The sequence below is a fragment of the Halovenus aranensis genome, from assembly GCF_900100385.1.
Taxonomy (GTDB): domain Archaea; phylum Halobacteriota; class Halobacteria; order Halobacteriales; family Haloarculaceae; genus Halovenus; species Halovenus aranensis.
Genome location: NZ_FNFC01000015.1, coordinates 1 through 55081, shown reverse-complemented (window position 1 = coordinate 55081; position 55081 = coordinate 1). Strand labels below are relative to the sequence as shown.

The window sequence follows — 55081 nt, the reverse complement described above, 5'->3', positions numbered from 1 at the left end:
GGTCTCTTGGAGGCGTTCGTTCTGAACCTCTCGAATTTCCGACCTGTCTGTCGCCTCTATCTCGTTGTAGGGCATGTTGTACGTCATATTCTCGCACAAACCTAAAAAACAATTGTGATAGATTGACGGTAACACACCCCGACGGCGAAGGCGTCAGGGCTCTTCGGAGGGGGTCAGTCGCGTCCCGTCGACATACAGGTCGTCTGCGGGCGGCCGCCCGTCGGCGTAGTCGTCGTGGTACTCCATCAGTTGAAACAGCGTTCCGGTTGGGTTGGCGGGTGAGAGAAACGCCTCCGTCCAGCCCGAGAACTCGGCGTAGTCGACGACATCGATATCTGCGGCTTCGAGGGCCTCGATGGCGGCGTCGATGTCTGCGACTTCGAGCGTGACGTGGTGTAGGCCCGGCCCGTACTCGTCGAGAAAGTCGGTGAGAAACGTCTCCTCGGCCTCGGGCGCGATGAGTTCGAGCCGCGAGGCGTCACGGCCGAAGTCGTACTGGGCCCAGCGAAACCGCCCCTCGACGGAGTCTTCGGTGAGTTTCCGACAGCCGAGCGCGAACAACACGGGCTCGGCGTCGCTAATCGCCTCGACTGCGATGCCTGTGTGGTCGACACGAATCGGCGTCTCCATGGCTCAGACGCTGACTCCCAGGTGGCGGTCCAGTATCGCGCGGTTCGATTCGAGTTCCTCGGAGGTCCCCTCCCAGACGATACGTCCTTGGTCGATGACGTAGTTCCGGTCTGCGAGCTCCAAGCCGACGTGGACGTTCTGCTCGACGAGTAACACCGAGATACCGCGCTCGTTGATATCCTCGACGATATCCATCACGTCCTGAACGATGTAGGGGGCCAGCCCCTCGGTCGGCTCGTCGAGCAGGATGAGGTCCGCGCCCGCCACCAGCGCCCGGGCGATGGCGAGCATCTGCTGTTCGCCTCCCGACAGCGACGAGCCGGGGTTGTCGGTTCGCTCGGCGAGGTTCTCGAACATACCGAGTGCTTCATCGACCGACACCGAGTGTGCGGCGTCGTCGGTCGCGCCCCCGAACTCGGCCAGCCGGAGATTCTCCATCACCGATAGCTCCGGGAATATCTGGCGCTCTTCGGGAACCAGCGAGATGCCGCGTTTGGCGGTCGCGGTCTGGTCCAGCCCGGAGATATCCTCGCCGCGGTAGCTGACTGTCCCTGCTGTTGGAGTGAGGATGCCGTTTATCGTCCGCAGTGTCGTCGTCTTGCCGGCACCGTTGCGCCCGACTAGCGAGACGATTTCGCCCTCTTCGACCGACAGCGAGAGGTCTCGGAGGACCTGTGTCTCGCCGTAACCGGCGTCGACCCCATCGACCGACAGGACCACCTCGCGGCCACCGTCGGGGGCGACTGTCGGACTCATTCGGTCATCCCCCCGAGGTAGGCGTCCTGTACGTCCTGGTTGTCGGCGATTTCCTCGGGCGTTCCCTCCGCGAGCACCTGTCCGTGGTTCAGTACGGTAATCATGTCGGATATCTCCATCACGAGTTCGATGTCGTGTTCGACGAGAATCAGCGTCTGCTCGACCAGCACCTCCTCGATGAGGTCGATTGTACTCTGTGTCTCCTCGGGTCCCATGCCGGCGGTCGGCTCGTCGAACAACACCAGCTCGGGCTCGGTCGCGAGGACGACCCCGATTTCGAGCCGGCGCTTGTCGCCGTAAGGTAACGCTGCGGCCTCTTCCTCGGCGATGTCGGCCAGGTCGATACGCCCGAGAATCTCGTCGGTCTCGTCGTTGATATCGTCGTACCGGCCGGTCGGCTTGAACAGCGCCTCCCGGAAGCTGTAGCTGTCACGCATCCGGGACTGGACGGCGAGTCTGACGTTTTCCCGGACGGTCAGGCCGCCGAAGATATTCGAAATCTGGAACGAGCGACCCATCCCGCGCTGGATGCGCTCTTCTGGCGGCAGGTCGGTGACGTCCTCGCCGTCGAAGTACACCGCGCCCTCCGTCGCGTCGAGTCCACCGGAGATGAGGTTGAACATCGTCGTCTTGCCGGCCCCGTTCGGGCCGATGATGCTTCGGAACTCGCCTGGCTGGACCGCGATGTCGACGCCGTCTATCGCGGCGAAGTTGCCGAACTCTTTGACCAGGCCGTCGGTCCGCAACATCGGGTCGTCTGTTGCCATCAGTCGTCACCTCCTTCCGGGTCTGCCGGCACGTTTGTCGGGTCGAACCGGGTTGGCACGCGCTGTTGTACCAACTCGGGGACCGAAACCAGTCCCCGGGGCAGGAAGACAACGAACAGCACGAACGTAGAACCGAGGAACAGCCGCCACCGCTCGGCGACGGTCGCGGAGACGCCCTCTATCGGCCCGCCGAGGCCGACGAGAGACCCGGCCCAGATGAATGGCCCAAACAGCGTCTCCTCTTGCAGGAGCGCTTCGAGTCCGAAGAAGGTAAACGCCCCCAGAATCGGTCCGAACAGCGTTCCCATTCCGCCGAGAATGACCATCACGACCACCTCGCCGGATTTGAGCCACTCGGCGGCTTCCGGCGACACGAAACTCTCGTTGAGCGCGAAGATGACGCCGGCAAGCGTCGCGAAGATACCGCTGACGACAAAGGCGCGGCGCTTGTAGACCGTCGGGTCGTAGCCGAGGAACCGAACTCGCTGTTCGTTCTCGCGGATACCCTTGAGCACGGCACCGAACGGCGACTGGAGCATCCGGCGGGTGATGAAAAACGACGCAACTACGACGCCCAGGATGATGTAGTACAACAGGAGGTCCCCGGTCAGCGTCACCGGGCCGAGGAAGATGCCGATTTCTTCGAGTTCGACACCGACCCCGCCCAGCCCCCAGTACGAGGAGAAGCCGAATAGTCCCTCGGAGCCACCAGTTAGCTGGATGTCGCGGGCGGCCTCGGCGCTACAGACGGGAGTCGTCTCACAGAAGCCGACCGCCCAGCCGTCGATTTTGGTCAGACTGGTGTGGAACAACTCGGCGAACGCGAGCGTAATCATCGCGAAGTAGACGCCGTGGACGCGAATCGAGAAGTAGCCCACAATCCAGGCGACGAGTCCGCCCACGAGCAACGCGACGCCCGCGGCGACAAACGCCGACTCGGTGAAGTTGAACAGGACTGTCCCGGAGACGTACGCGCCGATACCCCAAAACAGGGCGTGTCCGAGCGAGACGAGCCCGGTGTACCCCATAATGAAATCCAGCGCGAGCGCGAACAGCCCCCACGTGAGCATCGTCATAATCAGGCGGACACTCAGCGGTGACGGGAGCATCCCGGAGCCGAGGGGAACGAGCGCGAGCAGCCCAATCATCGCAATACCGAGTTTGAAACGGCCGCTGTCTGTCAGAAAGCCACCGCTCGACCCGGTGAGCAACTCGCCACTGTCCTCCTCGAACTCGGTCCCGAAGAGACCGCGAGGCCGGAAGATTAAGACGCCAATCATCAACACGAAGATGACCATCCCTTCGAGTTGCGGGAGCAAACCGAGCACCATATTGACCGGCGCAAGCACGTTCTCTGGAACGAGTGGGAGCTGAAGGTCCGGAACGCCCGGCCGGATAATCGATTCCTGTAACAGTCCAACGCCGAGGCCGCCGACGACAGCGCCACGGAAGCTTCCCAGGCCGCCGAGAACGACGATGACGAACGCCGAAATGATGATATCGAAGCCGATGCCGGGAACGACCTGTCCGCGGCCAGCGGTAAAGATGAGTCCCGCGACTGCGGCGAGAGCGGCACCCATCCCGAAGACCAGCGAGTAGTAGCGGTCGATGGAGATGCCGAGGTTGCGGACCATCCGCCGGTCCTGTGCGCCTGCCCGGATGATGAGTCCGTACCGGGTGTATTTCAGCAACGCCCAGACGCCGAGTGCGAGTGCGCCGCCGAACCCGATGATGAAAAACGAGTAGCGGCTGAACGTCATCCCCACCATCTCGATAGGGCCGGTGAGGTACTCGGGCCGAGCGATGCGCCGCGGGCTGGTACCCCAGATGAGCTTGATAAGATCGTTGAGAACGAGTACCAGCCCGAAGGTCAACAAGATGTGATACAGTGGGTCCCGCCCGTACAGCGGGCGGACGGTGAACCGCTCGATAGCCACGCCCATCACCCCAACCAGCAGCGGGGCAACGACGAGCGCGACATAGAAGCCGGTTCCACCGCCCAGCGGCGTGACGATTGCTGCCGCGAAATACGCCCCGAAGGCGTACAACTCGCCGTGGGCGAAGTTGATGACGTGCATCACGCCGAAGATGACCGACAGCCCCGACGCGAGCAACACGTACACCATGCCGACGGTCAACCCGTTGAGTAATTCCTGCACCGAGATGAAACTCGCCGTGCCAGCGGACAGTACATCCAACATCGACTGTATCGTGCCTGCGTACATCTGAACCGAGAGCCCGGAGTTACAGTTCGCAGCCAGTCGTATCACACGCCGGCTGGGCCGCCTCGCCGTCGAGGTTTCGAAGCAGTTCGACCGCGGCGGTTTCGCCTTCCTCGGGTGCGACGTTCTGTCCCATCCAGACGGGGTTCGAGGCCTGCTGGTCGCACTCGCGGAACGCCACGTCCCCGAAGATGGTCTCGTGGGTCATGCCGGGCAGCACATCGCGTACGTCGTCGGGGTCTTTGGAGCCGGCCTCCTGGATACCGTTTGCCAGCATCAACACCGAGCCGTAACCCACCCGCGAGAAGTTGTCCGGCGGCGCGTCGTACTCGGCCTGATAATCCTCGACGAATTGGGGGTTCGTCCCGGTGTCGATGCTCGGGACGTAGCGGGTGCCGCTGTAAACGTCGTAGGCGGCCGAGCCGGCACCACCACGAACGACGCGGAACGAGCCGGTGGTCGTCACGATGGGGATGTCCTCTTTCAGGCCGCGCCCGGCTGCCTGAACCAGAAACCGAATCAGGTGGCCACCGGTCGCGCCGACGACGAGCGCGTCGGCCGCGTCGACGTTCTCTTCGATCTCGGTAATAGCCGAGTCGAAGTTCTGTGCGGCGGGGGCCGACCGGGTGGTACCGAGTCGCTCGTAGTCGCCGCTGCGCTCGCTCATCCGGGAGTCAACCTCTTCGAGTACGGAATCGCCGTAGGCGTAGTCGGCAATCTGATAGTGGAGGTTCGTCCAACCCTTGTCGGCCAACCACTGGGTCGTCACCTCCGCAATCTGTGCCGTGTTCGTCTCGAACCGGAAGACGTACTCGTTACAGTTCGAGCCGGTAATCGACACGTCCGCTGCTCCCGGCGTGTAGACGACCTGTTGGTTTGCGGCGACCTCGTTGATTGCGAGCGCGACCGAACTCGAAATCGCGCCCGTCAGGAACTGCGCGCCGTCGGATTCGATAGCGTCTTTGGCCGCCTGGACGCCGTCCTCCGAGCTGAGCTGCGTGTCGTACTCCGCGACGTTGAACTCGAAGTCGTACTCGTCGCTCGCGTTCACCTGGTCGATAGCCAGCGTCTCGCCCTGGTTTCGCTCCGTCGCCAGCTCGGCGAAGTCCCCGGTGAACGGTTCGAGCACGCCCAGCGTGACCTCGTCGAAGTCTGTCCCGTCGTCGGTCGTCCCGCCGTCCTCGCCGTCGCCCCCGTCGTCGTCGGTGCTTCCGATACAGCCCGACAGCCCCGTGAGCGCGACAGCGCTCCCTGCCGCCGTCGTCTTGAGAAAGTCTCGTCGCTTCTTTTGTATCTGGTTATCAGTTCTCATACCGTCGCTTTCCCGGTACTGGCATATATGCATTACCCCCTCTATATAGTTGGTTTAAATACCACCCCCGCGTAATAACGGGTTTAAACACCTCTTCTCGTCGTGTCTGGTGTAACGTGAGACAGCAAATCCGCGCCGTTGCGGGCAGATGTCAGGGCGGCACAATCAGGAGGTCTGGGAGTACTCCTCGACCCACTCCTGTAGCGTGATATCCATCGTCGCCTGCGTGATGGCGTTCGAGGACATCGAGTTCGCGCTTTTGACGAGTTCGGCCTCCAGCGTCCGTTTGGGCACTTCACCGAGGAAATGCGGAATCGCACGCTGGACCGAGAGCGGACAGCCGACCTCGTGGGCGAGGGCATACCCCGAAATCGAGTGTGGAATCTCCTCGCTGGCGTAGGCGGGGTCGGGGTCGACGAGGCCGTCGTCGACGTGGTCGGTGTACTCGTAACACTTGCCGACGTCGTGGAGCAGGGCGGCCGCGAGAATCGTATCCATATCGGGGTCTGCGCCGTGGAAGTCGCGTTGCTCGCGTGCCCCCTCGCGGGCGATGCGCGTGACCCCGCGGACGTGTTCGACGTTCGACACCTCGTGGATATTCCAGGCGTAGGGGATGTCCTCGATATCCTGCCAGCCGCCGCGTTCGAGCCCCAGCACCCACGCCTCGACCACCTGCTCGCGCAACTGCGCGTTCTCGATGTCTTCGAGTTCGGGGAAGGCCTCGCGGACCTGTTGCTCGTAGGCTGGCATGGTCACTCCTCGCTTTTGACGACCTGTTCCTGGCCGATGAGGCGGGGGCGTTCCTCGACAGCGAGGAAGTTGTTCACGTCCTCGCGGGCCTTTGCGGCGACTTCCTTCGTGGGGTCGTAGTCTCGCGAGCCCTCGCTACCGAGTGCCTCGTGGAGGTCCTCCAGCGTCTCGAAGTAGAGTTCGGCGACGCCGTCGAACTCGGCGTGTTCGGGGTCAGTCGGATACACCGTGTGATATCGGACGACGCCCTCGATGTCCTTGGCGAGTGGCGAGTGGTTGCTCTCCCAGTAATCCCGGAACTCCTCGTGGCTCATCCCCTCCTGGCGGACGAGAAACGCCGAATGCTTGTAGAGGCCGTCGGTGCTGTCGGCCTCCTCTTTCCAGACTTTCTCCTCGCCGATAAAGCGCGGGCGCTGTTCGATAGCGAGGAAGTTGTTCACGTCTTCGCGGGCCTCTGTGGCGACTTCCTTCGTGGGGTCGTAATCCCGGGAGCCGGGGCTTCCCAGCGCCTCGTGCAACTCGTCGAGGGTCTCGAAGTAGAGTTCGGCGATGCCGTCGAACTCTGCGTGTTCGGGCTCGGTCGGCAGCACCTGCTGGTAGCGGACGACACCCTCGATATCCTTGGCTATCGGGGTGTGATTGTTCTGCCAGTAATCGACGAACTCCTCGTGGCTCATCCCCTCCTGGCGGACGAGCAATGCGATATGCTTGTACATCACCAGCCTCTTCTCACGGACTGGGCATAAACGCGGTGGAACCGGCGGTGGTGTGGTTACCCCATCTGGCCGAGTGTCTGTCTCAGTTCCGTGTCGTACGGCGAGCCGAACAACAGCAGATGGACCAGCAACGGATACAGCCGGTAGGCGTACCGACGCGTCTCGAAGAAACCGTCGTCGATGCCGCGTATCGCGTCGTAGCGCTCGAAGAAGGCGTCGCCGAACGTGTCGGTCCAGTCGACGTACGCCAGCTCGATTTCGGGGTGGGCGTAGTAACACGCCGGGTCGAGAAAGGCACACACCTCCTCGCCGTCAGACAAGATGTTGGTCTCCCAGGCGTCGCCGTGAATCAGCGCCGGGGCGGCAGGCTCGACCAGTATATCCGCCAGCCGGTCGAGCGTGGCCGTCAGTCGCCGGTCGAGCGCCGCGTCGAGCGCGTCGGCGTCGAGACACAGCTCGCGAACGTGCCGGAGTCGGTGGTCGACGTAGAACCGCGACCACTCTGTAGTCCAGGGGTTCGGCTGCGTGACCGTTCCGGTGAGCGTCTCGAACGGAAAACCAAACGCCGCTGCCGTGGTCTCGTGGAGGGCCGCGAGGCGGTCGGCAGCGTCGCGCGCGACGGCGGGCGTGTGGGCTGGCGTCCCCTCGGCGTGTGTCAGTACCAGCAGGTCGTCCGAGGCCTGCAGTACCGTCGGCACCGGCAGGCCGTTCGCGTCGAGGTGCTGGAGCATCCGCGCCTCGGCGGTGAGCGGCGTCTCGCCGGTCTTTGCGACGACTGTCCGCCCGTCTGTGAGGGCGACCCGATAGACGGTGCCAATCATTCCGCCGTCGAGTTCGGACAGCTCACGAACCGTCGTTCCGAGCGCCCGCTCGATGCGTGCCGTGTCCACGCTCGAACGTCCGGAGCCGAGCACAAGAGTGGCGCGGTCCTCACTCGCTCGTGGCGTCTGGCAGCACCGACGAGGGGAGCCGGACCCGGGCGACGGTGCCTCCAGATTCCCGCTGTGCGAGCGAGAGGTCACCTCCCAGGTCGGTCGTCGCCCAGTTCGTAACCCAGAGGCCAACGCCAGAGCCGTGTTCCAGCGGTGTCTCCTCGCCCTCGTCGAGAACCGCGCGCTCCCTGTCGGGAATCCCTGGGCCGTCGTCACGGACCTCGACGACGACCGGGTAGCGCTCGTTTCCGTCGACCGTCGCGGCGAGTTCGACTTGCGGTGTGTCGCTGTCGGCGTGTTCGACCGCGTTCTCGACGAGGTTGTCGAGCACGAACCGCAGTGCTGGCCGGTCACACCGTATTTCACCGGCTGACGACCGCCCGTCGACTGTCACGCTCGCGCCCGGCCATCGGTTTTCGTACTCGTCTGCGACGGTTCCGAGGAACTCGCCGAGTGCGAACTGTCGCTGGCTCTCGGCCGCGAGAATCTCCTCGATTCGCCGGGCTTTCGTCCCGAGTGACTGCAGCGAGTCGGCGGAGTCGATTGCGGTATCGAGCCGGGCGGTGAGAGTTTCCTCGACCTCGTCGGCGACGACCTCGGCGTTTGCGGTGATGACGCTCACCTCGTTGCGGATGTTGTGGCCCAGGATGCGGTTGAACACCTCAAGACGCTGTTTGCGCAACTCTCGCTCGGTCACGTCACGGAGGCTCACGATAGCGCCGAGTTCACGGCCGTGGCCGTCAGTCAGTCGCGATACCTGGCTGTCGAACTGGCGGACGCCACGGGCGGTGTCGAGGTCGACGGTGTCGCGCTCGTCGAACGCCGTCCGCGTGTAGCCGAGTGCGTCCGACAGGCCCGTCCCGAGGGAGACGGACTCCTCGACGACGTCGCGGGTGCGCTCGTTGAGCGAGAGAATCCGGTCGTCCACGTCGACAATTGCGACGAGGTCGTCGGTCTCGCGGAGCATCGCTCGCTCCCCGATTAGCCCCGCCGTCGGCACCGGGTCGAAGGCGTCGTAACGGTACACAACGAGCGCGGCGGCGACGGCGGTGATAACGAACCCGCCTGCGAAGATACTCGCTGATGGGACTGTCACGTCCTGGTCGATGAGTTGTCCGAACAGCGTGACCGCCAGACTCGGCACGATGCCCGCGACGATGAGCGCACTCCCCTGGGACAACGGGACGTAATCGTCGAGAACCGTACTTCGGAACACCAGCAGGGTGCCGATGAGCGCGAGCGCCGAGTACGTACTCAGCACGACCGCCGACAGCGCCGCGGCAGTTGCGCCGAGTGACCCGACTCCCGGTTCGAGGAGCCACGGCACCAACACGAGCGACGGCACGAGCAGTAGACCGACCAACAGCGGCCCCTGGCGCGTGTAGGTACCCGTGTACTGGAGCGCAAACAGGAACCAGACGACGGTCGCCACACACCAAAAGCCAAGGAAAAGCAACGTCGGCACCACCGTCGAACTCACTACGGCAAACGAGAGCGAGACCACGGGAATCAGCCCACAGGAGACGAGATAGAGGCTGAAAACCGTCGACCCCGGCCGGTCCCACCGCCGGTAGCTGTCGCCGCCGATACCGACGAGGGCGATGCCGGCCACCACGGCGACGAGGTAGACGAGCGACGCGTAGTTCGCCATCGGTGATTCATTCCGGGCCTGCTATAATAACGGTGCAGGGTTCACTGGCCCGACGGCGCTTCGACGGCGGGCACTTTATTGAGCGTGACCGTCCAAGACAGGACCATGCAACGCTCCTTTCACGACCAGGAACCGACCGTCGCCGACTCTGCCTCCGTCGACCCGACGGCGGTGCTCGTCGGCAACGTAACTGTCGGCGAGGAGGCGACAATTCTGCCCGGCGCGGTTATCCGCGGCGACGGCGGCGGTGAAGTCGTCCTCGACGCGCGTGCGAACGTTCAAGATAACGTCACCATCCACGCAGACGCTCCCGACCAGCAGGTCCACCTGGAGGAGAACGCCGCAGTCGGGCACAACGCAATCGTCCACAACGCGACTGTCGGCGAACACAGCCTCGTCGGGATGAACGCGACGGTGCTCGACGACGCGATGCTCGAACCCTACAGCGTCGTCGGCGCGAACGGCCTCGTCACCGAAGGCCAACGCGTCGAGTCAGAGACCCTCGTCGGCGGTACACCCGCCGAGGTCCTCCGAGACGACCTCGACAGAGACGCGACGCTCTTCGAGACGGCAGCACACTACACGACGCGGGTCGAGGGGTTCGATTCTGTCGACAGTTAGGCGAAGAACGAAGGTGAGAGCAGCAGGAAAGCCCCGGCTGAGTACGCTCCCGCGCCTCGCTGCGCGCGCTCGCAGTCCTCGCGTGCTTGTGTCGGCGGGGTTCGCGTACTCAGCCGCCCCTTTCAGTCCCCCCAGGAGAAAAACTGCGCCGGGCAAAGACAGGGACTGTCCGGTCAAGCGTGAAAGCATCCAATCTCTACTAATTCACACCACTGCTTGTCAAGACAAGAAGTTATGAACTGTGTAATGGAACATTCAAGATTAGTTGATTGTTCGTTTCATCCCGAATTGTGTGTCTTTAATCAAACTGGGCAAGATTTAGATGTATTCGATTAGTCATCCAGAATAATGGCAGACGCAGAGGTTTCCAAGGTCGATGTATCTCAACTCATTGCGGATGTGACAGAATATCAAAAGCATGCTTTTCTCACAGGAGCAGGGACTTCCAAGCAGGCTGGAATCCCGACTTCTGGAGAGCTTATCGAAGAGTGGCAAACAGAGCGTTACGAACAAGCAGAGACAGACAAAGAACGCGATGCATGGATTGAAACGGCTGAAGAAGAGATTGGGGCCGAGCAGAGTGAATATGGGTTTTGGTTTGAGCAGTGCCACCCAAAGGAAGTCCATCGACGCAAATACATTCAGGAACTAGTTGACGATGTTGACCCGACGTTGCATCACCTAGTTCTTGCTAAGATGATGTCTGAGAGTTATATTCCACACGTACTTACGCCGAATTTCGATGACCTGCTGTTCGATGCGTTCTATCTATACCTCGAAGATAAGCCGAATGTGCTTGCCCACCAGGCCCTTGCTCCAGAGTTTAGACTCACCAACGACGATTCGACCATCGTGAAGCTCCACGGTGATTATCTGTATAACAACCTGAAAAACACGGACTCGGAGACAGACAACTTAGCGCCCACGATGCGTAAAGTGGTCAAACAAACCGTAGAGGAATACGGGCTGGTCGTCGTGGGGTACAGCGGTGGTGACGAGTCAATCATGGAGCCGCTTCGCAATGCGGAATTATCACAGTATGGTATCTACTGGTGTGTGCGCTCTGCTGATAATCTTCGACCGGAAGTGGAGGAACTGCTACAACAACCAAACGTAGACCTCGTCGAAATTGAGTCATTTGGGAGTCTGATGGCAAAGTTTGAAGAGGAAATCCCAGATGTGGAGTTACCGGCACCGAGCGACATTGTCGACAGAGCCGAGGAGAGAGCAGAAAAGCTCCGTGGAACGGTGGCAGACGGGGACAATAAAGCCACCAGTGAAGAAGAAGAGGAACTCCGTGAGAGAACGTCAAAGAGGTGGGCAGCCACTGAGGAATATGATGATGGAAACTATGCACGAGCGCTGGCGCTCATTAATGACGTAATCGACGACAAGCCAGACGATGCAGTGGCATACAGTATCCGCGGAATGACGAAGCAAGAATTGGGTCAAAATGAGGGGGCAATCAACGACTATACTCAAGCTATTGAACTCAACCCAGACCACGCCGTTGCCTACTACAATCGTGGCAATGCAAAAAAAGAGCTTGGCTGGTACGAGGAGGCTATCGACGACTATACCCGGGCCATTGAACGCAATCTCGACAAGGCAGACGCTTACACTAACCGGGGCAATGCAAAATATAAGCTTGGCCGGTATGAGGAGGCTATTGACGACCACACTCAGGCTATCGAACTTGATCCAGACTTCGCGCCTGCTTACAGCAACCGGGGCAATGTAAAGGATAAGCTTGGCCGGTATGAGGAGGCTATTGACGACCACACTCAGGCTATCGAACTTGATCCAGACTTCGCGCCTGCTTACAGCAACCGGGGCAATGTAAAGGCTGAGCTTGGCCGGTACGAAGATGCCATCGAAGACCATACACAGGCCATCGAGATTACTTCCGAGTCTGTCATCGCGCTACAGAATCGAGCCGAAATGAGGATTATCACTGGAAAATATAATTTGGCTCTCGACGACGCTTCAGAAGCGAAAGCACATAGTGACTCAACTTACAGGCAAACAATGAGTGTGTTTTTGGAGCTTATCGCTAAAATTCTCCATGACGAGGATGCTACCTCTGAAAGGGAAGAATATCAGAATCTCTGTGAGAAAGAATTCACCACGGATTGGGATTTCGAACATCTTGACTCTTGGCTGGTGGATGCAAACCTTGATACAGAGAAACGAGAAGAGATCGAAGAGCTAATTGAGTTACTTCGGGAACACAAACCGGATTCGTAAATTAACGATTCAGTCAGCACCCTCGGGAGAGCCGACGGTGACGAACTGGTCGATGTTCTCTAGGTCCGGTATCGACTCGTAGGGCCGGTCGACGACCACGTCGCCGGCGCGCTGGCGGCCAATGCCGGGGATTGCGGTCAGCTCGTCCATCGAGGCGTCGTTGACATCCAGAGGGTAAGGAACGCCTGTCACCGAGCGGTAGCCGTGGTCGGTGACCGCCACGTCGACGACCCTGCCGAGGGAACGCTCGCCGGGGACCGCGACGAGCAGCGGGTAGGTGCCAAGCTGGCGGCCGAAGGTCTTGCCGTCCTGGTGGTACTCCAGATGGACGTCCTCTAACACCGTCCCCGGCGGCGCGACGCGCTGGAGCATCGGATTGTCGATTTCCTCGCGAATCTCTGTCTTGTACTGCTTGAACAGCTTCTTGTGGTCGTGGGCGATGTCCGCGCCGGTGTCTGACATCTCGGTGCCCTCGAAAGACATCACCTGGCGGATGTTCACCCGCCGGACCATCAGCCCCTCGTCGTAGACGCGCTGGAGGAACTCCCGGTTGTGCTCGAAGGTTTCCCGGCGCTCGCCCTGGAGGCCGTGCAAGAGGTTGATACCCGGCAACAGCTTCGGGAGGCGACGGGCGGCGTTCGACCCGAAATTGGGGGCGGTCTCCCTGTCGCCGTTCGCGCGTTCGGAGGCCGCCGGGCCTCCCGGGCGCCAGCCGCCGGCCTCGTTGACGATTTTCACCGCGCGGAAACACTCCTCGGCGGTGACGTTGAGATTGTTCTGTTCTTGGACGACCGGGTCGGCCGACTCCAGGCCGAAGGCGGCGGTGTCACCCGGCGTGTTGTGCTCGGCGATAATTCGGATTCCTTCTCTGGATTTCTCGGGCCACCTGACGATGGTGATGGGGTTCATGTTGTCGAGGTGTAGCGTCCCCAGGTCGGGGACCGCCTCGCGGATGCCGCCGTAGAGCTCGCGGAGGGCGTCGGGGTTTGGCGCTTCGCCGTCGCCGCCGTAGGCGAGGATGTCGGCCTGTCGGCCGAGTCGGAAATGCCGGAGGCCGTACTCCGCGAGCGCCTCGGTCTCGCCGACGACGGAGTCGGGCGTCCGGAAGGAGGGGTCTGCGCCGTACAGCGGCTCCGTACAGAACGAACAGCGGTAGGGACAGCCCCGCGAGGTCTCCATCTCGGCGATGAGATATTCGGGATGATTTGGGTGTTGCTCGACGACGAAGGCGCCCTGTTTGGCCCAGCGGGTGATTTCGTCGTTGTCGCGCATCCGGTCGCCGAAGCCTTCGAGGCCGCCGTGGACGAGGTCGTAGGCCGCGGCCTCCACGTCGCCTTTGGCGACGAAGTCGTAGTCGAGGTCTTCGCGCTCGGTCTCGGTGGCACCGGCGTTTTCCTCGCCGACGCCAAACCGGACCGGCCCGCCCATCAGCGTCGTCCCCTCGGCGGTCCAGGCGATGCGCCGGACCTCCTCGGGTTCGGCGGGGGTGCCGCCGACGTACTTGCCGGGGACAGTCATTCCGCCGACGTAGACGACGAGGTCGGCCGTCGCCACGTCCTGCCAGCGGTCGCGCTCGTCTCGAAGCGCGTCGATAGTGTGATATGTAATCGCCGACTGGGGGACGCCGGCGTCGACGAGTGCGCCCGCAACGTACCGGGGGTACGTCGAGATATAGGGCGGCACGCCGAAATGTGCGGGCTCGTCGACGTAGCCGTCGACGAGCGTGACGGAAATCTCTGCCGGGTCCTGCATGAGAGGGCTGTAGCCGCTCGTTCCTGAAAACGGTGTCTACTTCAGGCTCTACCCGGTCTGTACCGGACACCACGCGTGTGACACCGACACTGCTGGTTACACGGCGGAGGTCTCACATCTGGCAGTCTCTCGCGGTAATCGCCGGAAACACAGAGGTCCCAATCCCTTGTAACGAACTCAGGCCTGCTTACACCACTCGACCGACTCCTCGACCGACCCGAACGACTCAGTCTCGACGTCGGCTTCCATCTTTACCTTGGCCGCACTGGCTATCATCCCATCGGCGACGTACGCGTGCCGGTCGATTCCGACATCGTCTGCCAGCTGTGACCACTCCTCGTTAATCCGCTCAAGCGTGTCACTCATCTCCCTCCCGAGGGCTTCAGCGTTCTCGATAGCGACGACCGTGGCGCTCATCTCCTCCGTTGACGCTTCCTCGCGGTAATGCTCCTCTCCGGCGTCAATCTCCCCCGACTGGACGTACGCGGCGAAGTCGGTAATCGTCCAGACGCCGACCTCCCCGCGGCTCTCGTACTCCACGTGATTTAACGAGTGAATTGATACCATATACCATGATTGGAGATGAGAAACATAAACCTTCGCCTACCGTGGACATCGAGCGTGTCGGCCTGTCCAGGTCTGTCGGCTCAGGCTGCCGTTTCGCTGTCTGGCGTCCGACGCTAGCCTGGCTCAGATGAACGCGAGTGGCACCATCAACGCGACGCCGAGGACGATACCACCGGCGAGCTGTGGCTTGCCGCCGCGGGGAAGCCCCTCGCCGAGGTCGAGCGCCTCGGGGATGAACTCCGTGAGGACGAGATATATCATCGCCCCGGCCGCGAAGCCGAACCCAAACGGCAGGAACGCTCGGGCGACGCTGACGAAGGCAAACGCGATGACCGCACCGAGAGGCTGGGGGAGACTGGAGAACACCGCCCACCAGACCATCTTCGACTCCGAGACGCCCATCGACCGGAGCGGAATCGAAATCGCGGTCCCCTCCGGGATGTTGTGAATCGAGATAGCGACGGTCATAAACACCGCGAGCAACGGCACCGTGAACCCGAGTACCGAGAGCCCGCCCTCTAGCCCGAGGTCGGCAAACGAGACGCCGACGGCAATCCCTTCCGGAAAGCTGTGGACCGTGAGGATACCGAGGATGAGGACGAGCTTCGTGAAATCAGCCTCCTCGTACTCGCGCGGGTCGATGTCGGCGTCGACGAGCACGTCGTGGGCGACGACCACCAAGACGACCCCGACAGCCATGCCGGCGGCGATTTCGAGAGGCGTCCCCTCGGCCAGTCCTTCTTGGACGAGACCAAACGTCGAGGCAGACACCATGATGCCCGAGGAGAACCCCCAGAGGACGACGCTGTGGCGGTCGCGTATCGAGTCGAAGAAGAAAAACGGCAACGCACCGAGTCCAGTCGCCAACGCGGTGACGAGGCCAGCGACGAACACCAGAACGAGGTTCTCGAAGACGACCATCTACTGCTAGCTACCGGCTACCTGTACAAAGCGCCACCGGACCGCTGCTCGGGCCGGGGGCGGTCACTCCGGACTGATAACGTCTCGACAGCTCGGACACTCTGCGTATACACCGGGGCCGGCAGCGGTGTCGTACTGTATCAGGACGTGACGGTCGCCAATCTCTGCGCCACAGGACGGACACGTGCCACGTAGGGACGGACAATGGGCTGTCATGGGTGGGTGCGTCATAAGGGGGGAAAGAGCGTGTGACACTCTTGTCGAGAGCGAGGGTGACGCCCTCTACATAACCCATGAACGTTCGGGAATAAATAGGCAACCCACCCGGAGTGAAAGTGAAACTGGCAGACGGGAGTGCTGTGTGGTGTGGTATCACGCGAGACGTAGGGCGACACAGGATAGCGGCTTCGAAGTGTGACCGCACAGCAGGTCACGAGGGCGGGTCGAGACAGACAGCGACGCGGTCGTCGGTCGTCGCGACGAGCGCGGCCTTCTCGTCGCGCGAGCGTGATTTGATGGCGTACTCGCGAGACTGCGCTGTACTTCTGTTGTCGTGATACTCGACGTAGCACAGCGAGACGGGGGTTCGCCCGGCGGTGTATTTCGCGCCGTCGCCCGCGTCGTGTTCGGCGACACGTCTGCCGACATCGGTGGTGTAGCCGGTATAGAGGGTCTCGTCGCTGCACTCCAGGACGTAGACGTAGTGGTGGCCCATCGTCGCCCGACGCAGTCACTCGATGTCGTACGAGGCGAGGTCTGCGAACTCCTCTTCGTCGGTCGTGAACCACCTGACGATAATCGTCTGGCCGGACTGGAACTGTCCGCCAACGTCGACGCTGTCGCCCTCTTCGATTGGGAGTTCCCACCCCTGAAGTAGCGCTTCGGTGTCCTCCTGGCTCCGGAGTATCTGGACAGCACCAGCGTTGTCCTCGTTGAGAGCCTCACCGCCGTCGTGGGTGACAGTGAGCGTGTTGCCCTCGACCGTGAAGGTAAACGAGGCGTCTGGAACGCCGTCGCCGCCACCGCCCCCGAGACAGCCGGCGAGCCCGACGGTGGCTCCCAGCGACGCCATCGTTGTTCCTGCGACGAACTGCCGTCTCGTAAGTCGGTCTCGCATACTCTGAGTGATAAAGCGGGCGCTTATTAGTCATTCGGCTCTTGTCTGTGAGTAATCATATCGGGCGCTCTCAGTCCGCAGAGAGCGCATCGACATCTGCGGCGGTCACCTCGCGGTCGTCGGGGAGGGCGTCGATGCAGTCGTGACAGAGGAAGTGTTCGGTGCCGTCTGCGAGTTCGAGCACCAGTCCGCCGGTCGACTCCTGATTGAACGACCAGAGGTTGGCCGACGCCGACCCGATGGTGACTGCCGTTCCACAGCCGTCACACGGCTCACGCGACATACCCGATGTAGGGACTCGCCGGACAAGACACTTTCCCGCCGACTCAGTCGCCTGCTGTCGAGAACGCGGCCATCGCTCCGCCGGCCATAGCCATGACGCTCGCGCCGATGACGACGCTGTTGGTGTCGCCTTCGAGGGTCCCGCGGCCGATAAGCGCCACTCCACACAACGAGAGCATGCTACTGGCCAGGATACCCGCAGTCTGTCGGTCCATCTGTCAGGGCCGGTAGACGCGGCCACGGAACGTGGCGACGCGGTCGTCTGCCTCGTCTGTGACGACGATTTCGTACTCGGCGGTCGCGCCAGCGAGGTGTGTCTCCTCGGCGGTCGCGGTCAGGGTTTCGCCGACCTCGACGGCGTCGAGATAGGAGATATTCGTCTCCAGAGCGAGTGCGGTCTCCCCGTGTGAGTTCGAGGCGGCGGCGAAGGCCGCGTCGGCGAGCGAGTAGATTGCGCCGCCGTGTGGCGTTCCATGGAAGTTGAGCAGGTCTTCGGTGACCGTCAGCGCTGTTCTGGCAGACCCGGCGTCGAGGCTGACTAGCTCGATTCCGAGCGTCTCACAGAACGGGTCGGCGTCGATTCGCTCACGTACCTCGTCGTCTACGCCTGTCATAGTCGCCCGTTCGCTGACGAGTGTCAAATAAGCTCCGCCGTACAGCTACCAGGGGTGCCACGCAGTCGCGACACCGGCACACCCGGTGTCGATACCAACAACTGTATATCACTATCAGCATATCTAACTAATATAGACCACGGCTATGGTTCGCACAGACTCTCTCTGCGTACTCGTCGTCGACGACAGCGATTTCTTCGTCTCGATGCTCGCTGACAAGCTCACTACCGAGTACGGCATCACGACGAAGATGGCAACAAACGCCGACGACGCGCTAGCCGAGCTGCGTGATAGCGATATCGACTGCATCGTGAGCGATTACGAGATGCCCGAGACCTCCGGGCTGGAGCTGTTCGAGATGGTCGACGCGAACGTGCCGTTCGTCTTGCTCACTGCCCAGGGCGATGAGTCGACCGCGAGCCGGGCCATCAGCATGGGCGTCGACGACTATCTCCTCAAGGAAGCCGTCATGGAGAAGTCACTCGACCTGCTGGTCAACCGCATCCAGAACGTCGTCGAACAGCGACGCACCCAGCGCAAGTACGAACAGCTCATCGACAACACTCCCGACGGCATCGCACAGCTCAGCCCCGACGGCGAGATACTCGCCGCAAACGAGGCCGCCGCAACCGAGTTCGGCGTCGCCCAGTCCGACCTGGTCGGCCGTCAGCTGTCAGCGTTTCTCCCCGAAGACGTTGCCGCCGGCCGCCTCGAAGAGTGCGAGCGCGCGCTCGCGACAGACAACGCAGTCACGTTCCAAGACAGCGTCGGCGTCCGCCACTTCCACAACATCGCGGTCCCGCTCTCGACGGTCGGCGAAGAGTCGATCCAGCTCGTGAGCCGCGAGATTACCCACCAGAAACACAACGAGCGCAAGCTCGAGCGGAAAAACGAGAGTCTCGCCATGATAAACCGTATCGTCCGACACGACATCAACAACGACCTCCAGCTACTGGTGTCGTGGTCGGAACGCCTCGAAGACCACGTCGACGACACCGGCCGGACCTTCCTCGACCGCATCCAGGACACGAGCGACCACATCGCCGAACTCACCGCGACCGCGCGTGATTTCGTCGAGTCGCTCGACGGCGACGACGACCCCGACCTCGAACCCGTCGCGCTCCGGAGCGTACTCGAGACGGAAATCGAGAAAAAACGGGCGAGCTACGGCGAGGCGAGCATCAGCGTCGACACTCTGCCGCAGGTGTCTGTCCGGGCCAACGAGCTTCTCTCCTCTGTGTTTGGCAACCTCCTGAGCAACGCTGTCCGTCACAACGAGTCGGACAACCCCACGGTCACTGTCAGCGCCGAGGAAATCGACACCGAGGTCCGCGTTCGCATCGCAGACAACGGTCCCGGTATCCCCGACGAGCACAAGCGAGACATCTTCGGTAAAGGCGCGATGGACCCCGATAGCCCCGGCACAGGTCTCGGGCTCTTTCTCGTGTCGACGCTCGTCGACCAGTACAACGGCAGCATCTGGGCCGAGGACAACGAGCCCAGCGGCGCGGCGTTCGTCGTCGAGTTGCCGACGACCGACCAGGAGCCACAGGACAGCCTGGCCGCTGACTGGACCTGACTGTTGACACTCGTTCCCACGATGTTGGAACGGTGACAATACACATTATGCTGGTCGTTCACACATCTGCTAGGATGACGACCGACGAGACTACAGAGACGCTGGGGGGTATCGAGATGACAGAGACAGAAATCGAGCAGTTTCTGACCGAACAGGGCCACGGCATCCTGGCGCTGGCCGACGACGCCGACGCCTACGGCGTCCCCATCTCGTTCGGGTACGACGGCGAGTGGCTGTACACGTCACTCCTCGAGTTCGGCGACGAGAGTCAAAAGCTCGCGTATCTCGACGAGACCGACACGGCCTGTCTGACGACCTACCAGGTCAGCACCCGCTTCGACTGGAAAAGCGTCGTCGTCCGGGGAACCGTCCGGCAGGTGAACGAGGACGATATCGAGTACATGGACGACGTACTCGACGAGAACGCCTGGTTCCCCACTATCTTCCCGCCGTCGGACCCGATGACCGGCGTGCGCCACCTCGCACTCGTCCCCGAGGAGATGACTGGTCGAAAGGGGCAGGCATACCAGTAACACTCCCGGCAGTACGCTTATAAGTCTCTGTGAGCTGATATGACCAATGGCCGATACAGACGTCGACGTTTCCACGGAAGGGACGAATGCAGTGGGCGACGAGCCCGCCGACGAGCCATCGCATGTCACCGAGGAGACGACGGTCCACGAGGAGGCCCAACTCGAACGGACAATCGGCCTCGTTGGCGGCCTGGCCATTGGCATCGGGACGATGATAGGTGCGGGTATCTTCGTCTTTCCGGGGCTCGCGGCCGGCAATGCCGGTCCCGCGGCGACGCTGTCCTTTGGTATCGGCGGCGCTATCGCGTTGCTGGTCGCGCTACCGGCCTCGGAACTCGCGACGGCGATGCCACGGAGCGGCGGCGGCTACTACTTCATCTCCCGGAGCATGGGGACTGGCTACGGCGCTGTCGTCGGTCTCGGGCTCTGGATGGGGCTGGTCTTCGCCTCGGCGTTTTACCTCGTGGGACTGGGCCACTACGCGACTGCGGTGCTTGCCGAGGTCGGTGTCACACTGTCGCTCGACCCGGTGATTCCGCTGGCGTTGCTGTTCGCGGTGGCGCTGACGGCGCTGTCTATCGCCGGCACCGAGAACACCACGAAGATACAGAACGTCGTCGTCATCGTCTTGCTCGTCATCCTGACGGCGTTTCTCTCCTATGGCTCGCTCGACGCACTCGGCGTCTTCGGGCGCGAGTCGGCCCCGGGGACGCTGTTCTCACAGGGGTACTTTCCGGTACTCCAGACCGCCGCGCTCGTCTTTACGTCCTATCTGGGCTTTGCACAGGTGGCCACGGTCGCGGGCGACATCAAAGAGCCCAGCCGGAATCTCCCGCTCGCGATGGTCGGCTCGGTCCTCATCGTGACGGTCTTCTATGTCGTGACCATCTTCGTGGCAACGAGCGCGTTCGGTGCCGACCGACTGGAGAGCTTCGGCGAGACGGCGATGGTCGAGGTAGCCCGAGACTTTCTCGGCCTGCCGGGCGCGGTCGCCATCCTCGTCGCGGGGCTGTTGGCGACGTTTTCGAGCGCGAACGCCTCTATCCTGAGTGCGTCCCGAACCGTCTACGCGCTGAGCCGGGACGCGCTGATTCCCCGCCGGGCCAGCGACATCAACCTCCGGTACGGGACGCCACACATCGCCTTACTCGCCGCTGGCGGGCCGATTGCCGTCCTCGTCGCGACCGGCCAAGTCGAACTGCTGGCCGAGGTGGCGTCGTTTCTCCACCTCGTGATGTACGCCCTCATTTGCGTTGCGTTGCTGGCGCTGCGGCGACGCGACCCCGACTGGTACGACCCCAGCTTCGAGATGCCGGGCGTCCCCGTTCTGCCGGCGACGGGCGCGCTCGCGAGCGCCGCGCTCATCGTGTTCATGCAGCCCGCGTCCATCGTCGTCGGCGTACTCGTGATGGCTGTCTCGTACGGCTGGGCCCGGTACTACGCAGACGACGTTCAACTCAAGGGTGATTTCTGATGACAGACACCAACTCGACAGAGCGACCGACCGTGCTCGTTCCGGTTCGCGTCCTCGACGGCGACGGCATTCCCGACGGCGTCCCCGAACTCCTCGGGAACGCTCACGTGGTCGTGCTCGGCTATCACGTCGTCCCGGACCAGACTGCACCGGGCCAGGCCCGCCTGCAGTTCGAGGACCGCGCCACCGACCGTCTCGCGGAGTTCGCGACGATGTTCGAAGCCGCGGGCGCGACCGTCGAGACGGAACTGGTATTCACACACGAAAAACAGCAGACAATCGACCGACAGATCCGGGACCACGCTTGTCACGCGGTGCTGGTGGCAAACGCGACGCGTCCCCCGGAACGCGTCCTCGTCGCCGTCCGGGGGACTATCGGCTCCTCGCGCATCGCCCGCGTCGTTGCCGGGCTGTTCGCCGACACCGACGCGGCGGTGACGCTGTATCACCTGGCGGCCGACGACGAGTCAGACACAGACGCCGAGACGATGCTCGGGGCCGTCCGCGACCGGCTGGTCGACCGCGGGATGGACGAGGACGCAATCGCCCTCGAAATCGGGCGCGAGGACGGTCCGCGGGCGGCAATTGCCGACGCCGCGACGAGCTACGACGTGGTGGTCATGGGCGAGTCTGAACCCTCGCTTGCGACCTTTGTCTTCGGGATGGCCGCCGACGATGTGGCAGAACAGTTCCTCGGTCCCGTGGTCGTCGTCCAGCGCGACCCCTAGAAGTCGACCCCGAGGTCCATCTCGTAGCGGTGCATGGCGTCGCCCTCGTCGGTGAGGACAAACGTCCCGGTAAACGTCTGCCCGTCGAGCATGTGGGGCATCCATATCCGGTCGTCGACCCACATCTCGTCGTAGGGGAGGTCCTCGGCGGTGTGCCACTCCGGCACCGCCTCCTCGGTCGCCTGTGGCGTCCCCTCGATGCCGTCGGCGGTGAAGACGTGGACGTACATCGAGTCGTCGTCCGGCGTGTCATCTCGGAAGTGAAAGCCGAACTCGCCCCGTTTCTCGACGCCGGTCGCCTCGACCCGTAGCTCCTCACGCACTTCCCGCCTGGCCGCCTCCATGGCGGTCTCGCCGTCCTCGACTTTTCCGCCTGGGCCGACGAGGTTCCCCTCACCGAGCCCGCGCTGTTTCCGAATCAACAGCAACTCCCCGTCGATGATGGGGTGACACAGCGTCGACTCGTTCATACCTGTGGGTTGCTCTCCCGGCAGGTAGCCGTTGTGGTCTGCCACAGCCCCACATTTATTCGGCGGTTGCGCGTACGGTGACATATGTCGTCCCTGCCAGACGGGGTTCGCTCCCGGACAGTGTCGACGGACCGCCTCGAAACACACCTGCTGGAGACCGGCCGCGCGGACGGCGACCCGGTGGTGTTCGTCCACGGCAACGCCTCCTCGTCACGGTTCTACGCCGAACTCCTCGCCGACCTCCCCGACCGGTATCGGGCGATTGCGCCGGACCTGCGCGGATACGGTCACTCGGAACGCCGTCCTATCGACGCGACTCGCGGCCTGCGAGATTTCGCCGAGGATATCCGGGCGCTCGTGGCCGAAATCGAAATCGAACAGCCCGCGCTGGTCGGCTGGTCGACTGGCGGCGGTGTCGTGATGCGCTATGCCATCGAACAGCCCGAATCGGTGGCGTCGCTTGCGCTGTTGAATCCCGTCTCGCCGCACGGATACGGCGGCACCCGACGCGACGGAACGCCCTGCCAGCCCGACTACGCGGGGACTGGCGCAGGGATGGCAAATGACGACTTCATCGAGCGTCTGGAGGCGGGCGACCGGAGGGCCGACTCCGACGCCTCGCCGCGCAACGTCATGCGCTCGTTTTATCTCGCGCCCGAGACCGAACTCGACCCCGAACTCGAAGACGCCTACGTCGACGCGCTGTTGAACACCGAGACAGGCGACGACTACTACCCCGGCGACGCGACGGCCTCGGAGAACTGGCCCGGCGTCGCGCCGGGCGAGGGCGGGACCAACAACGCACTCTCGCCGAAGTACCTCGATTTGACAGGTATCGTCGACATCGACCCCGCGGTGCCGATTCTCTGGATTCGCGGCGCAGAGGACCGCATCATCTCCGACACCTCGTTTTTCGACGCCGGCTACCTCGGCAAAATCGGCGAACTCCCGGAGTGGCCCGGCGAAGACGAGTACCCGCCACAGCCGATGGTCAGCCAGACTCGGGCGGTGTTCGAGGAATACGCCGACGCCGGCGGCGAGTATGACGAACTCGTCGTCGAGGGGGCGGGCCACTCCCCGCACATCGAGCAACACGACGAGGTGCTGTCTGCACTGACCGCACATCTCGACGACGCGACGACTCGAATCGGAAACTCTTAACCACGCCGCTGATAACCCACTGACATGGCCAAGTTCGAAGAAGCAGAGGAACGGCTCTTCACAGCCCAGATTTGCATGCGGTGTAACGCTCGCAACTCCCAGCGTGCCAACAGCTGCCGGAAATGTGGATACAAGAATCTCCGGCCGAAGGCACGCGAAACGCGCAGCGCATAACGCCCGTCTGGCTTTTGCGGACGCCTGCACCGTCGAGCCACAGCAGTCTGTCGTCTCCCTAATACGCCCTTATTGTCTTTTGCAGACATTCAATACCATCAGAGACCATCCGACACCACACTTATGTGGGTTCGTCGCCAACACAGAGATGCATGTCGCCGACCCCTGCCACCGCCAGCGCGGACGCGTGCCTCGCCCGGGAGAAGGCAGTACTGTTCTGTCCGACGTGCTGGCACGAAAGTCCGGTCTGTGGCGACTGGCAGGTAACGTCGACGGCGGCGGGCGACCGCTTCGAGTGTCCGGCCTGTGGCGACACAGTGACCGTCAGACCCCGTGTCGAGCCGACGACTGCGCCCACGCTGCTCCCTGTGGTCGCCTGCAGTCTCGCGCTCGCACGGATGACTACCCGCTGTCTCGCGTTGGGTCGGCGACTGTGCATGCCGGGCGGCTCACGAGACGGGACGCCGTGCTCCCCATCGACGGCGACCGACTCGCCCTGTTGTCAGCCGTAACACGTCTCCCACACCACCTCTCTGGACATCCCTGTCCCGGCTGACGGCTCTATTCGTCCGGATATTTTGGCTCGCGACGCTGTGCCCGCCCTAGCGCCCGCTCTATCACCGCTCGAACGTCTCCCTCGTAGGTGTCGCCGTGGCCGGCGTACAGCCGGTCGAGACCTTCGGGAAGCCGGTCGAGCAGCTCTTCGAGTGACTCGATGAGTCGTTCGCGGGACTGACCGGGGTAGTCTGTCCGGCCGAAACTGCCGTCGTCGAACGCGCCGTCGTTGTAGACGACGACATCGCCCGAAAACAGCGCCCGCTCGCCGACCAGCGAGACGTGGTCCTCGGCGTGGCCCGGCGTGTACACCACCTCACAGCGCTCGTCACCGACCTGGACGCGGTCGCCGTCTGCGAGGTCGTGTGTCTTCTGGGGGTGGTCGCCGTAGGCATAACAGTCGGCGTCGAACGCCGAGAGTACCGCGTCGAGTTCGCTGACGTGGTCGCCGTGCTGGTGGGTGAGAACCACCGCGTCGAGGCTGTCGGTGTGTTCGCGAACGACGCCTTCGACGCCGTCCATCGCGCCGGCGTCGACCAGCGTCGTCTGCTCGCCGACTGCGAGATAGGCGTTACAGGTGAACACCGCAGCGTCTGCGGTGACGGTGATGACTTCCATACCGAAACCCAGGCCCGCCACCGGCTTGAACGTTGGCTCACCTCAGAACTCGCCGAGGGTAGACTGGCCGCCATCTCCGGCGTACTCGGCGGCCACCGCGAGCGTCGACTCGAAGGTATCGCGCTGGCTCGGGTCGTACAGCGTCGCGGCCGGGTGGACGCAGACGAGTACCGGATACTCGTCGCCGTCGACAGTCACCGCGTCGAGGTCGCCGGCCTCGCCCGTGACGCCGACCGACCGGTCGAGGAGGTGTTCGGCGGGCACCTTGCCCAGCGTGACGACCAGGTCGGGGTCGACCGCCGCGATTTCGCGGTCGAGGTAGCCCCGGCAGTTGGCCAGTTCGTCGCCGGTCGGGTCGCGGTTCTCCGGCGGGCGACACCTGACGCAGTTGGTGATGCGCACGTCGGCCCGGGCGAGACCGACTTGGCGCAGGCCATCATCGAGTACGTCGCCGCTACGGCCGACAAACGGCTCACCCTCCTCGTCCTCGTTCGCGCCGGGAGCCTCCCCGACGAACAGTACCGCCGCGTCTGTCGGTCCCACGCCGTCGACGATTCGGCTCCGGGAGTCGACCAGCGCCCGACAGCGCTCACAGCCGGTGACCCCAACCGCCGTCCCGTCCCAGCACTCTGACTCGTCCATACCAGGAGAACGGCGGCCGGGACGAAAATGCTGTCGTCAGCCGTCCTCGACCTGTCGGCGAAACGCATCCCCGCCACGCGCCACGAGCCGGGCCACCCGGAGGGGCTCGGGCCGTCCACCCTCCGGCGTGAACGCACGCACGACTGCCGCGGCTTCGTCGTCGTCGATACCGACGCTGCGGACGTAGACCGTGTCGTCGCCGAGCGCGACGGACTGGCGCTCTGGCAGTGCGCGGTAGCTGTCGAGTCGCCGGCGGGCGGCCTCGCCGTCGAAGGCGTCTCGTATCGCGTCATCGAGTCCGTCACTGGCCTCGAAACTGACCGACAGCACCGGCGTCTCAGTCAGGTCGTGCAGGCGAGACAGCTCGATTACGTTGTACCAGGCGGGGGCGATACCCGCCGCCAGCAGGTACTGGATGTCGTCACGGCCGAGCGCAGCGAAAATCGAGGCGATAGCAGTCGTCGCGTCGGTGCCGCCAACCGAGCAGGTGTCGAACGCGACCCCGTCGACGGTGCAGTCGACACGGGTGACGACACCAGCGAGCGTACTCGTGTCAGCGCGGTACGATTCGGCGACGCCGAGGGCGCGAGCCCCGGATTTCACTCTTTGATGTCCTCGAGTTTCTCGAGCAATTCGTCGTTCGACGCCGTGAACTCGAAGTCAACCTGACCGTCGTGGTCGTTCTCGCCGGCAGTAACAGCCTCGTCGTCGTCGAGTTCAGCGTCGAGTTCTTGATTTTCTTGTTCGGATTCGTCGTAACTCCCGAACCCCATACACGTAGACCAATGAGATTCAGACTGAAAAATTGCTCGCCCGAAAACAGTTGACATGAGACGGCGTGGCAGGTCCTACCGGGCGAACGTATTCGCCTGAATCTCGGTTTCGGGTTTGCCGGGCTCGTCGTCGTCGTAGCGGTGACACGCGACTGGATGAGACGTTTCGGTCTCCTGTAGCTCGGGAGTGTGACGCTCACAGACACTCTCTGTGGCCGCGGTCAGCCGGTCGCCGGCACCCGCGAGGTCGCCCTCGTCGAGGGCGCCGACCGTCGCCGTGACCGCCGCCTCGATGTCAGCATCTGGGAGGGGCGACGGGATGTCGAAGGTCTCTCGCACCCGCGCGTCGAGGTCGCCCGTCCCCGACAGTGACCGCCTGAACGCGTCGATATCCCCGTAGCCGTCGGTCAGTGAGAGGCGAAACGCCACGACGCCCAGCCACGCCTCGCGGGGCAAATCGACCTCGGCGGGCGGAATGATAGCCGGACATCGCGGGTGAAACTGACAGCCCGAGGGCAGGTCGGCGGCGTCGGGCAACTCGTCGGTCAGGAGGTCGGTGCTGGCGTGTGACTCCGTCGGGTCGAGGCTTGGGACCGAGCCCAGCAACATCTGCGTGTAGGGGTGGTGTGGGTTCTCGACGACCTCGGCCGTCGGCCCGGACTCGACGAGCGAGCCGAGATACATCACGGCGACGCGGTCACAGAACTGCCGGACGACATCGATGTCGTGGCTGATGAGCAACACCGACAGGTCGAACTCCGTCTGGAGCTCTTTCAACAGACTGAGTACGTCAGACTTGGTCCGGCCGTCGAGCGCGCTGACCGGTTCGTCGGCGATGATGAGGTCGGGGTTGAGGACGAGCGCCCGGGCGATGGCGATGCGCTGTTTCTCGCCGCCGGAGAACTCGTGTGGGAAGCTGTCGGGGTCCTCCTCGCCTAGGCCGACGCGTCCAAGCGCGTCTTCGACCACCTCGCGCCGGCGCTCGCTGTCAGTCATCCCGTGGACGCGAAGCGGCTCTGCGACGGTCTCGGCGATAGACATCCTGTCGTTGAACGCGGACTCGGGGTCCTGTAACACGAGCTGGACCTGCCGTCGGTATCGGCGCAGGTCGCGCTTTCCCAGCTCCGCGACGTTTTCACCTTCGAACAGGACTTCGCCGCCGCTCGGCTCCTCAAGCTGGAGAATCGAGAGCGCAGTCGTCGACTTCCCACAGCCGGACTCGCCGACCAGCCCGAAGGCTTCGCCCCGATGAACGTCGAAACTGATACCGTCGACAGCCCTGACCGTATCGACCTGCCGGCGGAGCAGCCCCTCGGTCACCGGAAAGTGCTTTTCGAGGTTCCGGACCGACAACAGCGGCTCCTCACTCATCTCTATCACCTCCGTCGGTTTCGGCGGTCTGTCCCGGTGGCTCGTCTGCGCTGTCGAAGGCCGCACCGACGTGCCGGGCGTTGAACAGTAGCTCGCCGGGGTCGCGCTCTGTGCCGTAGTAGACACACGCCGCGCGGTGGGACTCGTTGCCGTCGACGGCCGCAAACGGCGGCTTCGACGCCCGGCAGTCGTCGACCGCGTGTCGACACTCGCGGTGGAACCGACAGCCCTGTGGCGGAATCGGGTCCCGGGAGGCGAGACTGTCCTCGCTCTCGCCGTCGCCGGTAAAGCTCTCGAAGAGGTCCTGAGAGTACGGATGTGCAGGCGTCTGCAACACGTCGGTCGCCGCGCCGCGCTCGACATCGGTCCCGCCGTAGAGAACGACGATTCTGTCCGCGAGCGAGGCGACGACTCGGAGGTCGTGGGTGACGAGGACGAGCGAGAACTCCCGTTTCTCGCGGAGGTCGTCGAGCAGGTCGATGATGCGCCCCTGAATCATCACATCGAGCGCGCTGACAGGCTCGTCGGCGATTAGCAGGTCTGGCTCGGCGGCCAGCGCAATCGCAATCGCGACCCGCTGGCACATCCCGTCGGAGAGTTCGTGCGGATACTCGTCGACGCGCTCGGCCGGCCGCGAGAGACCGACTGTGGCGAGTAACTCGACGGCCCGTTCGCGGGCCTGCTCGCTGCTCGTGTCCTGGTGGAACGTAATCGCCTCGGCAATCTGGTCGCCAATCGTGTACACCGGGTCAAGCGCGTTCTGTGCGTTCTGGAAGAGGTAGGCGATGCGGTTGCCACGAACCGACGTCAGCTCGGACTCGGACAGGCCGAGTAGGTCCTGGCCGTCGAAGCGAACCTCGCCGTTAATCTCCGCAGGCGGGCCGACCATTCCGGTGATGGTGTTACAAGCCATCGTCTTGCCGGAGCCGCTCTCGCCGACGAGACAGACTGTCTCGTTGCGGTCGACCTCGAAACTCAGGCCGTCAACTGCGCGTACGATGCCGTCGTCGGTGTGAAGATGCGTCTGAAGGTCACTGACTGAGAGTACTGCCTCGTTCATGCTTTCCCTCGTGGGTCGAGAATATCGCGGAAGCCGTCGCCGACAAGCTTACACGAAACGACAGTTACCGCGAGCGCCGCCGCGGGAAGGGCTGCGACCCACCACGCATCGAGCGGTGGTGTCCTGTGCAGGCCCTGGCCGATGGTCTGTCCCCAGGACCGGTCGAACGGTTTGAATCCGAGGAAGCCGAGCCCTGCTTCGGTGAGAATGATTATCGAAATCAGGTGAAACGTCGCCGGGACCACTGAGTTTGTGACGTTCGGGAAGATGTGGCGGCGCAGGATATACCCGTCAGAGGCACCGATAGCCCGCGCCGAGAGGACGTACCCCTCCTCGCGACGCTGGAGAGTCTCGCTGCGGACGATGCGTGCGATGCCGCCCCAGGACAGAAAGCCGAACGCAACGATAAACATGATTTTCGTGTTCAGCAGGAACATATACACGAACAGATAGACCGCCAGTGCGGGCATCGTGAGCTGAATGTCGACGTAGCCCATCAGAACGTCGTCGACGAGACCGCCGCGGTAGCCGGCGACGATGCCCACGACCGTCGCAAGGGGCATGACCAGTCCCAGTGTGATGAGCACAATATAAACCAACGGTCGCGTCCCCATCATGAGGAGGTCGGTCATCCTGTAGGCCTGGTTGTTGGTGCCGAGCGGGTACTCCCAGGAGCCGTGACAGACGGTTCCGTCGCTGCTGGTCGGCCCGACACAGTCACCGGAACTGAGGGTATCGACCGTGGCACCGACCGGCGGCTGCAGCGTGTCGAACGAGTCGCCGTTGACGAGTGTGTTCAGCGGCACCCAGTCACGGAGCGTGGCCCACCCGCCCAGAGCGACCAACCCAGCGAGGATGACAAGGCCGAGTACTGTCGCCCAGCGACCGCGGAGGTGGCCGAGTAACCGCCGCACCCGCTGGGGGCGCTTTGTGAGTGGCACGACCATGTACGACAAGATAACGACGAGCGAGACAAGCAGGAGCCAGTCCACCCAGCCGACCGTCCACTCCATGATGAGAATGAGGTCACCAGAGCGGCGGTGGTAATTGAACAGGTCGGCCACCGCCAGTAGGCCGACGAGTAACACCACACGCTCGGCGGATATCCAGCGCCGCCAGCCGCCGTGGTCGTCCCAGTCTATCCGTTCGAACTCTGCAACATCAGGGGTATCAGATGAGGGTTCGGTCATTGATTGGAGGGGAACTGTCTCGTCTGTCCGGACGCCGAGATGGCCGGTGACAGTCCGGATGCGTACCGTATAGCGGGGTATTCTGTATACACTCTGCGGTGAATGATAAATAAACATTGTGTATTCTAGTTGACCAATATCTCCGGAGTGCCGGCAGCCAGAGGAAATAATATACTGTATTTTTTGTTTCTGAGGTTGGACTTCAGCAACGTTCATATAGTTGGATACGGATATACGAATCTGTCACATGCCCTCCACTACCGCCTGTTGGGGTGACTCCCGATGAGCTTCGTACGCCTGATTGCCCAGCGCATCGCCCTCGGTCTGTTTGCCGCCTGGTCGGCGCTTTCGCTCGTGTTCCTGGCGTTTACAGCCACCGAGGACTACGTCCTCGAAGGGCGTATTGCGCTTGCTGCGTACGGCGGGGCGGACGAGACGGCGCTCGAACGGATTCGCGAGTCGTATTTCGCCAAGCGTGGAACCGACCGCCCACTCCTCGAACAGTACGTCGACTGGATGAGCAACATGTTCACGCTCCAGTGGGGCGAGTCATTCCAGACCGGTGACCCGGTACGCGAGACCGTCGGCAACGCAGTCCTGACGACCGGGACGTACGTTCTACCAGCAATTGTTCTCGCCGTTATTATCGCACTGCTCGTGGGCGTCTACACGGCGATGCGGAGTGACACCGTGCGCGAAGGCGGCGTTCGTTCGGTAGCCTACCTCGGCCTCGGCGTCCCGTATTACTGGATTGGTGCGTTGATTCTGACCGTCGCCGGGGGTGTCAGTCTTCAGGTGCAGTGGATTGGTCGGAGCGCGACAACGATTCAGGCGATTGAGAGACCGTTTCTCTACGAGACGGTTGTTCCGATGTTGCTGGTAACGATGGTGCTCGTTCCTGCCATTCTCAGCTACGCCCGGGCCTATTCCATGCAGTACGTCGCCGCCGACACGACCCGACTCGTCCGCGCAAAAGGCGGTGGCCAGTTCGCCGTCGCCCGGCACGTCCTCCGTAACGCCGCTATCCCGCTGGTCTCGCTCGTCTTCACCGAGACGCTCGCCTTGCTCGCGATTTCGGTGTTCGTTATCGAGGCGATGTTTGCCCTCGACGGGCTGGGATTGGTGTTCTACAACGCCGTCTGGACGCGCGATATCCCCATCATGATGAGCGGCGTTCTCGTCGTTATCGTCTTTGGCGTCGTCGGCAACATCCTACAGGACCTCGGGTACTCTGTACTCGACCCGCGTGTCGACACCGGCACCCGGTAAAGCGCATTCTGTGATATCTCTCCCTCTGTTGGGCGTCCGATAGGACGTAATTCGCCTCGTTGTGTCTGAACTCGAACATACGGTCTGTTGTATTGTACATTTTACACAACATTATTACGGCAACCGGGCGTAACGACGGTATGGACACACGAGCGAGCGACAGCAGCCGGTCTCTGGACGGTAGGGGAACGACACAGACTACAAGCGAGGGAGACAGATGACTGCGGAGCGGTCGCGGCCGACGACGCCGATGGAGTTGCGCGAGGCGATGCCGGCCTTCGATGAGGGTCGATACTTCAACTTCGGCGCACACGGCCCCAGCCCTCGTCAGGTCGTCGCGGCGGGCGAGCAGGCCACGCGGGCCCACGAGTACGAGGTCCCGGTCACGGACGACCCCTACAAGTGGGCCTTCGGGCAGTACGACGAGGTTCGCGAGCGACTCGCGGCGTTTCTCGGCGTCGAGGCCGACGAAGTGGCGCTCACCGAGAGTACGACCGCCGGTATCAACGCCATCGCGGGCGCTATCGACTGGGAGCCCGGTGACGTGGTCGTTCGGACGGACCTCGAACACCCGGCAGGTGTCCTCCCGTGGCAACGACTCGAAGCCGAGGGCGTCGAGGTGCGCGTCGTCGAGACCGCCGGCGGCCGTCTCGATATCGAGACATTCAGGGAGGCCGTCGCCGACGCACGGCTTGTCTGTTTCAGCGCCCTGACTTGGACCCACGGGACGATGCTCTCCGTCGAAGAACTCGTCGACATCGCACACGACGCCGGTGCGTTCACGCTCGTCGATGCCGTTCAGGTCCCCGGCCAGCGGCCGATGGATGTCACGGCCTGGGGTGCAGACGCCGTCGCGGCCGCCGGCCACAAGTGGCTGCTCGGCCTCTGGGGCGGTGGCTTTCTCTACGTCGACCGCGAGGCGGCCAGCGACCTCGCGCCACGGGCGGTCGGCTACCGGAGCGTCGAGGAGCCGACCGGCGACGAGTTCGCGTTCGCGGCGGGAGCGCGGCGGTTCGAGGTCGGCACGACGAGCGTGGCACCCTATGCCGGACTCGCCGAGGCAATCGAGATTATCGAGTCCGTCGGCGTCGACCGGATACACGAGCGCAGCCAGCGCCTCGCCGGTCGGCTCGCCGACGCTGTCCCGGCCGACCGCCTGCTTAGCCCTGCCGCGCCCGACTCCGGGCTCGTCACTGTCGACGTTGAGGACCCTGAGGCGACGGCCGACCGCCTCGCCGAGGATGGCCTCATCGTCCGCCCGCTGCCCGAGCCAGCGTCGATTCGAGCGTCGATTCACGCCGTCAACACCGAGGAGGATATCGACCGCCTCACCGCGGCCCTCGAATCGGAGTGGGAGTGACGCCTGGTGCGGATATAAAGCCGTTTCTGTCTCACCTGTCACTGTCGCCGTATGACACGGGCCGTGTTGTTCGACCTAGACGGCACACTGGTGCAGTACCGGCGCTCACCGGGCGAGGTGCTCGACCGGAGTTACGACCGTCTCGGCGTCGACCCGGTGTTTCCCGTCGAGGCGTACTACGACCGCTACGACGAGTTCGCCGAGCGAGCGTCGTCGATGCGCGAACTCCGGCGGGAGTGTTTCGCCGCGCTCGCCGCCGAACGGGGCCGGTCGCCGTCGCTCGGCCGCGAGATTGCGGCGGCGTTCGACCACGAGCGCGACCAGTCGAACGTCGAGCCCCTTTCTGGTGTCCGGCCGATGCTCGACTCTCTCGCCGAACGGTATGCACTCGGTGTCGTCACGAACGGCGCGCGGGACGCACAGCTGACGAAACTCGACGCGACGGGACTCGGCCAGTACTTTGATACCGTGGTCGTCGCCGGCGACGACTGCGAGCCGAAGCCGGCGGTTGCACCCTTCGAGATGGCACTGGCAGACCTGGAAACGAAACCGGAGCGAGCCGTCCACGTCGGTGACAGTCCCGGGACCGATATCGCCGGCGGAGCCGCTGCTGGCCTCGACACGGTACTCGTCGCTCCAGAGCCCGAGGAGTCGACTGCGACGTACGTGGTCTCCTCGCCCGCGGCGCTGCGGTCGCCGCCGTGGGAATAGCCCGGTCAGACGAGCAACTGGATGTCGGCGTCGGCCATATCCTGTAGCGCAGTCGCGGCCCCGACGCCGGTCGTGACGCCGTCGTAGAAGTTGTCTTCGTCGTAATCCATCAGGTCGATTGTCATCTGACAGGCCTGGAACTCCACGCCCATCTCCAAGGACGTATCGACGAGTTCCTCGATAGTAGCCGTGTCGTTGTCGTCGATTCGCCGCTCCATCATCTTGGTCGTGATACGGTCCATGCCGGGAATCGCGCCGACGACGTTCGGGACGGGCATATTGGGGTTGCCGACGGAGCTGAGCTTGAGGTTTTTCGAGCGCTCCTCGTGGAGGATATCCAGGCCCCAGAACGTGTGAAAGACCGTCACCTCGTAGCCAAACGCCGCCGCCGTACTCGCGAGGATGAGCGGCGGGTACGCCATATCGAGGGTTCCCTTCGTGGCGATAATCGACATCTTCTTGCTGTCCTCGCCTGTTGCCGCGGCGAGTGACGCTTCGAGTTCCTCGACGCGTGCGGCCAGTTCTGCACGCGAGGGCGCGTCCTCGGCTGTCGGGTCGGGTGTGTCCGTGCTCATTGTCACTCCGTCTTGCGGACGTAGTGTCTGTACACGTCGCCGTCTTCGGCCTGGTCGAGCAGTTCGACCCCACTGGTCCCGGCGGCCCAGCCGTCGATGTCGCTCATACTCCCCGAGTCGGTCGCGACGACTTCGAGTACCCCGCCGGGGTCGATGTCGTCGATAGCTGACTTCGTCTTTAGGACCGGCATGGGACACGATGCACCTTTCACGTCGAGCGTCTCGGTAATATCGAATTCAGCACTCATGAGTTACCTGCTCCGTTCGTCTGTATTGGAGCTACCACACAATACTAATTCAGTGGCTAAAAGTATGTTGATTATTGTATTAACTACGAACTACAACAACTCCTGAAAATCGTTTTCATCGATTAAAGTTGGTCTGACAGCCCCACAATGGTGTATTGTGTAAATTGATATTGTGTGTTTGTTGAATTTCTATGCAAACTCTTTTGTGCGTCTATCCGATAGAGTGGGGTGTACACGATGAATCCAGAAGACTTCCCGACACCGGCTGTCGACGTCGAGAGCGTCGCCCCGGAGACGCTGCGAGGCCGTATCGACGCGAACGAGCGGGTCACGCTGCTCGATGCGCGGATGGAATCCGAGTACGACGAGTGGCACATCGACGGTCCGTCTGTCGAGTCGATTAACATCCCCTACTTCCACTTCCTCGACGACGAGGTCGACGACGACGTGCTCGCGGAGGTGCCAGACGACCGCGAGGTGACCGTCCTCTGTGCGAAAGGCGGCGCCAGCGAGTACGTCGCTGGCACGCTCGCGGAACTCGGCTACGAGGTCGACCACCTCGAAGAGGGGATGAACGGCTGGGCGACCATCTACGATGCCGTCGAGGTGACCGGCTACGACGGTGCCGGGACGCTGTTGCAGTACCAGCGCCCCTCCTCGGGTTGTCTCGGCTATCTCCTCGTCGACGGCGGAGAGGCTGCGGTCATCGACCCGTTGCGGGCCTTTACAGACCGCTACCTCGCCGACGCCGACGACCTCGGTGTCGACCTGAAATACGCACTGGATACCCACATCCACGCCGACCACATCTCGGGCGTGCGCGACCTCGACGCCGAGGGGGTCGAGGGCGTCATTCCCGAGGCCGCAGTCGACCGCGGCGTCACGTACGCGGAGGAGTTGACGACCGCTGCCGACGGCGACACCATCGCTGTTGGCGACGCGACAATCGAGACCGTCCACACGCCCGGTCACACCACCGGAATGACCTCGTATCTCGTCGACGACAGCTTCCTGGCGACCGGCGACGGTCTGTTCGTCGAGAGTGTCGCCCGCCCGGACCTCGAAGAGGGCGACGAGGGCGCGCCCGACGCCGCGCGCATGCTCTATGAGACACTACAAGAGCGTATTCTGGCGCTCCCCGACGAGACAATCGTCGGCGGAGCACACGCGAGCGACGCCGCGGCCGCCGCCGAGGACGGCACCTACACGGCCCCGCTCGGTGACCTCGTCGCGGAGATGGACGCGCTGACGATGGACGAGGAGGCGTTCGTCGACCTCGTCCTCGCGGATATGCCGCCCCGGCCGGCAAACTACGAGGAAATTATCGCGACGAACCTCGGTCAGAACAGCGTCGACGACGAGGAGGCATTCACACTCGAACTCGGGCCGAACAACTGCGCTGCGAGCCAGGAATCGCTCGCGGGTGACTGAGGCGAGAAATGTTCGACCCAGTACCGCTGGCGCTCGTCGGTGCGCTGTTTCCCAACGGCGTAAGTCGCTACGCAGTCGGGGGATTTTTCGTCGGCCTCGGAACGGTGCTCATCTACGTCGGCACGGGTATCCCGGCCGGCGCGAGCACGTTCCTCGAGTCGACGCTGTCGTACGTCTCCGGCAAATCGCGATTCCAGCAGTACGTCGCGTCCCGTGACTGGCGGCTCGTGTTCACGGCCGGCATCGTTCTCGGCGGCCTGCTGTTCGCGGCGACTGTCCAGTCCGGTCTCCTCTCGTCGGGCCTCTACGAGGCCGGCTCAACCGGCGAACGCTACGATATCGGCGGTGTGACGCTGTGGCTGACCGAGGTCCAGCCGTGGCGGCTGTTCGTCGGCGGTCTCTTCGTTGGCATCGGCACCCGAATCGGGAAAGGCTGTACGTCGGGCCACGGCGTCTGTGGCGTCGGCTCGGCGTCGAAGACGTCCATCGTGGGCGTCGTCACCTTCCTGCTTGTCGCTATCGCGACCGCACAGGTCGTCGCCGTAGCGGGGGTGACACCGTAGATGGCGGACCGCCATCCGCTGTTCAAGCCGCTGGTGTTCGTCGGCGGCATCGTGTTCGGGTTCGGGCTCGGGTTCAGCCACATGGCTCGCCCCGAGGTCGTCTTGAATTTCCTCACGTTCGCGGACTTCGGGCTGTTGTTCGTCATGTTCGGTGCGGCTGTCGTCTCGGGTATCGCGTTCGCCCTCATGCCGCGGGTACGTGACACGGCGCCGCTGTCGGGCAACCGCTACGAGCGTCGGCTGAAATCGTTCGACCGGAACGTGCTCGTCGGTGGCGCTATCTTCGGTGTCGGCTGGGGCCTCTCGGGCATCTGTCCGGGGGCGGCCTACGCGAGCCTCGGCACCGGAAACGTCACGATTCTCTGGGCGCTGGCGGGGATGTTCGTCGGCGCCTACGCCCAGGGATACGCCCGGAGCCGCGTCTCAACCGATGTCACGCCCGCGAGCGCGGACTGAACGTTTCCCGCTATGGAACTGTCAGTACTTGCGGTCTTTCTCGTCGCCGGCATTGCGAGCTTGTTCATGGCGTGGGTTATCGGTGCTGGCTCCAGCGGCGCGACCCCGTTCGCTCCGGCGGTCGGTGCGAATGCCATCTCGACGATGCGTGCGGCCTTTGTCGTCGGCGTCTTCGGCTTCGCCGGCGCGGTGATACAGGGCGCGAACGTCTCTGAGGCGGTCGGTCGCGGCCTCGTCGGGGGCGGCAGTCTCCCCGCGACGGGCGTCATCGTCGTCCTGTTTATCGGCGCGGGGCTGATGGCCGTCGGTATCAAGACCGGCTATCCGATAGCGACTGCCTTTACCGTCACCGGCTCTGTCGTCGGTGTCGGCCTCGCGCTCGGCGGAACACCCGTCTGGTCGAAATACCTCCAGGTCGGTGCGGTCTGGCTGTTGACTCCCGTCGTCGGCGGCGGCCTCGCGTATGCCATTGCGAGTGTTCTCCCCCGGAACGACGTGCCCGAACGGTACAGCGTCGCGGCCCTGGCCGGCCTCGTCGGGGCTGTCTTGGCGAACATCGAGTTCGCCTATCTCGGCCCGGGCGAGACTGCGGGGACGGTCGCTGGCGGCGTCGGGCGAACACTCGGTACCGAGACGGCGACGCTGTCCGGCCTCGTCTCGGCGCTGGTCGGGCTCTCGGTCGCCGGACTCGTCTGGTGGGACATCGGACGACAGACGACCGACGGGCTCCGGCGGGTGCTCCTCGCGCTCGGTTCGCTTGTCGCCTTCTCGGCCGGCGGGAGTCAGGTCGGGCTCGCAGTCGGTCCCTTGCTCCCGTTGCTCGACGGCGTCGAGATGGTCTCTGTGACGGCAGTCCTCGTCGGCGGCGGTATCGGCATCCTCGTCGGCTCTTGGACCGGTGCACCACGGATGATAAAATCTCTGGCACAGGATTACTCCTCGCTGGGCCCGCGGCGATCTATCGCTGCGCTCGTTCCCTCGTTTCTCATCGCACAGGTCGCCGTGTTACTCGGCGTCCCCGTCTCGTTCAACGAGATTGTCGTCAGCGCCATCATCGGGAGCGGCGCGGCGGTCGGCGGCGGCGACGCGGTAAGTCCGCGAAAGATTCTGTTCACCGTCGGCGCGTGGGCTGGCTCATTCGTGTTCGCGCTCGCTGCCGGATACGTCGCGGTTCTCGCGCTCCCAATGTAAGGCCACAGCGAGTCTGCACAGAGCGGTCGACGAAACAGTATTTCAGAAATACACAATACTGATGGCAAAGAGACACCGTAGTATCGTCTGTGTCACTCGCTGGCTTCTCGCGGCAACTGGTTTGGGCGCCGCGAGCAGACGACGTACCGCAAGATACGGCGCTCGTGTCGGTATATCTCTATAACTTATGACGCTATTCACCTCTCTTACCGATGTAATTCGTAGAAATAGTATTGTCTGTTTCGTTCAAAACTGTTAATTACGTCCGCCGAGTAGGGGCTGTTGAAGCAGTGTATGATAGTAACACAACCATGCAACATTGGCGGTGAGACGCGATGGTAACGTTCGGGAGCTATCCACCGGCCGTAGAGGCGGGCTTGCTCATCGGTGCGGTACTCGTGGAGGCACTCGTCCTCTATGTCGGATACGGCGCGCTAGAAGGGATGGTCGGCCAACAACTCCTCGACCGAATCAAACGCACATAGATGGCTATCTTCGGACTCAGTCCGGCGTTGCTCGTACTGTTCGTCGGCTTCGGACTACTCATCGGTATCCTGTTCGGCTTTTTCGGGATGGGCGGCTCGTTTCTCGTTACACCGGCGCTGCTGGTGATGGGCTACCCCTCGCGGGTCGCCGTCGGGAGCGGACTCGCCTTCGTGTTCGGTACCTCGGTCATCGCGACGCTGAAACACCGCGACCTCGGGCAGGTCGACTACAAGCTCGGGGTGTTGATGATTGCGGGGACGACCGCTGGCATCGAGGTCGGCAAGGAGGTGGTGTTACACCTCGAAGACCTGGGGCTGGCCGGGAGCATCATCAGCGTCACCTACGTCGTGTTGCTCGGCGGTATCGGCGTCTTCGTGACCTACGAGGCGGTGACGGGCAGTGACGGCGGTATCGACCACGACGCGGCTGACGACCCGGCCGACGCCGACGAGATTCCCGACATCGCCAAGACGATTCAGTCCTACCGGGTGCCGCCGATGATAGACCTCCGGGGCGGGGTCACGGTGTCGCTGTGGATGATTCTCGGTGTCGCCTTCGCCACGGGGCTGCTGTCGGGCTTTCTGGGCGTCGGTGGCGGCTTCATCCGCATGCCTGCGCTGTTCTATCTCATCGGGGTGCCCGTCCCTATCGCCGTCGGGACGGACCTCTTCGAAATCGTCTTCTCGGGTGGTATCGGGAGTTTCACCTACGCGCTCGACGGCGGTGTCAATCTCAGTATCGTGTTGCCACTGCTCGCCGGCAGCGCGCTCGGCGCGCGCATCGGGTCGGCGGCGACGAGCATCGTCGACGAAGACGAAATCAAGGTCTACTTCGGCGTGATGCTCCTCGGCGGCGCCGTCGCCGTGGCCGTCCGCGAACTCGGTAACGTCTACGGAATCGATGCCTTCGACGTCGTGAGCCTGGTGTTGATTCTCGGCTCGGCACTGCTTGTCAGCGGTGCCGTCGTCTACAGCACGGTGAGCGCGCTCCGCGAGCGCACCACCGTCACAGCACAGGCCGCCGACTGAACTGTCTACAGGATTGTGCAATTCATGCAAATTCTTTTAACCGCGTAGTCCCAATCCAATCGTAAGAAAGATGCCAGATTCGATGTCTGAACAGCTACGACAGGACATGCAGTGTGAGGGCCTACTCGAGTGTTTCCACGGCCTCAAACAGCTCGACAAGGACGTGTTCAGGGTTCTCGTCGAAGTCGAAGAGCCACAGACCGTCGACGAGATTGCCGAGCGCGTCGACAGAGAGCGCTCGACTGCCTACCGGGCGGTCCAGCGTCTTATCCAGGCGGGCTTCATCCAGAAAGAACAGGTCAACTACGACCAGGGAGGCTACTACCACGTCTACCGGCCGACCGACCCCTCGAAAATCGCCGACAACATGCAGCGCCTCCTCAACGACTGGTACGCCAAGATGGGACAGCTCATCCAGGAGTTCGAGACGAAATACGAAGACGAGACTTCGATACAGTCTGCTGACGCATAACGACCGCCGAGCTATCACAGGTCCTGTCGGGGCCAGCTCCTCTTCTCGTTGTATTGTGTAATTTCTACAAAACCCTTAACTACGGCCAGCACCAAACAGTGTGTGATGGCAACTGATACTGCGACCGACGCTGTCGCGCCCGAGGAACCGATGCATATCGACGGCGAAGCCGACCTCGACGAGACCGTCGCCGATTACGATGTCGTGCTCGCGGACTTTTACGCCGACTGGTGTGGTCCGTGTAAGATGCTCGAACCAATCGTCGAGACGCTCGCGGCCGAGACGGATGCGGCCGTCGCCAAGGTCGATGTCGACGCGAACCAGCAACTCGCCACCGCTTACGGGGTTCGCGGCGTCCCGACGCTCGTGTTGTTCGCAGACGGCGAGCAGGTCGAAGAGATTGTCGGCGTCCAGGGCGAAGACGAACTGCGCTCGCTCGTCGAGAGCTACACCGCGTAGCGTCGCCGACGCTCTTTACTTAGACTCGGTGACAGTGCGGATATTTCTCCCCTGTGGGTCGCCGAACGGCTCTTGGGCGTCACGTTCGAAGACACGCCTCCCACGGACCATCGTCCACTCGGGGAACAGCGCGTCCCACCCCTCGAAGGGCGTCCACGGGCAGTTCGTGTGTAGCCGTTCTCCCCGTATCTCGGTGACTTCGTCCGGGTCGACCAGCACGAGGTCGGCGTAGTTGCCTTCGTGCACCCGGCCCCGGTCGGGGAGGTCGAACACGTCTGCGGGGTTGGTCGCGGTCAGGTCTCGCACCCGTTCGTAGTCGAGGCGGCCGCGTTCGGCTTCGACGAGCAACAGCGGGAGCACAGTCTCGACGCCCGGCACGCCGCTGGGGGCGTCCCAGACGCCCACGTCTTTCTCCTCGCGCGTGTGTGGCGCGTGGTCGGTCGCAATCATGTCGACGGTGCCGTCGGCGACGCGTTCGTAGACACGTGAGCGAAGCGTTTCCCGCCGTAGCGGTGGGTTCATGACGCCGTGGGTGCCCAGGTCGGAGAGCTGCTGGCGCGAGAGAAAGAGGTGGTGTGGCGTCACCTCGCAGGTCATCCCGTGTTCGGCGGCGATGTCGATACCCTCCGGCGTGCTCGTGTGGGCGACGTGAATCTGGATGTCACGCTCTGTCGCCAACTCACAGGCCCGGCGGACGGCCTCTCGCTCGGCCTGTGGACGGCGGTAGGCGCTCCAGGCGTCGGCGTCGTCGCGCTCTCTGGCGCTCTCGTTGAACAGCGTCTCGTCCTCGGCGTGGACGGTGACGGTCACGTCGTGCTCGCTGGCCTGTTCGAGAGCCTCGGCGTACAGCGAGGTGTCGATGCCCATCTCGCCCGTCGAGTCCGCGAGAAACACCTCCCCGAGGGCAAACAGCGGCTGGTCGAACAGCGTCGCCGGCTCCCAGTCGGCGGTGACGCCGCCGTTGATACCGAAATCGACGTGGGCCTGTTCGGCGTACCCGAGTTTCTCCTCGACTGCCGGGCCGTCGACCGTCGGCGGCTCCGTGTTCGGCTGGTCGACGACCGTCGTGACGCCGCCGGCGGCGGCGCTTTTCGTTCCCGTCTCCCAGGTCTCTTTGTGGCCAAAGCCAGGCTGACGGAAGTGGACGTGTACGTCGATCATCCCCGGCAGCAGCCGCATCCCCGTCGCGTCGAGGACACGCTCGTCGTCTGCTTCGAGGTCGTCGCTGACGGCGGCAATCCGCTCGCCGCCGACGCGAACGTCTCGGGTGCGCCCGTCCGCAAGCGTCGCGTTCCGAATGAGCATATCCACGCTCTACGCCGAGGGGTGGTAAGTCTCCCGAACGACGCCGACGACGCCACTACACGCTGTCGACGGTCACGCTACCCGCGGTCAGGCGGTCGATAAGCGACTCGACGACGCGGTCGGTGTCGCCGCCGGCTCTGGCGATGCTCCCGACTGCCTCGCGCTCGAAATCGACTGCGAGCGCGTCGTAGATGGGCGCGAGCACGTCGGCGACGGCCTCGTGGTCTTCAACCAGCAGAATGCCGGAGGTGACGGCCACGTCGCTGTGGACCCGCTGGGCCAGCCCGGCTATCTTTCCTGTCCCAGACAGCGAGTGTGTTCCCGGACAGAAGGCTCCTTCTGGCTCGCCCTCGTGGGCGTCGACGCCGAGCTCCTCGAGCGCGGCGTTCACTCGTCCGGTCACGCGGTCGTACCGGTCGGTGATGCCAGTCCGTGAATCCTCGACTGGTTCGGCGACAGCGAACGCGACGGTGCTGCCGGTGAAGGCGACGGCGTGACCGCCGACGCTGCGCTCGGCGATTGGGTAGCCGTGGGCTGTTGCCGCCTCGCGCGCTCGCTCGTAGCCGTCCCGGTTGCCGTCCCGTCGGCCGAAGGCGACGTTTTTCGGCGGTCGCCAGACCCGGACGCCGGGCTCGCCGGTGTCCCGGGTCCGCTCGACGAGGTCGTCGGTCGCCGCCAGGTCCGCAGCGAGGGACTCCCTCCGGCCACGCAGCACGTACATGGTCACTCTCGCTCTGTCACTGATACGGGCTGCATCAGCGGGTAGCCGTCGACCAGTTCCATCTCGGCGACGACGCGAACGCCCTCGTACTCGATTGTCAACGCTACCTGCATGAACTCGCCGGTGAGTTCGGTGTAACTCGCCGACCCCTCGGCGATGGCGGCCGCGAGTCTGTCGGTGTCGGGCGTGACTGTCACGTCGACACAGTGTGGCTGGTTCTCGATTGCCTCCTCCATCGCTCGTGCGATTGAGGGGGCGCTCTCGGGACTGACCGGCGTCCCCGCGAACTGGTGGTACAGCGAGCCGAACTTGATGCCCGCCTCGAAACAGGCCGCCTCCGCGTCGGTCGGTGTCGTGTCGGTCATGCTGGAGTAGCTCGTCGGACGTTCGTGACGAGCGCGTATCTACCCGTCGGTCCCGGCGACCGGCGGGTCAACAGCAGCCTCCTGTCTGGCCCGTCCCTGGAGCGGGACGGTGACGCTAATTGTCGTCCCGTCCTCGCCTGTCGAGGCAGTCACCGACCCGCCGAGCGAGACGGTGAGCCAGTTTATCATCCACAGCCCCAGCCCGCTGCCGTGGTGGAGCTGGTCTTCCTGTCCCTCCTCCAGGAAGATGAGTTCCTGGTCGGAGATACCCGGCCCGTCGTCTTCGACGGTCATCGTCAGCCGCTCCTCGTCGGCTGCGAGCCGGACGCGAACGTCGACCGCAGACGGCGGGGCCTCGCTGTGGAGGAAGGCGTTCTCGACCAGCTCCGCGAGCACCCGTTTCAGCTCCGAGTAGACCTGCCTGTTTGCCACCCCGGATTCGAGCGCGACGGTACACTCACCGCCGAGTTCGCGTGCCGTCTCCTCGGCCACTGCGGCGAGTTCCTTCCCGGGAACGTACACCGTTCCAAGTGCCTCGGCAGAGAGCGACTGCTCGATGTCCCGGGCCGTTTCGGAGTGGTCGGCCAGTTCGGCGGTGCGTTCGCTGATAGTGTCGAGCGACGCCTGTATCTCGGCGGGCACCTCCCCGGTTCGATCGGCGACCCGGTCGGCGAGCAGGTTGACGTGGCCGTCGATGACGTTTATCGCGGTCCGCAGGTTGTGTCGCAACACTCGATGGAGGACCGACAGGCGCTGTTCGCGCAGGAGCTTATCTGTCACATCGAGTTGGATAGCGACGAACGCGACGGGCTCGCCGTCCTCGTCGGTGACCGGCGCAATCGTCTGCTGTGTGATATATCGGTTGCCGTGTTTGGTCTCGTTGACCACCCGCTCTTCGAAGACGTTGCCCGAGAGAATCGTCTGCCATAGCTGCTCGTAGTGGCCCTCGCCCATCTCGCCGGAGTTGAGTATCCGCGGGTTCTCGCCGACAGCCTCCTCGGCGGTGTAGCCGGTGAGCCCCTCGAACGCCGGGTTGACGTACTGTATCGTCCCCTCGGCGTCGGTGATGAACATCGCAGCCCCCGCGTGGTCGATTGCCTTCTTGTACTGGAGTGCCTCTCGGTGGGCGTCGATACTCTCGATTGTCTCGGGGATGCGCCGGCAGATTTCCTCGATTAGCTGGCGCTCTGCGTCGTCGAACCCGGTCGGGTCCGCCGTGTACACGCCCAGCACGAACCGCTGGCGGTCCTCGAAGCTCACCGGAACCGCGAGACAGGCCGTGATGTCGTGGCGCTGTGCCCGGCGACTCCACGCGGCGTCAGTCGTCGCTGTCCGGGTCTCGTAGCTCTGCTCTTGGACCGTGGCTGCCCGCACTGGCTCTGACTCGCCCGCGTCGCTCGCTGCCCACTCCGCGTAGTCGGTCGCCGCGCCGACTGCCGTCTCGCTGTCGGCCGCTGGCATCGTCCGGTCCGTGATGCCGAGTCCACTCCTTGTCTGTTCGATATCGCCGGCGGTCGACAGCCGGACGAGTGCGTAGGCGTCGACGGACTCGAAGCGTTCGGGTACCTTCTGGACGAACTCCCAGGGGTCGGTGACGTTGACCAGTGCCTCGCTGATTTCCTGGTAGATACCGGTCAGCTCTTCGAGGCGCGTGGCCCGGGTCACGTCTTTGAGCGTGAGTATCTCCTCGGCGATGAGCGCGTCCGGGGCCGGTTCCCGGCTTGCCTCGTAGGTCCTCGCGTGGCCGCTGACCGCTCTGGTCACGCGCCTGGTTTCGCCGGGGTCCAGTGCGGCGAGTTCCGCGTCGATGTCCGCGAGCGGCGCGCGCGGAATCGCTCCCGTCCCCAGCACGTCCGCTGCCTGCTCGTTGTAGTCGATGACGATGCCGGCCTCGTCAAGGACGAGCCCGCCGTCGGAGAGGTTGTCTGCGAGTGCGGAGTGGTCGGGCGAGCTGTGCCGGGTGAACTCCGCCCGGGCGTAGAACAAGACACCGAGTGCGAAGACCGCGACACCCAGCGGTTCGTAGTTGATAAACACGAGCGGGTCGACGAACATCGCCAGCGCGAAGGGGACGACCGGGAGCCCGGTGGCGATGACGAGCGCGTACAAGAGGTGCGGGTGGCTGTTATCGTCCCCGCTTTTGCGAGTGAACGACTCGAATAGCCAGAGAAAGCCGACGCCTGCCGCAGTGTAGGCAAAGCCGGTTACAATCCAGTGTGGCGTGTAGTAGACTGGCGTCAGGTGTCTGAACGGCTCGCTCGTGACGGACATGCCGAAATACGCGCCGTGTATCGGGTTCGTCAGCTTCGCGCCGATGATTGTGAGGAAGATGGCCGCGCCGCTGAGTTGGATGGCCCGGTGACGGTGGTACCGACGGCCCGCATACGCCGACGCGAACGCGAGCCACGCGAACACCGTCGCGATGCCGACGACGAGGGCGGCGGTGTGTGTCGCCCGCGCTCGCGGGCCCGGCTGGAGCGCCAACTGGAGCGCCGTCAACAGCGACCACGCACCACTCAACACGAGCAACCACGCCAGACTCCGGCGCGTGTCGGGATGGTCGAGCGACCGGACGCCGAACAACCCCAGCAGGCAGACGATGCCGGTGGCCGCGAACACGAACACGTAACTCAGTCGTAACATGTGATAGTTGGCCGATAGCTTCCGGCCTGGCACCCCCTGTGGAGCAGGGTTATCTGCTGTACCGACGTAAATAGTCGTCTGATTCCCAGAAACCGAAACTGCCAGCCACCGGGGTCGTTCCAGCGGGCCGAGCCACAGCGAGACGAACCGTATGCTACTTATCGACTGTCGTGCTTGTTCGAACTGAATGGACGACCCGGTCTTACTCACGGGAGCGGGCGGACACGTCGGGCGGACCGTCTACGAGCGCCTCGCCGACGACTACGACTGGCGGCTCATGTATCACACCCAGCCGACCGAGGAGCCAGAGGCGCCGTATTTCACCGGCGACGTACAAGAGACCGAGGACGTACGCCCCGCGATGGCGGATGCGGGTACGGTCATCCACCTTGCGGGCGACCCCCGGCGTGACGCCCCCTGGCGGAGCGTCCTCACGAACAACATCGACGGCACCCACACGGTCTACGAACTCGCCGTCGAGTGCGGTGTCGAGCGCGTCGTCTTCGCGTCCTCGAACCACGCTGTCGGTGCGTTCGAGACCGACGAGCGCACCCCCGAGATGTACCGCGCCGACGACGAGTTCCGCCTCGACGGCACCGAACTCCCCCGTCCCGGCAACAAGTACGGCATCAGCAAAGCCACGGGCGAGACTATGGGCCGGTACTACCACGACGAGCACGGTATCGACGTCTGTAACATCCGCATCGGTAACCTGAACGAAGACCACCCGCCCATCGACTACGAGCGCGGCCAGGCGATGTGGCTCTCGCCGCGTGACTGTGCCCACATCCACGACTGTGCGCTTCGGGCGGACTACGACTACGAAATCGTCTACGGCATCTCCGACAACGACCGGAAGTACTACTCGCTCGAACGCGCCAAGGACGTACTCGGCTACGAGCCACGCGATAACTCCGCGGAGTGGGACGGCGCGGAGAGGATTTCTAACGACCTTTGAGGCCGTGAGAGTTTTCGGGTATTTCGCCCGTTTCTCGACCCCCTCTATTGTTGTCCTACACGGCGTGTAACCGGGTGTCCACTGTCTGCTGGTTCATTTTAGTGTATTGTCTGTAGACCTTTCAGTCTTCCCCTATTTAGGAATGATTCAGGAGGTATAGCGCTATATACGTCTGTTTGTAGGCGCTACCAGAATATACGAAAAGGGAATTGCGCCGGATTAGACGAGAGTGTCGGCTGTTTTGTGGACGGCACCTGAAGCATTTACCTCGTCTCTCCGTACCCGCTTGCATGGCCTTCGGCACGACATGGAACAACCTTCTCGACAACATCGAAGAACTCCCTTCGGACGCGACCCTCGTCACCCCCCTCTCGCGTAAGGCGTTTCGCGTGACCGACGTTCAGGAACATCGGGTGCTTATCGAGTACCGCGACGACGACGAGACGATACCCCTTCAGCGCGACCAGTTCGAGACGCTTCACCGTCGTATCCAAGACTCGCGTGGCGAGTTCGAGTTAGACCGACTCCCACCGGACGCCGAGCCGTATGCAACTGTCTTGTCCCTACACCCGCGCTTCGAGGTGGACGACCGGGAAGGAACGCTGACAGAGAGCGACCAGTCAACAGGCTCGCCGTTGGTTGAGGCGCAAGGGGACACCGACGACGCCGACGAAGAGCGCGAGGAACCCGATGTAGCCGTCTACAGTGACGCTCTGTTGCTTATCGACGCCCTCGAACGCCACGACGTGACCACGCTCGAAGATGTAGAGACGCCGGGGCTGGTCAACCTCTACACCCTGCTGTCGGACGTACAGCGCAACGCTAACGACTTACGGAAAGACATTCGGGCTGTCCTTCTCGACAGGCTTCACCACGACCAGCCGGTGTCCGGCCAGTTCGGGTCTGTCCAGCGGACGAGTCGTCGGAACCGGTCGCTCAAAGACGACGAGTTGGTGTTGAACGCGTTTGAGGCCGCCGGGATTGAACGGGAACGGTTGACGACCGTCGATTCCAGCAAGGTAGACGAAGCGCTTGATGTGACCGAGATTTCCGAAACCGACGTGTACGAAGTCGAAGAGAGCGAGTACGTCAGAAAGGCGGACGTAGACGAAGACCAGAAAGAGACGCGCCTACAGGGACTCAAAGACCAACTCGCGGCGACCGAAGGCGAAGAAGCCGACGAACTACGTGAGGAAATCGAGGAACTTGAAGAGCGGATTGACGAACTGACCGAGTTCCGAACCGGTCGGTCGTTCCACGAGTCGGCTTCAGGTGGTTGATTGCGGTCTTCGTTCAGGCTGTCTTCGAGGTATCGGCATTAACCAACATACGAACGCTCATTGGGCCGCCTGTTGGTTAATAGCGCGTATTATGAAAACGGTTCCAATCCCGTGCCGGTCATTACTAAATATTTGACAGGTAAGACACTCATTAGAATGAGCCGCCAATACCAATGTAAACAAAGATTCCAACAACAGTTGCAATCACGTCCAGTACGAATAAAATCACATAATCTTTCGATTCCATGACATTGAAATCATGACCTAATCAGAAAACGGTTATGAAGACGGTATTCACTTGACCCGCTTATTCACCGGGTGATTTCGGCTATTGTTGAACCAGAACTCGTCAGGTGTTCTATCGCAGGCTCGGTTATTCACTTTCCTGTCTGTCGGAATCAGTAATGGCCCACAGCGTAGGGCCTACCCGTCGGTGGTGTCGATACCGAGCGCCTGATTCAGCCCACAGAAACACGTCGTCGCATTGAACCCGAATCCGAGTGCCCCAACGAGGGCCAGCAATCCAGTCTTGCTCTTTCCCTTCCGGAGCGTGCTAATGGCGACGACGGTCAACAGGACGGCGAGTAGTGCGCGAGCGAGTCGGTCGCGGCCACCGACATTCTTTTCGGCCATATCCGGATTGTAGGACGCGTCGGGTTTGTATCTTCTCTCCCGCGAACGGTAGCATGAGAACCGGATACCGGCGAGTAACGCCGGTCGCCTATTCATCCGGCCATGAGCGGAATTTTCGACCGCTCTACCTGATTTCCGGGGTCAGCCATACCCTCGGTGTTCAATATGCCTACGAGCGATACCAGACAGGATTCCACCGTTTTAGAATGGCGGTGACAGCCGTTGCAAAGGCAATACTCACGAGAAATGCGATAGTAGCGTTAGTCCATCGTTGGATTCCAGTCATCCCCGCCCGATACCAAGCGAACACTGCGACAGTGACGCCGATAATTACGATACTCGCAGTCTCGTCTCTGGATAATCCGGTCACTGTAACAACCCCCCGTCTGAAAATACGCGGCGATACAGTGTCCACCCGATTGCCGAAGCCGCGACGATAACACCGATGGCTGTCGGGACGATGGCACTGTCACCGTCGAACGACCACCCAAAGAGAAGATAACCGCCGACAGCGACCACTGCGACGCTGTAACCGATGGTTCTGATTACCGCTGACTCTGAACGACCTGCGCCGGGCATACGTGTGTCTAACATCCCGATAAAATGTAATTCCGGGGGCAAGTTGTGAACCCTGAAACTGTCCCACGCGCTTTTTTACACAACGCTTCTTACACGTCTTCATGCCCGAGTCCCCGTCCCTTCGCAATCAATTGCGTGCTGACCTGACAGACAACCAGTGGGTGACGGTAACAGCGATTGGACTGGCGTTGGTGGCGTTCATGCTGGTGTCGCTCGACAGTAGTCCACTTCCTGTATCAGCCGATTTTGGTGCCGAGTTCCTGCTCTCATTGAGTCTCATGGACATGGCCTTTGCCTATGACGACTACTGGCCGGTCGAGTACAGGCCGATGTACGCGGTCATGTGGACGCTCTTGTTCGGGGTAGTCACGGTTGTCGTCTTCTTGGGCGTCTACGAACTCGGACTGTCACAGGTCGGAAATACGACCGCGAGTATCGCGGCGTTCTTGATAACGGTCGGCGTTCAGTTCGGGAGCGCAATCCTGTACGCTCGCATTCGCTGACGACGCCGATTTTCTCTCGTATTCTCATTCCCTATTCCGCAATGAACGATAGTGTTGGGCCGTCTACCCTCTGTTTCGGGGTTCGACCTACCGTCAGCAGAGCCATATACCCGCCTGCTGGCGGCGTGAGCGCGGTCGCCACCGAAGCGAGTGTGTTGGGCCGTCAATTCTGACGTGCGCTCTGCGGCGCTGTGCGGCTGTATGAGTCCGTTCTAATCCTCTATGGTAATCAATATACTCTTATAAATGCGTAACAATAATAAGATTATGGAACGTAGTATAGAGTAGGCTCACTGTCTCTTCGGGGTGATTTCCGGAAAAGCCCGCCTGCTGAAGACAGGCAGGCAGTGGGTCTTCAGGAGCGAAGACCAATGCAAACTACGTCTGCCGAGAGGCATGAGAGTAACGACCTCGAACAGCGCGACGTGCGAGCGCTCACCGAGTACATGACTACGCTTCCACTCGGGGGCGACGTGTACTCTGTGACGACGCAGAGCGGGTCAGAGTACCGTGTGGACGCCCGTGAAGGGCGCTGTACGTGTCCGGACAAGCAGTACAACCTCGAAGACGGCGAACTCTGTAAGCATGAGCGCAGAGTTCGATTCGCCACCGGTCAGTGGGCTATCCCCGCGTGGGTTGACGCCGACGAGGTAGACGCCCAACTCGGTGAACACATCGAAGAAACGCCGAAGGTCGCCGCCACTGACGGTGGTGTGACCCTCGAAGAGTTCGGTGGTGACGACCGCGACGACGACCGTCCCGAAGATTGCGACTGTAGCCCGCTCTTCGAAGACCTCGCCTGCTGGCCCTGCTACCGGGATGGGTTCGAGACGCCGAACCCTAACGCGACGGGTGGGGGCTAATGACCCGACCGTCACCTGCGGCGGCGCTGAACGGCGTACAGGTGGGCCACATATGCGACCGGTGTAATAGGGGTATCAGGACGGGCGACATGGCGGTAGTCTACGCGACCTACTACGACGCCGATGGGTGGGTCATCCGACGCGTGATGTGCGACTGCGGAAGTCGTACTATCGGGCTACCTACTGATGGTGCCGACGAGGTGATTGTGAGGCCGTGTACTGGCGTGGTCGGCTCGCAGGTGCCAAGACAGTGTGCCGAAGTCGGCTCTGATTAGGACGACGATTCAGCCAACGCGTCGTACTTGTCCAAGACCGACTCGAAATAGTCCTCGTCCATGATACGGGGACTCTGAACCCGATGGAAGTCCTCAAGGACGAACGCAGTCTGGTCGCGGTTGAGGCCGTAGGCATGGAACGCGGCGGCGTCGAGTTCAGCCTGAACTTCCCGACGTTCGTCCATGTCGGTCGCCGGTTCGATACCACCGAGCCGGTCGCGCATTTCCTCGAACTCGTCGCCGTAGCAGTTCAACCGAGCGGCACGCTTCCAGATGTAGTCGAACCACTCGTCACCAGTCGTCAAGCGGGGTGCCTGCGACTCTTCGAGTTTGTAGAAGACGACAGTCGAGTCGATTTTCGTCCGCATGAGGAAGTCGAACGGGAGGCTATTGAGCAACCCGACGGCGACGAACAGTTCTTCGTCCGAGTAGATACGTTCGTAGGCACCATGTAGAGTCGATTCCTCAAGGTCGTCCTCTTCAGGTTCGATTCGGTACGGGCGAAGGGTCGGGGCTTTGTCGTGGCACACTACCCCCTTCGGTAGCACCGAGGCAATCATCGTGCGCTCGTCGCTGGCACGGGCAATGTCGCGGTAGGAGATACGATATTCCGTGCAATCAAGCAGTACGTCGTCCTCTGATAGCGGCTCACCCCGTCGTTCTTCCAGCAATTCATTGACGAACCCGACTTGCGAACCAGACCCATCGAAGGCGTCGTATATCCCGCGTTTGAGTTTCGGTAGGCTCTTCTCCCGAATCCGCTTTTTCGCGCTCAACTCGGGGTCTTCATCCTCTGGTACGCCCCAAAACTTCGGCCCTTCCAAGTCGTCCAAGAACGACGGGTCGTACATGAATTGGTAGATGTTGCTTCCGCCGAGAACCGGGTACTCTCCCTCGTCTTCCGATTCAACGAAGCGGTCCACGTCGCTTCCTCGGTGAAGTTCAGCGTAGGGTTCTACGCGCCACGTATCACCAAGGTCCCTGCTGATGGGTGGGTGTGACAGTATATCATTGAGTACATCGGCCTCTTCCTGCGAATCGAGGTACGGGAAAATCCCCGCTTCGGGCGAATACTCCCGAAGTACACGACGTGGAATTGAGAGAGCGTGTTCATCGAGTTCCTGTAAGACTCCTACGTCATGCTGTTGGAAGATACCACGCAGTTCATCAGTGCTTCCACGGTTCTCGAAAACGAGGGTACCGAAGTTGTAGCGGTTGTCGATTTCAGGAAAGATTCCCTTGTTCTCGAAGGTGACGAGTGATTTAATCTCGGCTTCATCAAGAAGGTGTAGCCGCAGGTCCTTCGTGGACGAACCATTGAATATCGCACCCGGAAGAACTTGAGCCACGTAACCATCGTCACGGGCAATCTGAAATACCCGTTCAAGGAAGAGGGCAGACAGGTCGTTTTCGGTGGCCGCTGTTCGTCCTGCTACCGTTGGGCGCTGAAGTTCGTACTCGTCGGAGTTATTGAAGTAGTCTGCTTGAATTTCGACCTGACGCTTGTACTCTTGCCACCCTTCCCTGATTTCAGGGTCTTCCATCAGTTGTTCCTGCCGCTCCTGCTTCGCTTCGGGTAGCAGGGTGCGGAACTCGGAATCGAATCGAGTGAAGAAATCATCACGCAGGGGGGTGATTCGGTCCCACGGCGGATTCCCCACAACCACGTCGAACCCACCATCTGCGTAGACTTCAGCGAACTCAAGCACCCAGTTGAACGGTTGCATTTCCGCGACTGTCTCCTGATTCAGCCCTTCGATACCGGCCTCAACGAAGTCTGCGTGAATATCGCTAATCAGGTCCTCGCGTGCTTCGCGTAGTTTCTCGAACGCTTTCTGCCGGTGGTCTTCGGCAACGTCAGTGTCCACCGCTTGCTCGTGCTTCTCGATTTCGTCTATGATACCCTGATAGCGGTCCCGAACGCTGTCTTCGGTGAAACTTCCGAGCGTATATTCGCCGTCGTCAGTCGTCTCGGGGAAACCAGTGTACCCGATTAGGCTGTTGCCTTCACGCAGGTTGAAGACGATATTCGGTAGGGCGAGTTCGTCGTCGTCGAGGTCGTCCACTACATCCTCGTCCAACTCCGATATGATGGACAACCACAGCCGGAGTTTTCCGATTTCGACGGCAGGTCCCATCAGGTCCACACCGTAGATGTTGTTCAGGACCGTCGTCTTCTTCAGCCGGTATTCCTGCGGGTAGTTCTCGTTCTGCGCGTACAGCGCCTTGCGGACGTTGACGATTTCTTCGAGAACCGACGTGAGGAAGTGTCCACTCCCACAGGCAGGGTCCACGACTCGGAACTCGTCTACCTCTGCGAGCAGAGCGCTAATCAGGCCCCAATTACCCGGCAGGTCCTCGATAAGCGAGTACACCGAATCGTAGTTCTCGACTTCCGCCTCAGGCCAGTCACGCTCTTCGACCAGCACGCGACCGAAGCGGTCCAGCAGTGCCGGGCGAACCGTCTCTTCCGGCAGAAACGTGTAATTTCACTTGGGGTATAGTAGGCACCGAGTTCCTTGTTCGTATCCGCGTTGTCGCTGGTGATGTAGTTGACTGTCTTCTCGAAGACGTTCCCGAGGACACTCGGGTCGAGGTCAGTAGGTGAGCCGCCTGCCGAGAAGCTATAGCCTTCAAGCAGGTCGATAATGGATTTCATCACCGAGTTCCGCACGTCGAAGTCCTCTTCATTGAAATCATCGTCACCGAGGGACGGACGGAATAGCCCACCGTTCAGATACGGAATGTCCTCGAACACCTCAATGTCTTGGACCGTCGGCGGTCGCTGGTCGGGCTTCTCGTTCATCACGTCGTAGAACAGGGGTTTGACGAACTCGTCGTAGAGCGACCCGGTGTACATCCCGTCCTCGTAGGCGTCTTTGAGTGTCAGCAGAAGGTCGGGGTGAACGAGTTCCTTGTCTTCGAGGAACTTGATGAACACGAGGCGATTCATCAACTCGACGGCAAACAGCCGGGCGTCGTCTTCGGTCGCGCCGTCAGGTTTGACCACGCCGTCGCCAATCAACGAGCGTGGTGTCTCTTCGTCCTCGTCTACAATACCGAAGACGTAGCGAATGTAGTCGTCGTAGAACTCGTCGGTGATTTCCTCTTGGGTCCGCTTGATTACTTGACGGGCCTCGACGGCGATGGAAACGAAGTTCTCGAACTCGAAGGTGCGAAGAAGGCTGGCGACACGCTCGCGGTCGGCGTCGAAGACGGCTTCCTCGACAGGCTCCCGTGCGCCGACCTGATTCTCGAAGAGAGCGAGGAAGACGGGCTGAAGGTCAACCTCTTCGATTACGTTATGGCTGTACGAGTCAGGGTCATACCGGACGAACGCCCACCGAAGGCCGTCTGTGGCGAACCCAAAGTCCGACTCGAACTCACGCTGGCTCAGCCAGTCTCGGACCTGTCCGATACCGTGTTCACGGCTGTCGAGGGCCTTGTTGATGGGTTCGGCTTCGATAAGGAGCCGGGTCGAATCCGTGTCGAAGTCGCGCAGGGAGACAGTGTAGTCCGCGACCATCGTCCGACCACCGGACAGGCCGCCAGCCTCGGTATCGAAGGAATGGCCCAACTCAGAAAGCAGTGGTTCGATAACCGCCTGTTGGGTGAAGGGTTCGGGCTGAAGCCCGTCGCGGGTCATGCCGCCCCGGAGTCGATAGGACCCGGAGTCGGCCCGCAGGATGTTTTCGAGGGTGTCGTCGTCTATCTGTTCGCGGAGCCGGGACACAGCGTCGTCTATGGCTTCGAGAAACTGTACTTCGTCTTTATTTTCGACGGTCGTCTCGAACGCTTCTTGGACGAACTCTGTCTGTGAGGTAGAGGTTGTAGCAGGGGGCATATGGCGTCCACCGAAAGGATATTTCAATTCAACTGAGCAAGCAGGGTTAAAGATTTGGAAGCGGATGATAGGTAGTACGACTATCAGTATGGTGAGTGGCGACGACGAACGCGAAGTGATAGAAGAGTATCTCGAAGTCTTCTGACCGGTATTATCCGATGAAATTCGTTTCAGAAGAGATAGAGATGAGAGAAATTATACTATATCTGGTAGGAGTTGTATAGGAGAGTTCGTCACCCAAAGTCTTCGGTGGACAACATGGACAAGTGGGTTCGTGGACAACCCGGACAACACGGACAAGTGACTACGTAGTTTCGTTGGACAACACGAGCGTGTCATAGAATCGTTCACAGGGTTTTGAGCTTCGTTCGCCCGGGATTGTCTCCCTGTTCGTAGTTGGTGACTGCGACGATCACACGGAGACAAAGCGCCACGAACACCTGTGTTCGTGCGTGGACGCGGCCTCGGGCGAGGACGTGCCCGAGGCCGCAATCCTTGCAGGCTTCGTTTGTTCGTTCCACCTGCGTCCGGTGTTCGTACGTCTCGTCGAGCACTGACTGCTTGAGGCTGATGTCTTCAGCGTGTTCGTCGATGCGATCTTCGACCCTGTAATCGATGTCCAGCGGGTCGTCCGTATTGCGTGGATTGTACGGTGCAATCGGCACGACTCCCTGCGCC

60 protein-coding genes and 1 pseudogene (1 of these 61 cut by a window edge) are annotated in these 55081 nt (G+C 62.3%); 25 read left to right on the top strand and 36 right to left on the bottom strand.

Annotated features, from left to right (window positions below):
• From paaK to BLR34_RS14125, 10 genes are all read right to left on the bottom strand, one after another.
• Nucleotides 1-75: the 5' portion of a phenylacetate--CoA ligase PaaK gene (gene paaK, locus BLR34_RS14170; protein ID WP_092704234.1), read on the bottom strand. It extends 1212 nt beyond the left edge of the window; only the first 75 of its 1287 coding nucleotides appear in the window; it begins with the start codon at nucleotides 73-75; its stop codon lies off the left edge, out of view.
• A gap of 78 nt (nucleotides 76-153) precedes the next feature.
• The gene (locus tag BLR34_RS14165) at nucleotides 154-630 is read right to left on the bottom strand and encodes a VOC family protein (RefSeq protein WP_092704184.1); all 477 of its coding nucleotides are present in this window, start codon (nucleotides 628-630) and stop codon (nucleotides 154-156) included.
• Between the two features lie 3 nt (nucleotides 631-633).
• On the bottom strand, nucleotides 634-1386 hold the full coding sequence (locus BLR34_RS14160; protein WP_092704182.1) for an ABC transporter ATP-binding protein: 753 nt from the start codon (nucleotides 1384-1386) through the stop codon (nucleotides 634-636).
• Nucleotides 1383-2153 (bottom strand): ABC transporter ATP-binding protein, encoded by a 771-nt coding sequence (locus BLR34_RS14155; protein WP_092704180.1) that lies wholly within the window; start codon nucleotides 2151-2153, stop codon nucleotides 1383-1385. Before BLR34_RS14155 ends, BLR34_RS14160 begins: the two co-directional genes overlap by 4 nt.
• Nucleotides 2153-4354 (bottom strand): ABC transporter permease, encoded by a 2202-nt coding sequence (locus BLR34_RS14150; RefSeq protein ID WP_092704232.1) that lies wholly within the window; start codon nucleotides 4352-4354, stop codon nucleotides 2153-2155. Before BLR34_RS14150 ends, BLR34_RS14155 begins: the two co-directional genes overlap by 1 nt.
• Before the next feature lie 43 nt (nucleotides 4355-4397).
• Entirely contained in the window at nucleotides 4398-5687 is a 1290-nt protein-coding gene (locus tag BLR34_RS14145) for an ABC transporter substrate-binding protein (protein ID WP_092704178.1), read from the bottom strand.
• 165 nt (nucleotides 5688-5852) lie between these two features.
• A complete protein-coding gene (locus tag BLR34_RS14140) occupies nucleotides 5853-6437 on the bottom strand; it encodes an HD domain-containing protein (protein ID WP_092704176.1) in 585 nt (194 codons plus the stop codon).
• A 2-nt stretch (nucleotides 6438-6439) separates the two neighbouring features.
• Nucleotides 6440-7153 (bottom strand): EthD domain-containing protein, encoded by a 714-nt coding sequence (locus BLR34_RS14135; protein ID WP_092704175.1) that lies wholly within the window; start codon nucleotides 7151-7153, stop codon nucleotides 6440-6442.
• 56 nt (nucleotides 7154-7209) lie between these two features.
• Nucleotides 7210-8043 carry a fructosamine kinase family protein gene (locus tag BLR34_RS14130; protein WP_245683228.1) on the bottom strand — a complete coding sequence of 278 codons (834 nt, stop codon included), beginning with the start codon at nucleotides 8041-8043 and terminating at the stop codon, nucleotides 7210-7212.
• A gap of 40 nt (nucleotides 8044-8083) precedes the next feature.
• Nucleotides 8084-9736, bottom strand: a complete 1653-nt coding sequence (locus tag BLR34_RS14125) for a sensor histidine kinase (protein ID WP_092704171.1) — start codon at nucleotides 9734-9736, stop codon at nucleotides 8084-8086.
• Between the two features lie 105 nt (nucleotides 9737-9841).
• On the opposite strand from BLR34_RS14125, the gene BLR34_RS14120 reads away from it, so the two are divergent.
• Nucleotides 9842-10357 carry a gamma carbonic anhydrase family protein gene (locus BLR34_RS14120; protein WP_092704169.1) on the top strand — a complete coding sequence of 172 codons (516 nt, stop codon included), beginning with the start codon at nucleotides 9842-9844 and terminating at the stop codon, nucleotides 10355-10357.
• A 348-nt stretch (nucleotides 10358-10705) separates the two neighbouring features.
• Complete coding sequence (locus BLR34_RS14115) at nucleotides 10706-12604, top strand: tetratricopeptide repeat protein (protein WP_092704167.1); 1899 nt, start codon at nucleotides 10706-10708, stop codon at nucleotides 12602-12604.
• Between the two features lie 9 nt (nucleotides 12605-12613).
• Here BLR34_RS14115 and BLR34_RS14110 read toward each other — a convergent pair whose 3' ends face one another.
• The 9 genes from BLR34_RS14110 to paaI form a co-directional block, all read right to left on the bottom strand.
• Nucleotides 12614-14356 (bottom strand): radical SAM protein, encoded by a 1743-nt coding sequence (locus tag BLR34_RS14110; protein WP_092704165.1) that lies wholly within the window; start codon nucleotides 14354-14356, stop codon nucleotides 12614-12616.
• A 177-nt stretch (nucleotides 14357-14533) separates the two neighbouring features.
• Nucleotides 14534-14923, bottom strand: a complete 390-nt coding sequence (locus BLR34_RS14105) for a hypothetical protein (RefSeq protein WP_143414175.1) — start codon at nucleotides 14921-14923, stop codon at nucleotides 14534-14536.
• 123 nt (nucleotides 14924-15046) lie between these two features.
• Nucleotides 15047-15844 (bottom strand): ZIP family metal transporter, encoded by a 798-nt coding sequence (locus BLR34_RS14100; protein WP_092704161.1) that lies wholly within the window; start codon nucleotides 15842-15844, stop codon nucleotides 15047-15049.
• A 63-nt stretch (nucleotides 15845-15907) separates the two neighbouring features.
• Nucleotides 15908-16060, bottom strand: coding sequence for a DUF7837 family putative zinc-binding protein (locus BLR34_RS17765; RefSeq protein WP_449271824.1), 153 nt, complete (start codon nucleotides 16058-16060; stop codon nucleotides 15908-15910).
• Between the two features lie 214 nt (nucleotides 16061-16274).
• Entirely contained in the window at nucleotides 16275-16559 is a 285-nt protein-coding gene (locus BLR34_RS14095; RefSeq protein ID WP_092704159.1) for a GIY-YIG nuclease family protein, read from the bottom strand.
• Between the two features lie 15 nt (nucleotides 16560-16574).
• Nucleotides 16575-16961, bottom strand: coding sequence for a hypothetical protein (locus BLR34_RS14090; RefSeq protein ID WP_092704157.1), 387 nt, complete (start codon nucleotides 16959-16961; stop codon nucleotides 16575-16577).
• A 70-nt stretch (nucleotides 16962-17031) separates the two neighbouring features.
• Entirely contained in the window at nucleotides 17032-17244 is a 213-nt protein-coding gene (locus BLR34_RS14085) for a DUF7561 family protein (RefSeq protein ID WP_092704155.1), read from the bottom strand.
• Between the two features lie 43 nt (nucleotides 17245-17287).
• Entirely contained in the window at nucleotides 17288-17458 is a 171-nt protein-coding gene (locus BLR34_RS17120) for a hypothetical protein (protein WP_176765343.1), read from the bottom strand.
• 3 nt (nucleotides 17459-17461) lie between these two features.
• A complete protein-coding gene (gene paaI, locus BLR34_RS14080; RefSeq protein ID WP_092704153.1) occupies nucleotides 17462-17857 on the bottom strand; it encodes a hydroxyphenylacetyl-CoA thioesterase PaaI in 396 nt (131 codons plus the stop codon).
• Nucleotides 17858-18002: 145 nt separating this feature from the next.
• Between paaI and BLR34_RS14075 the strand changes: the two genes are divergently transcribed.
• The 4 genes from BLR34_RS14075 (at nucleotide 18003) to BLR34_RS14060 (ending at nucleotide 22171) form a co-directional block, all read left to right on the top strand.
• Nucleotides 18003-19436 carry a sensor histidine kinase gene (locus tag BLR34_RS14075; RefSeq protein ID WP_092704151.1) on the top strand — a complete coding sequence of 478 codons (1434 nt, stop codon included), beginning with the start codon at nucleotides 18003-18005 and terminating at the stop codon, nucleotides 19434-19436.
• Between the two features lie 74 nt (nucleotides 19437-19510).
• A complete protein-coding gene (locus BLR34_RS14070; protein ID WP_176765342.1) occupies nucleotides 19511-19969 on the top strand; it encodes a pyridoxamine 5'-phosphate oxidase family protein in 459 nt (152 codons plus the stop codon).
• Nucleotides 19970-20015: 46 nt separating this feature from the next.
• Nucleotides 20016-21443, top strand: coding sequence for an APC family permease (locus BLR34_RS14065; protein WP_092704147.1), 1428 nt, complete (start codon nucleotides 20016-20018; stop codon nucleotides 21441-21443).
• Complete coding sequence (locus BLR34_RS14060; protein WP_092704145.1) at nucleotides 21443-22171, top strand: universal stress protein; 729 nt, start codon at nucleotides 21443-21445, stop codon at nucleotides 22169-22171. Before BLR34_RS14065 ends, BLR34_RS14060 begins: the two co-directional genes overlap by 1 nt.
• Here BLR34_RS14060 and BLR34_RS14055 read toward each other — a convergent pair.
• Complete coding sequence (locus BLR34_RS14055) at nucleotides 22168-22686, bottom strand: 8-oxo-dGTP diphosphatase (protein WP_245683227.1); 519 nt, start codon at nucleotides 22684-22686, stop codon at nucleotides 22168-22170. The two genes, BLR34_RS14060 and BLR34_RS14055, sit on opposite strands and share 4 nt — an antisense overlap.
• Before the next feature lie 39 nt (nucleotides 22687-22725).
• Between BLR34_RS14055 and BLR34_RS14050 the strand changes: the two genes are divergently transcribed.
• From BLR34_RS14050 to BLR34_RS17115, 3 genes are all read left to right on the top strand, one after another.
• The gene (locus BLR34_RS14050; RefSeq protein ID WP_092704143.1) at nucleotides 22726-23802 is read left to right on the top strand and encodes an alpha/beta hydrolase; all 1077 of its coding nucleotides are present in this window, start codon (nucleotides 22726-22728) and stop codon (nucleotides 23800-23802) included.
• Between the two features lie 24 nt (nucleotides 23803-23826).
• Nucleotides 23827-23976 (top strand): 50S ribosomal protein L40e, encoded by a 150-nt coding sequence (locus BLR34_RS14045; RefSeq protein ID WP_092704140.1) that lies wholly within the window; start codon nucleotides 23827-23829, stop codon nucleotides 23974-23976.
• 152 nt (nucleotides 23977-24128) lie between these two features.
• Nucleotides 24129-24488, top strand: coding sequence for a DUF8106 domain-containing protein (locus tag BLR34_RS17115; RefSeq protein ID WP_176765341.1), 360 nt, complete (start codon nucleotides 24129-24131; stop codon nucleotides 24486-24488).
• A 49-nt stretch (nucleotides 24489-24537) separates the two neighbouring features.
• Here the strand turns inward: BLR34_RS17115 and BLR34_RS14035 are convergent, their stop codons facing one another.
• From BLR34_RS14035 to BLR34_RS14005, 7 genes are all read right to left on the bottom strand, one after another.
• The gene (locus BLR34_RS14035) at nucleotides 24538-25149 is read right to left on the bottom strand and encodes an MBL fold metallo-hydrolase (protein ID WP_092704137.1); all 612 of its coding nucleotides are present in this window, start codon (nucleotides 25147-25149) and stop codon (nucleotides 24538-24540) included.
• A 42-nt stretch (nucleotides 25150-25191) separates the two neighbouring features.
• A complete protein-coding gene (locus tag BLR34_RS14030; RefSeq protein ID WP_092704135.1) occupies nucleotides 25192-25791 on the bottom strand; it encodes a uracil-DNA glycosylase in 600 nt (199 codons plus the stop codon).
• A gap of 36 nt (nucleotides 25792-25827) precedes the next feature.
• Nucleotides 25828-26394 carry an endonuclease dU gene (locus tag BLR34_RS14025; protein ID WP_092704133.1) on the bottom strand — a complete coding sequence of 189 codons (567 nt, stop codon included), beginning with the start codon at nucleotides 26392-26394 and terminating at the stop codon, nucleotides 25828-25830.
• Nucleotides 26391-26564, bottom strand: coding sequence for a DUF5786 family protein (locus BLR34_RS14020; RefSeq protein ID WP_092704130.1), 174 nt, complete (start codon nucleotides 26562-26564; stop codon nucleotides 26391-26393). Before BLR34_RS14020 ends, BLR34_RS14025 begins: the two co-directional genes overlap by 4 nt.
• A 75-nt stretch (nucleotides 26565-26639) precedes the next feature.
• A complete protein-coding gene (locus BLR34_RS14015; protein WP_092704128.1) occupies nucleotides 26640-27935 on the bottom strand; it encodes an ABC transporter ATP-binding protein in 1296 nt (431 codons plus the stop codon).
• Nucleotides 27928-28995 carry an ABC transporter ATP-binding protein gene (locus tag BLR34_RS14010; RefSeq protein WP_092704126.1) on the bottom strand — a complete coding sequence of 356 codons (1068 nt, stop codon included), beginning with the start codon at nucleotides 28993-28995 and terminating at the stop codon, nucleotides 27928-27930. The genes BLR34_RS14015 and BLR34_RS14010 overlap by 8 nt, the downstream gene beginning before the upstream one ends.
• On the bottom strand, nucleotides 28992-30185 hold the full coding sequence (locus BLR34_RS14005) for an ABC transporter permease (RefSeq protein ID WP_176765340.1): 1194 nt from the start codon (nucleotides 30183-30185) through the stop codon (nucleotides 28992-28994). The genes BLR34_RS14010 and BLR34_RS14005 overlap by 4 nt, the downstream gene beginning before the upstream one ends.
• Before the next feature lie 282 nt (nucleotides 30186-30467).
• Between BLR34_RS14005 and BLR34_RS14000 the strand changes: the two genes are divergently transcribed.
• The 3 genes from BLR34_RS14000 to BLR34_RS13990 all read left to right on the top strand — a co-directional run bounded on the left by BLR34_RS14000 (nucleotide 30468) and on the right by BLR34_RS13990 (nucleotide 33525).
• A complete protein-coding gene (locus BLR34_RS14000) occupies nucleotides 30468-31454 on the top strand; it encodes an ABC transporter permease (RefSeq protein WP_092704122.1) in 987 nt (328 codons plus the stop codon).
• A 217-nt stretch (nucleotides 31455-31671) separates the two neighbouring features.
• Complete coding sequence (locus tag BLR34_RS13995) at nucleotides 31672-32814, top strand: aminotransferase class V-fold PLP-dependent enzyme (RefSeq protein WP_092704120.1); 1143 nt, start codon at nucleotides 31672-31674, stop codon at nucleotides 32812-32814.
• 51 nt (nucleotides 32815-32865) lie between these two features.
• A complete protein-coding gene (locus tag BLR34_RS13990; protein WP_092704118.1) occupies nucleotides 32866-33525 on the top strand; it encodes an HAD family hydrolase in 660 nt (219 codons plus the stop codon).
• A 5-nt stretch (nucleotides 33526-33530) separates the two neighbouring features.
• Here BLR34_RS13990 and BLR34_RS13985 read toward each other — a convergent pair whose 3' ends face one another.
• On the bottom strand, nucleotides 33531-34100 hold the full coding sequence (locus BLR34_RS13985; RefSeq protein WP_092704116.1) for a DsrE/DsrF/DrsH-like family protein: 570 nt from the start codon (nucleotides 34098-34100) through the stop codon (nucleotides 33531-33533).
• A 2-nt stretch (nucleotides 34101-34102) separates the two neighbouring features.
• Nucleotides 34103-34348: a sulfurtransferase TusA family protein gene (locus tag BLR34_RS13980; protein WP_092704114.1), complete on the bottom strand. Its 246-nt coding sequence runs from the start codon at nucleotides 34346-34348 to the stop codon at nucleotides 34103-34105.
• A gap of 237 nt (nucleotides 34349-34585) precedes the next feature.
• Here BLR34_RS13980 and BLR34_RS13975 point away from each other — a divergent pair, with 237 nt between their 5' ends.
• From BLR34_RS13975 to trxA, 8 genes are all read left to right on the top strand, one after another.
• Complete coding sequence (locus tag BLR34_RS13975; protein ID WP_092704112.1) at nucleotides 34586-35779, top strand: MBL fold metallo-hydrolase; 1194 nt, start codon at nucleotides 34586-34588, stop codon at nucleotides 35777-35779.
• An 8-nt stretch (nucleotides 35780-35787) separates the two neighbouring features.
• Nucleotides 35788-36342, top strand: a complete 555-nt coding sequence (locus BLR34_RS13970) for a YeeE/YedE family protein (protein ID WP_092704110.1) — start codon at nucleotides 35788-35790, stop codon at nucleotides 36340-36342.
• Nucleotides 36343-36798, top strand: coding sequence for a YeeE/YedE family protein (locus tag BLR34_RS13965; RefSeq protein ID WP_092704108.1), 456 nt, complete (start codon nucleotides 36343-36345; stop codon nucleotides 36796-36798).
• Nucleotides 36799-36810: 12 nt separating this feature from the next.
• Nucleotides 36811-37989 (top strand): inorganic phosphate transporter, encoded by a 1179-nt coding sequence (locus tag BLR34_RS13960; RefSeq protein WP_092704106.1) that lies wholly within the window; start codon nucleotides 36811-36813, stop codon nucleotides 37987-37989.
• Nucleotides 37990-38324: 335 nt separating this feature from the next.
• A complete protein-coding gene (locus tag BLR34_RS17110; protein ID WP_176765339.1) occupies nucleotides 38325-38474 on the top strand; it encodes a DUF7512 family protein in 150 nt (49 codons plus the stop codon).
• Nucleotides 38475-39503, top strand: coding sequence for a sulfite exporter TauE/SafE family protein (locus BLR34_RS13955; RefSeq protein WP_092704104.1), 1029 nt, complete (start codon nucleotides 38475-38477; stop codon nucleotides 39501-39503).
• A 70-nt stretch (nucleotides 39504-39573) separates the two neighbouring features.
• The gene (locus tag BLR34_RS13950) at nucleotides 39574-39975 is read left to right on the top strand and encodes a helix-turn-helix domain-containing protein (RefSeq protein WP_092704102.1); all 402 of its coding nucleotides are present in this window, start codon (nucleotides 39574-39576) and stop codon (nucleotides 39973-39975) included.
• A gap of 105 nt (nucleotides 39976-40080) precedes the next feature.
• Complete coding sequence (trxA, locus tag BLR34_RS13945; RefSeq protein ID WP_092704099.1) at nucleotides 40081-40434, top strand: thioredoxin; 354 nt, start codon at nucleotides 40081-40083, stop codon at nucleotides 40432-40434.
• A gap of 15 nt (nucleotides 40435-40449) precedes the next feature.
• On the opposite strand, the gene BLR34_RS13940 is transcribed toward trxA, so the two are convergent.
• Genes BLR34_RS13940 through BLR34_RS13925 form a run of 4 tightly spaced genes read right to left on the bottom strand, consistent with a single transcriptional unit; the run spans nucleotide 40450 to nucleotide 45468 of the window.
• Entirely contained in the window at nucleotides 40450-41739 is a 1290-nt protein-coding gene (locus BLR34_RS13940; RefSeq protein ID WP_092704097.1) for a dihydroorotase, read from the bottom strand.
• Between the two features lie 55 nt (nucleotides 41740-41794).
• On the bottom strand, nucleotides 41795-42460 hold the full coding sequence (locus BLR34_RS13935) for a lipoate--protein ligase family protein (protein ID WP_092704095.1): 666 nt from the start codon (nucleotides 42458-42460) through the stop codon (nucleotides 41795-41797).
• A gap of 2 nt (nucleotides 42461-42462) precedes the next feature.
• On the bottom strand, nucleotides 42463-42825 hold the full coding sequence (locus tag BLR34_RS13930) for a dihydroneopterin aldolase family protein (RefSeq protein ID WP_092704094.1): 363 nt from the start codon (nucleotides 42823-42825) through the stop codon (nucleotides 42463-42465).
• Between the two features lie 39 nt (nucleotides 42826-42864).
• Entirely contained in the window at nucleotides 42865-45468 is a 2604-nt protein-coding gene (locus tag BLR34_RS13925) for a PAS domain S-box protein (protein ID WP_092704092.1), read from the bottom strand.
• A 187-nt stretch (nucleotides 45469-45655) separates the two neighbouring features.
• Between BLR34_RS13925 and azf the strand changes: the two genes are divergently transcribed.
• Nucleotides 45656-46426 (top strand): NAD-dependent glucose-6-phosphate dehydrogenase Azf, encoded by a 771-nt coding sequence (azf, locus tag BLR34_RS13920; protein WP_092704090.1) that lies wholly within the window; start codon nucleotides 45656-45658, stop codon nucleotides 46424-46426.
• A 290-nt stretch (nucleotides 46427-46716) separates the two neighbouring features.
• Nucleotides 46717-47706 (top strand): DUF7983 family protein, encoded by a 990-nt coding sequence (locus tag BLR34_RS13915; RefSeq protein ID WP_092704088.1) that lies wholly within the window; start codon nucleotides 46717-46719, stop codon nucleotides 47704-47706.
• A gap of 423 nt (nucleotides 47707-48129) precedes the next feature.
• Here BLR34_RS13915 and BLR34_RS13910 read toward each other — a convergent pair whose 3' ends face one another.
• Complete coding sequence (locus BLR34_RS13910; RefSeq protein WP_092704086.1) at nucleotides 48130-48339, bottom strand: YgaP-like transmembrane domain; 210 nt, start codon at nucleotides 48337-48339, stop codon at nucleotides 48130-48132.
• 680 nt (nucleotides 48340-49019) lie between these two features.
• On the opposite strand from BLR34_RS13910, the gene BLR34_RS13900 reads away from it, so the two are divergent.
• The 3 genes from BLR34_RS13900 to BLR34_RS13890 all read left to right on the top strand — a co-directional run bounded on the left by BLR34_RS13900 (nucleotide 49020) and on the right by BLR34_RS13890 (nucleotide 50559).
• Complete coding sequence (locus BLR34_RS13900) at nucleotides 49020-49421, top strand: hypothetical protein (protein WP_092704082.1); 402 nt, start codon at nucleotides 49020-49022, stop codon at nucleotides 49419-49421.
• A 371-nt stretch (nucleotides 49422-49792) separates the two neighbouring features.
• On the top strand, nucleotides 49793-50284 hold the full coding sequence (locus BLR34_RS17105; RefSeq protein WP_176765338.1) for a hypothetical protein: 492 nt from the start codon (nucleotides 49793-49795) through the stop codon (nucleotides 50282-50284).
• 89 nt (nucleotides 50285-50373) lie between these two features.
• Nucleotides 50374-50559 carry a hypothetical protein gene (locus tag BLR34_RS13890; protein ID WP_218120898.1) on the top strand — a complete coding sequence of 62 codons (186 nt, stop codon included), beginning with the start codon at nucleotides 50374-50376 and terminating at the stop codon, nucleotides 50557-50559.
• Here the strand turns inward: BLR34_RS13890 and BLR34_RS17630 are convergent.
• A pseudogene (locus BLR34_RS17630) lies at nucleotides 50556-54403 on the bottom strand (Eco57I restriction-modification methylase domain-containing protein). The gene BLR34_RS13890 and the pseudogene BLR34_RS17630 sit on opposite strands and share 4 nt — an antisense overlap.
• A gap of 347 nt (nucleotides 54404-54750) precedes the next feature.
• A partial coding sequence (locus BLR34_RS13880; RefSeq protein ID WP_143414173.1) for a transposase occupies nucleotides 54751-55081 on the bottom strand: 331 nt, incomplete at its 5' end.

Coding starts and splice junctions, on each gene's coding strand:
- BLR34_RS14165 (WP_092704184.1), bottom strand. CDS start 630: ATGGAGACGCCGATTCGTGTCGACCACACAGGCATCGCAGTCGAGGCG.
- BLR34_RS14160 (WP_092704182.1), bottom strand. CDS start 1,386: ATGAGTCCGACAGTCGCCCCCGACGGTGGCCGCGAGGTGGTCCTGTCG.
- BLR34_RS14155 (WP_092704180.1), bottom strand. CDS start 2,153: ATGGCAACAGACGACCCGATGTTGCGGACCGACGGCCTGGTCAAAGAG.
- BLR34_RS14150 (WP_092704232.1), bottom strand. CDS start 4,354: ATGTTGGATGTACTGTCCGCTGGCACGGCGAGTTTCATCTCGGTGCAG.
- BLR34_RS14145 (WP_092704178.1), bottom strand. CDS start 5,687: ATGAGAACTGATAACCAGATACAAAAGAAGCGACGAGACTTTCTCAAG.
- BLR34_RS14140 (WP_092704176.1), bottom strand. CDS start 6,437: ATGCCAGCCTACGAGCAACAGGTCCGCGAGGCCTTCCCCGAACTCGAA.
- BLR34_RS14135 (WP_092704175.1), bottom strand. CDS start 7,153: ATGTACAAGCATATCGCATTGCTCGTCCGCCAGGAGGGGATGAGCCAC.
- BLR34_RS14125 (WP_092704171.1), bottom strand. CDS start 9,736: ATGGCGAACTACGCGTCGCTCGTCTACCTCGTCGCCGTGGTGGCCGGC.
- BLR34_RS14120 (WP_092704169.1), top strand. CDS start 9,842: ATGCAACGCTCCTTTCACGACCAGGAACCGACCGTCGCCGACTCTGCC.
- BLR34_RS14115 (WP_092704167.1), top strand. CDS start 10,706: ATGGCAGACGCAGAGGTTTCCAAGGTCGATGTATCTCAACTCATTGCG.
- BLR34_RS14110 (WP_092704165.1), bottom strand. CDS start 14,356: ATGCAGGACCCGGCAGAGATTTCCGTCACGCTCGTCGACGGCTACGTC.
- BLR34_RS14105 (WP_143414175.1), bottom strand. CDS start 14,923: ATGGTATCAATTCACTCGTTAAATCACGTGGAGTACGAGAGCCGCGGG.
- BLR34_RS14100 (WP_092704161.1), bottom strand. CDS start 15,844: ATGGTCGTCTTCGAGAACCTCGTTCTGGTGTTCGTCGCTGGCCTCGTC.
- BLR34_RS17765 (WP_449271824.1), bottom strand. CDS start 16,060: ATGACAGCCCATTGTCCGTCCCTACGTGGCACGTGTCCGTCCTGTGGC.
- BLR34_RS14095 (WP_092704159.1), bottom strand. CDS start 16,559: ATGGGCCACCACTACGTCTACGTCCTGGAGTGCAGCGACGAGACCCTC.
- BLR34_RS14090 (WP_092704157.1), bottom strand. CDS start 16,961: ATGCGAGACCGACTTACGAGACGGCAGTTCGTCGCAGGAACAACGATG.
- BLR34_RS14085 (WP_092704155.1), bottom strand. CDS start 17,244: ATGTCGCGTGAGCCGTGTGACGGCTGTGGAACGGCAGTCACCATCGGG.
- BLR34_RS17120 (WP_176765343.1), bottom strand. CDS start 17,458: ATGGACCGACAGACTGCGGGTATCCTGGCCAGTAGCATGCTCTCGTTG.
- paaI (WP_092704153.1), bottom strand. CDS start 17,857: ATGACAGGCGTAGACGACGAGGTACGTGAGCGAATCGACGCCGACCCG.
- BLR34_RS14075 (WP_092704151.1), top strand. CDS start 18,003: ATGGTTCGCACAGACTCTCTCTGCGTACTCGTCGTCGACGACAGCGAT.
- BLR34_RS14070 (WP_176765342.1), top strand. CDS start 19,511: ATGACGACCGACGAGACTACAGAGACGCTGGGGGGTATCGAGATGACA.
- BLR34_RS14065 (WP_092704147.1), top strand. CDS start 20,016: ATGGCCGATACAGACGTCGACGTTTCCACGGAAGGGACGAATGCAGTG.
- BLR34_RS14060 (WP_092704145.1), top strand. CDS start 21,443: ATGACAGACACCAACTCGACAGAGCGACCGACCGTGCTCGTTCCGGTT.
- BLR34_RS14050 (WP_092704143.1), top strand. CDS start 22,726: ATGTCGTCCCTGCCAGACGGGGTTCGCTCCCGGACAGTGTCGACGGAC.
- BLR34_RS14045 (WP_092704140.1), top strand. CDS start 23,827: ATGGCCAAGTTCGAAGAAGCAGAGGAACGGCTCTTCACAGCCCAGATT.
- BLR34_RS17115 (WP_176765341.1), top strand. CDS start 24,129: ATGTCGCCGACCCCTGCCACCGCCAGCGCGGACGCGTGCCTCGCCCGG.
- BLR34_RS14035 (WP_092704137.1), bottom strand. CDS start 25,149: ATGGAAGTCATCACCGTCACCGCAGACGCTGCGGTGTTCACCTGTAAC.
- BLR34_RS14030 (WP_092704135.1), bottom strand. CDS start 25,791: ATGGACGAGTCAGAGTGCTGGGACGGGACGGCGGTTGGGGTCACCGGC.
- BLR34_RS14020 (WP_092704130.1), bottom strand. CDS start 26,564: ATGGGGTTCGGGAGTTACGACGAATCCGAACAAGAAAATCAAGAACTC.
- BLR34_RS14015 (WP_092704128.1), bottom strand. CDS start 27,935: ATGAGTGAGGAGCCGCTGTTGTCGGTCCGGAACCTCGAAAAGCACTTT.
- BLR34_RS14010 (WP_092704126.1), bottom strand. CDS start 28,995: ATGAACGAGGCAGTACTCTCAGTCAGTGACCTTCAGACGCATCTTCAC.
- BLR34_RS14005 (WP_176765340.1), bottom strand. CDS start 30,185: ATGACCGAACCCTCATCTGATACCCCTGATGTTGCAGAGTTCGAACGG.
- BLR34_RS14000 (WP_092704122.1), top strand. CDS start 30,468: ATGAGCTTCGTACGCCTGATTGCCCAGCGCATCGCCCTCGGTCTGTTT.
- BLR34_RS13995 (WP_092704120.1), top strand. CDS start 31,672: ATGACTGCGGAGCGGTCGCGGCCGACGACGCCGATGGAGTTGCGCGAG.
- BLR34_RS13990 (WP_092704118.1), top strand. CDS start 32,866: ATGACACGGGCCGTGTTGTTCGACCTAGACGGCACACTGGTGCAGTAC.
- BLR34_RS13985 (WP_092704116.1), bottom strand. CDS start 34,100: ATGAGCACGGACACACCCGACCCGACAGCCGAGGACGCGCCCTCGCGT.
- BLR34_RS13980 (WP_092704114.1), bottom strand. CDS start 34,348: ATGAGTGCTGAATTCGATATTACCGAGACGCTCGACGTGAAAGGTGCA.
- BLR34_RS13975 (WP_092704112.1), top strand. CDS start 34,586: ATGAATCCAGAAGACTTCCCGACACCGGCTGTCGACGTCGAGAGCGTC.
- BLR34_RS13970 (WP_092704110.1), top strand. CDS start 35,788: ATGTTCGACCCAGTACCGCTGGCGCTCGTCGGTGCGCTGTTTCCCAAC.
- BLR34_RS13965 (WP_092704108.1), top strand. CDS start 36,343: ATGGCGGACCGCCATCCGCTGTTCAAGCCGCTGGTGTTCGTCGGCGGC.
- BLR34_RS13960 (WP_092704106.1), top strand. CDS start 36,811: ATGGAACTGTCAGTACTTGCGGTCTTTCTCGTCGCCGGCATTGCGAGC.
- BLR34_RS17110 (WP_176765339.1), top strand. CDS start 38,325: ATGGTAACGTTCGGGAGCTATCCACCGGCCGTAGAGGCGGGCTTGCTC.
- BLR34_RS13955 (WP_092704104.1), top strand. CDS start 38,475: ATGGCTATCTTCGGACTCAGTCCGGCGTTGCTCGTACTGTTCGTCGGC.
- BLR34_RS13950 (WP_092704102.1), top strand. CDS start 39,574: ATGCCAGATTCGATGTCTGAACAGCTACGACAGGACATGCAGTGTGAG.
- trxA (WP_092704099.1), top strand. CDS start 40,081: ATGGCAACTGATACTGCGACCGACGCTGTCGCGCCCGAGGAACCGATG.
- BLR34_RS13940 (WP_092704097.1), bottom strand. CDS start 41,739: ATGCTCATTCGGAACGCGACGCTTGCGGACGGGCGCACCCGAGACGTT.
- BLR34_RS13935 (WP_092704095.1), bottom strand. CDS start 42,460: ATGTACGTGCTGCGTGGCCGGAGGGAGTCCCTCGCTGCGGACCTGGCG.
- BLR34_RS13930 (WP_092704094.1), bottom strand. CDS start 42,825: ATGACCGACACGACACCGACCGACGCGGAGGCGGCCTGTTTCGAGGCG.
- BLR34_RS13925 (WP_092704092.1), bottom strand. CDS start 45,468: ATGTTACGACTGAGTTACGTGTTCGTGTTCGCGGCCACCGGCATCGTC.
- azf (WP_092704090.1), top strand. CDS start 45,656: ATGGACGACCCGGTCTTACTCACGGGAGCGGGCGGACACGTCGGGCGG.
- BLR34_RS13915 (WP_092704088.1), top strand. CDS start 46,717: ATGGCCTTCGGCACGACATGGAACAACCTTCTCGACAACATCGAAGAA.
- BLR34_RS13910 (WP_092704086.1), bottom strand. CDS start 48,339: ATGGCCGAAAAGAATGTCGGTGGCCGCGACCGACTCGCTCGCGCACTA.
- BLR34_RS13900 (WP_092704082.1), top strand. CDS start 49,020: ATGCCCGAGTCCCCGTCCCTTCGCAATCAATTGCGTGCTGACCTGACA.
- BLR34_RS17105 (WP_176765338.1), top strand. CDS start 49,793: ATGCAAACTACGTCTGCCGAGAGGCATGAGAGTAACGACCTCGAACAG.
- BLR34_RS13890 (WP_218120898.1), top strand. CDS start 50,374: ATGGCGGTAGTCTACGCGACCTACTACGACGCCGATGGGTGGGTCATC.